Annotated in this window: 64 protein-coding genes and 1 pseudogene (2 of these 65 cut by a window edge); 1 reads left to right on the top strand and 64 read right to left on the bottom strand. The window is 36.1% G+C overall.

All coding sequences use genetic code 11. The features are described from left to right. From V514_RS0103235 to flgB, 41 genes are all read right to left on the bottom strand, one after another. On the bottom strand, window positions 1-509 hold the 5' portion of the coding sequence (locus V514_RS0103235; protein ID WP_029498278.1) for a phosphatidate cytidylyltransferase. The gene continues 292 nt to the left of window position 1, outside the view; 509 of the gene's 801 nt are visible here — the first part of the coding sequence; it begins with the start codon at window positions 507-509; the stop codon falls past the left edge of the window. A gap of 3 nt (window positions 510-512) precedes the next feature. Next, window positions 513-1,298 carry an isoprenyl transferase gene (locus V514_RS0103230; RefSeq protein WP_029498276.1) on the bottom strand — a complete coding sequence of 262 codons (786 nt, stop codon included), beginning with the start codon at window positions 1,296-1,298 and terminating at the stop codon, window positions 513-515. Window positions 1,299-1,437: 139 nt separating this feature from the next. Continuing rightward, window positions 1,438-1,995: a ribosome recycling factor gene (frr, locus tag V514_RS0103225; RefSeq protein WP_029498274.1), complete on the bottom strand. Its 558-nt coding sequence runs from the start codon at window positions 1,993-1,995 to the stop codon at window positions 1,438-1,440. 26 nt (window positions 1,996-2,021) lie between these two features. Then, window positions 2,022-2,738 carry a UMP kinase gene (gene pyrH, locus V514_RS0103220; protein ID WP_029498273.1) on the bottom strand — a complete coding sequence of 239 codons (717 nt, stop codon included), beginning with the start codon at window positions 2,736-2,738 and terminating at the stop codon, window positions 2,022-2,024. A gap of 93 nt (window positions 2,739-2,831) precedes the next feature. Next, a complete protein-coding gene (gene tsf, locus V514_RS0103215; RefSeq protein ID WP_029498272.1) occupies window positions 2,832-3,710 on the bottom strand; it encodes a translation elongation factor Ts in 879 nt (292 codons plus the stop codon). A gap of 94 nt (window positions 3,711-3,804) precedes the next feature. Then, complete coding sequence (rpsB, locus tag V514_RS0103210; protein ID WP_029498271.1) at window positions 3,805-4,533, bottom strand: 30S ribosomal protein S2; 729 nt, start codon at window positions 4,531-4,533, stop codon at window positions 3,805-3,807. Between the two features lie 169 nt (window positions 4,534-4,702). Continuing rightward, on the bottom strand, window positions 4,703-5,191 hold the full coding sequence (locus tag V514_RS0103205) for a DUF6115 domain-containing protein (protein ID WP_029498269.1): 489 nt from the start codon (window positions 5,189-5,191) through the stop codon (window positions 4,703-4,705). 11 nt (window positions 5,192-5,202) lie between these two features. Beyond that, window positions 5,203-5,511, bottom strand: a complete 309-nt coding sequence (locus V514_RS0103200; RefSeq protein ID WP_029498267.1) for a hypothetical protein — start codon at window positions 5,509-5,511, stop codon at window positions 5,203-5,205. An 18-nt stretch (window positions 5,512-5,529) separates the two neighbouring features. Further along, window positions 5,530-6,297: a FliA/WhiG family RNA polymerase sigma factor gene (locus V514_RS0103195; RefSeq protein ID WP_035944203.1), complete on the bottom strand. Its 768-nt coding sequence runs from the start codon at window positions 6,295-6,297 to the stop codon at window positions 5,530-5,532. Window positions 6,298-6,528: 231 nt separating this feature from the next. Continuing rightward, a complete protein-coding gene (locus V514_RS0103190) occupies window positions 6,529-6,870 on the bottom strand; it encodes a hypothetical protein (protein WP_029498265.1) in 342 nt (113 codons plus the stop codon). Further along, window positions 6,870-7,367 carry a chemotaxis protein CheD gene (locus V514_RS0103185; RefSeq protein ID WP_029498264.1) on the bottom strand — a complete coding sequence of 166 codons (498 nt, stop codon included), beginning with the start codon at window positions 7,365-7,367 and terminating at the stop codon, window positions 6,870-6,872. Before V514_RS0103185 ends, V514_RS0103190 begins: the two co-directional genes overlap by 1 nt. Before the next feature lies 1 nt (window position 7,368). Beyond that, window positions 7,369-7,998, bottom strand: a complete 630-nt coding sequence (locus tag V514_RS0103180; protein WP_035944201.1) for a chemotaxis protein CheC — start codon at window positions 7,996-7,998, stop codon at window positions 7,369-7,371. 13 nt (window positions 7,999-8,011) lie between these two features. Further along, complete coding sequence (locus V514_RS0103175) at window positions 8,012-8,464, bottom strand: chemotaxis protein CheW (protein ID WP_029498261.1); 453 nt, start codon at window positions 8,462-8,464, stop codon at window positions 8,012-8,014. A 14-nt stretch (window positions 8,465-8,478) separates the two neighbouring features. Continuing rightward, a complete protein-coding gene (locus V514_RS0103170) occupies window positions 8,479-10,539 on the bottom strand; it encodes a chemotaxis protein CheA (RefSeq protein ID WP_029498260.1) in 2,061 nt (686 codons plus the stop codon). Between the two features lie 14 nt (window positions 10,540-10,553). Beyond that, window positions 10,554-11,684, bottom strand: coding sequence for a protein-glutamate methylesterase/protein-glutamine glutaminase (locus V514_RS0103165; protein ID WP_029498259.1), 1,131 nt, complete (start codon window positions 11,682-11,684; stop codon window positions 10,554-10,556). A gap of 1 nt (window position 11,685) precedes the next feature. Further along, window positions 11,686-12,549: a MinD/ParA family protein gene (locus V514_RS0103160; protein WP_029498258.1), complete on the bottom strand. Its 864-nt coding sequence runs from the start codon at window positions 12,547-12,549 to the stop codon at window positions 11,686-11,688. A 3-nt stretch (window positions 12,550-12,552) separates the two neighbouring features. Further along, window positions 12,553-13,659, bottom strand: a complete 1,107-nt coding sequence (flhF, locus tag V514_RS0103155; RefSeq protein WP_029498257.1) for a flagellar biosynthesis protein FlhF — start codon at window positions 13,657-13,659, stop codon at window positions 12,553-12,555. Beyond that, window positions 13,656-15,689: a flagellar biosynthesis protein FlhA gene (gene flhA, locus V514_RS0103150; RefSeq protein ID WP_029498256.1), complete on the bottom strand. Its 2,034-nt coding sequence runs from the start codon at window positions 15,687-15,689 to the stop codon at window positions 13,656-13,658. Before flhA ends, flhF begins: the two co-directional genes overlap by 4 nt. A 16-nt stretch (window positions 15,690-15,705) precedes the next feature. After that, window positions 15,706-16,803, bottom strand: a complete 1,098-nt coding sequence (flhB, locus tag V514_RS0103145; protein ID WP_081714984.1) for a flagellar biosynthesis protein FlhB — start codon at window positions 16,801-16,803, stop codon at window positions 15,706-15,708. After that, window positions 16,796-17,572, bottom strand: a complete 777-nt coding sequence (fliR, locus tag V514_RS0103140) for a flagellar biosynthetic protein FliR (RefSeq protein WP_029498254.1) — start codon at window positions 17,570-17,572, stop codon at window positions 16,796-16,798. Before fliR ends, flhB begins: the two co-directional genes overlap by 8 nt. Window positions 17,573-17,576: 4 nt before the next feature. Continuing rightward, a complete protein-coding gene (gene fliQ, locus V514_RS0103135) occupies window positions 17,577-17,846 on the bottom strand; it encodes a flagellar biosynthesis protein FliQ (RefSeq protein WP_029498253.1) in 270 nt (89 codons plus the stop codon). Window positions 17,847-17,859: 13 nt separating this feature from the next. Continuing rightward, window positions 17,860-18,525 carry a flagellar type III secretion system pore protein FliP gene (gene fliP / locus V514_RS0103130; protein ID WP_029498252.1) on the bottom strand — a complete coding sequence of 222 codons (666 nt, stop codon included), beginning with the start codon at window positions 18,523-18,525 and terminating at the stop codon, window positions 17,860-17,862. Beyond that, window positions 18,518-19,198 carry a flagellar biosynthetic protein FliO gene (locus V514_RS0103125; protein ID WP_029498251.1) on the bottom strand — a complete coding sequence of 227 codons (681 nt, stop codon included), beginning with the start codon at window positions 19,196-19,198 and terminating at the stop codon, window positions 18,518-18,520. Before V514_RS0103125 ends, fliP begins: the two co-directional genes overlap by 8 nt. Window positions 19,199-19,202: 4 nt before the next feature. Next, window positions 19,203-19,565 (bottom strand): response regulator, encoded by a 363-nt coding sequence (locus V514_RS0103120; RefSeq protein WP_029498249.1) that lies wholly within the window; start codon window positions 19,563-19,565, stop codon window positions 19,203-19,205. Window positions 19,566-19,585: 20 nt separating this feature from the next. After that, entirely contained in the window at window positions 19,586-20,824 is a 1,239-nt protein-coding gene (fliY, locus tag V514_RS0103115; RefSeq protein ID WP_029498248.1) for a flagellar motor switch phosphatase FliY, read from the bottom strand. Further along, window positions 20,817-21,815 carry a flagellar motor switch protein FliM gene (gene fliM / locus V514_RS0103110; RefSeq protein ID WP_029498247.1) on the bottom strand — a complete coding sequence of 333 codons (999 nt, stop codon included), beginning with the start codon at window positions 21,813-21,815 and terminating at the stop codon, window positions 20,817-20,819. The genes fliY and fliM overlap by 8 nt, the downstream gene beginning before the upstream one ends. 32 nt (window positions 21,816-21,847) lie before the next feature. Further along, window positions 21,848-22,279, bottom strand: a complete 432-nt coding sequence (fliL, locus tag V514_RS0103105) for a flagellar basal body-associated protein FliL (RefSeq protein WP_029498246.1) — start codon at window positions 22,277-22,279, stop codon at window positions 21,848-21,850. Further along, window positions 22,272-22,490, bottom strand: a complete 219-nt coding sequence (locus V514_RS0103100) for a flagellar FlbD family protein (protein ID WP_029498245.1) — start codon at window positions 22,488-22,490, stop codon at window positions 22,272-22,274. The genes fliL and V514_RS0103100 overlap by 8 nt, the downstream gene beginning before the upstream one ends. 60 nt (window positions 22,491-22,550) lie before the next feature. After that, on the bottom strand, window positions 22,551-23,342 hold the full coding sequence (flgG, locus tag V514_RS0103095) for a flagellar basal body rod protein FlgG (RefSeq protein ID WP_029498244.1): 792 nt from the start codon (window positions 23,340-23,342) through the stop codon (window positions 22,551-22,553). A gap of 82 nt (window positions 23,343-23,424) precedes the next feature. Beyond that, a complete protein-coding gene (locus V514_RS0103090) occupies window positions 23,425-23,796 on the bottom strand; it encodes a TIGR02530 family flagellar biosynthesis protein (RefSeq protein ID WP_327059445.1) in 372 nt (123 codons plus the stop codon). Window positions 23,797-23,798: 2 nt separating this feature from the next. Next, on the bottom strand, window positions 23,799-24,515 hold the full coding sequence (locus V514_RS0103085) for a flagellar hook assembly protein FlgD (protein ID WP_029498242.1): 717 nt from the start codon (window positions 24,513-24,515) through the stop codon (window positions 23,799-23,801). 3 nt (window positions 24,516-24,518) lie between these two features. Further along, window positions 24,519-25,820 carry a flagellar hook-length control protein FliK gene (locus V514_RS19595; RefSeq protein ID WP_161630162.1) on the bottom strand — a complete coding sequence of 434 codons (1,302 nt, stop codon included), beginning with the start codon at window positions 25,818-25,820 and terminating at the stop codon, window positions 24,519-24,521. A gap of 38 nt (window positions 25,821-25,858) precedes the next feature. After that, window positions 25,859-26,521: a MotE family protein gene (locus tag V514_RS0103075; protein WP_029498239.1), complete on the bottom strand. Its 663-nt coding sequence runs from the start codon at window positions 26,519-26,521 to the stop codon at window positions 25,859-25,861. Between the two features lie 5 nt (window positions 26,522-26,526). Further along, window positions 26,527-26,976, bottom strand: coding sequence for a flagellar export protein FliJ (fliJ, locus tag V514_RS0103070; RefSeq protein ID WP_029498238.1), 450 nt, complete (start codon window positions 26,974-26,976; stop codon window positions 26,527-26,529). A 3-nt stretch (window positions 26,977-26,979) separates the two neighbouring features. Continuing rightward, entirely contained in the window at window positions 26,980-28,302 is a 1,323-nt protein-coding gene (gene fliI, locus V514_RS0103065; RefSeq protein WP_029498237.1) for a flagellar protein export ATPase FliI, read from the bottom strand. A gap of 6 nt (window positions 28,303-28,308) precedes the next feature. Further along, on the bottom strand, window positions 28,309-29,094 hold the full coding sequence (locus V514_RS0103060) for a FliH/SctL family protein (protein WP_235073055.1): 786 nt from the start codon (window positions 29,092-29,094) through the stop codon (window positions 28,309-28,311). Beyond that, a complete protein-coding gene (fliG, locus tag V514_RS0103055) occupies window positions 29,078-30,094 on the bottom strand; it encodes a flagellar motor switch protein FliG (RefSeq protein WP_029498235.1) in 1,017 nt (338 codons plus the stop codon). Before fliG ends, V514_RS0103060 begins: the two co-directional genes overlap by 17 nt. 15 nt (window positions 30,095-30,109) lie before the next feature. Beyond that, complete coding sequence (gene fliF, locus V514_RS0103050; protein WP_029498234.1) at window positions 30,110-31,720, bottom strand: flagellar basal-body MS-ring/collar protein FliF; 1,611 nt, start codon at window positions 31,718-31,720, stop codon at window positions 30,110-30,112. 47 nt (window positions 31,721-31,767) lie between these two features. Beyond that, a complete protein-coding gene (fliE, locus tag V514_RS0103045; RefSeq protein ID WP_029498233.1) occupies window positions 31,768-32,070 on the bottom strand; it encodes a flagellar hook-basal body complex protein FliE in 303 nt (100 codons plus the stop codon). A gap of 24 nt (window positions 32,071-32,094) precedes the next feature. Continuing rightward, on the bottom strand, window positions 32,095-32,559 hold the full coding sequence (gene flgC / locus V514_RS0103040) for a flagellar basal body rod protein FlgC (RefSeq protein ID WP_029498232.1): 465 nt from the start codon (window positions 32,557-32,559) through the stop codon (window positions 32,095-32,097). 2 nt (window positions 32,560-32,561) lie between these two features. Beyond that, window positions 32,562-32,957, bottom strand: a complete 396-nt coding sequence (gene flgB, locus V514_RS0103035; protein WP_029498231.1) for a flagellar basal body rod protein FlgB — start codon at window positions 32,955-32,957, stop codon at window positions 32,562-32,564. A 375-nt stretch (window positions 32,958-33,332) separates the two neighbouring features. On the opposite strand from flgB, the pseudogene V514_RS19915 reads away from it, so the two are divergent. After that, window positions 33,333-33,488 (top strand): annotated as a pseudogene (locus tag V514_RS19915) (transposase); the annotation flags it as partial. Between the two features lie 115 nt (window positions 33,489-33,603). Here V514_RS19915 and codY read toward each other — a convergent pair. The 23 genes from codY to smc form a co-directional block, all read right to left on the bottom strand. Continuing rightward, on the bottom strand, window positions 33,604-34,383 hold the full coding sequence (codY, locus tag V514_RS0103030; protein WP_029498230.1) for a GTP-sensing pleiotropic transcriptional regulator CodY: 780 nt from the start codon (window positions 34,381-34,383) through the stop codon (window positions 33,604-33,606). 84 nt (window positions 34,384-34,467) lie between these two features. After that, entirely contained in the window at window positions 34,468-35,862 is a 1,395-nt protein-coding gene (gene hslU, locus V514_RS0103025) for an ATP-dependent protease ATPase subunit HslU (RefSeq protein ID WP_029498229.1), read from the bottom strand. Next, the gene (hslV, locus tag V514_RS0103020) at window positions 35,859-36,404 is read right to left on the bottom strand and encodes an ATP-dependent protease subunit HslV (protein ID WP_029498228.1); all 546 of its coding nucleotides are present in this window, start codon (window positions 36,402-36,404) and stop codon (window positions 35,859-35,861) included. Before hslV ends, hslU begins: the two co-directional genes overlap by 4 nt. Before the next feature lie 27 nt (window positions 36,405-36,431). After that, window positions 36,432-37,328 (bottom strand): tyrosine recombinase XerC, encoded by an 897-nt coding sequence (xerC, locus tag V514_RS0103015; RefSeq protein ID WP_029498227.1) that lies wholly within the window; start codon window positions 37,326-37,328, stop codon window positions 36,432-36,434. 261 nt (window positions 37,329-37,589) lie between these two features. Then, window positions 37,590-38,900, bottom strand: coding sequence for an FADH(2)-oxidizing methylenetetrahydrofolate--tRNA-(uracil(54)-C(5))-methyltransferase TrmFO (trmFO, locus tag V514_RS0103010; protein ID WP_029498226.1), 1,311 nt, complete (start codon window positions 38,898-38,900; stop codon window positions 37,590-37,592). A 200-nt stretch (window positions 38,901-39,100) separates the two neighbouring features. Continuing rightward, entirely contained in the window at window positions 39,101-41,188 is a 2,088-nt protein-coding gene (gene topA, locus V514_RS0103005) for a type I DNA topoisomerase (protein ID WP_029498225.1), read from the bottom strand. Window positions 41,189-41,284: 96 nt separating this feature from the next. Further along, window positions 41,285-42,172 carry a DNA-processing protein DprA gene (gene dprA, locus V514_RS0103000; RefSeq protein ID WP_029498224.1) on the bottom strand — a complete coding sequence of 296 codons (888 nt, stop codon included), beginning with the start codon at window positions 42,170-42,172 and terminating at the stop codon, window positions 41,285-41,287. A 72-nt stretch (window positions 42,173-42,244) separates the two neighbouring features. Next, a complete protein-coding gene (gene sucD / locus V514_RS0102995) occupies window positions 42,245-43,165 on the bottom strand; it encodes a succinate--CoA ligase subunit alpha (protein ID WP_029498223.1) in 921 nt (306 codons plus the stop codon). Window positions 43,166-43,182: 17 nt separating this feature from the next. After that, window positions 43,183-44,343, bottom strand: a complete 1,161-nt coding sequence (sucC, locus tag V514_RS0102990; RefSeq protein WP_029498222.1) for an ADP-forming succinate--CoA ligase subunit beta — start codon at window positions 44,341-44,343, stop codon at window positions 43,183-43,185. Between the two features lie 157 nt (window positions 44,344-44,500). After that, window positions 44,501-44,797, bottom strand: coding sequence for an EscU/YscU/HrcU family type III secretion system export apparatus switch protein (locus V514_RS0102985; protein WP_029498220.1), 297 nt, complete (start codon window positions 44,795-44,797; stop codon window positions 44,501-44,503). Further along, entirely contained in the window at window positions 44,794-46,878 is a 2,085-nt protein-coding gene (locus V514_RS0102980) for a hypothetical protein (RefSeq protein WP_029498219.1), read from the bottom strand. The genes V514_RS0102985 and V514_RS0102980 overlap by 4 nt, the downstream gene beginning before the upstream one ends. Window positions 46,879-46,882: 4 nt before the next feature. Next, window positions 46,883-47,656, bottom strand: a complete 774-nt coding sequence (locus tag V514_RS0102975) for a ribonuclease HII (protein ID WP_029498217.1) — start codon at window positions 47,654-47,656, stop codon at window positions 46,883-46,885. An 87-nt stretch (window positions 47,657-47,743) separates the two neighbouring features. Then, entirely contained in the window at window positions 47,744-48,598 is an 855-nt protein-coding gene (gene ylqF / locus V514_RS0102970; RefSeq protein ID WP_029498215.1) for a ribosome biogenesis GTPase YlqF, read from the bottom strand. Window positions 48,599-48,611: 13 nt separating this feature from the next. Then, a complete protein-coding gene (gene lepB / locus V514_RS0102965) occupies window positions 48,612-49,181 on the bottom strand; it encodes a signal peptidase I (protein ID WP_029498214.1) in 570 nt (189 codons plus the stop codon). Window positions 49,182-49,314: 133 nt separating this feature from the next. Beyond that, on the bottom strand, window positions 49,315-49,659 hold the full coding sequence (gene rplS, locus V514_RS0102960) for a 50S ribosomal protein L19 (protein WP_029498213.1): 345 nt from the start codon (window positions 49,657-49,659) through the stop codon (window positions 49,315-49,317). Window positions 49,660-49,805: 146 nt separating this feature from the next. Then, window positions 49,806-50,537 carry a tRNA (guanosine(37)-N1)-methyltransferase TrmD gene (gene trmD / locus V514_RS0102955; protein WP_029498212.1) on the bottom strand — a complete coding sequence of 244 codons (732 nt, stop codon included), beginning with the start codon at window positions 50,535-50,537 and terminating at the stop codon, window positions 49,806-49,808. Continuing rightward, window positions 50,537-51,052: a ribosome maturation factor RimM gene (gene rimM / locus V514_RS0102950; RefSeq protein ID WP_029498211.1), complete on the bottom strand. Its 516-nt coding sequence runs from the start codon at window positions 51,050-51,052 to the stop codon at window positions 50,537-50,539. Before rimM ends, trmD begins: the two co-directional genes overlap by 1 nt. 67 nt (window positions 51,053-51,119) lie before the next feature. Next, entirely contained in the window at window positions 51,120-51,353 is a 234-nt protein-coding gene (locus V514_RS0102945; protein ID WP_029498210.1) for a KH domain-containing protein, read from the bottom strand. A gap of 31 nt (window positions 51,354-51,384) precedes the next feature. Then, complete coding sequence (gene rpsP, locus V514_RS0102940) at window positions 51,385-51,657, bottom strand: 30S ribosomal protein S16 (RefSeq protein ID WP_020189420.1); 273 nt, start codon at window positions 51,655-51,657, stop codon at window positions 51,385-51,387. Window positions 51,658-51,879: 222 nt separating this feature from the next. Next, on the bottom strand, window positions 51,880-53,250 hold the full coding sequence (ffh, locus tag V514_RS0102935) for a signal recognition particle protein (RefSeq protein WP_029498209.1): 1,371 nt from the start codon (window positions 53,248-53,250) through the stop codon (window positions 51,880-51,882). A 12-nt stretch (window positions 53,251-53,262) separates the two neighbouring features. Continuing rightward, window positions 53,263-53,595, bottom strand: coding sequence for a putative DNA-binding protein (locus V514_RS0102930; RefSeq protein WP_029498208.1), 333 nt, complete (start codon window positions 53,593-53,595; stop codon window positions 53,263-53,265). 122 nt (window positions 53,596-53,717) lie between these two features. After that, window positions 53,718-54,998 carry a signal recognition particle-docking protein FtsY gene (gene ftsY / locus V514_RS0102925; RefSeq protein ID WP_029498207.1) on the bottom strand — a complete coding sequence of 427 codons (1,281 nt, stop codon included), beginning with the start codon at window positions 54,996-54,998 and terminating at the stop codon, window positions 53,718-53,720. A 16-nt stretch (window positions 54,999-55,014) separates the two neighbouring features. Next, a protein-coding gene (smc, locus tag V514_RS0102920) for a chromosome segregation protein SMC (protein ID WP_029498206.1) crosses the window boundary here: on the bottom strand, window positions 55,015-57,671 show its 3' portion. It continues 898 nt past the right edge of the window; the window shows 2,657 of its 3,555 coding nt (coding positions 899-3,555); the start codon falls outside the window, past its right edge; the stop codon is at window positions 55,015-55,017.

Here is a 57,671-nt window from a genome sequence, read left to right as displayed (position 1 = left end):
GAGATTTCAGGCCAAAGTTTATGTTTACCTAATTTTCGTCCTACAAAATAAGCACCTGAATCTGTTGACCATACAACAACTAAAGCAAATACAATGTACAATAGCCCATCACTTGCATCTCGTGTTGCCATAAAGTAATAAAATCCTACGCCAACGTAAAATACAGAAACGAGCAAAAAGCCCACATCATCAAATGTAAATTTATTTTTCTTTAAGACGACATAAATTAATAATACCGCCGTAATAAGTACAAGCCATTCCAATTTCGAATAACTTGTCGCGTCGATAACAGCACTCTCCCATTTCGCAGGCATTAGCATAGCAAATAAGCCAATTAAAGCTAAAATACCTGGCACAGAGAACAGCGACATATTGCGCATTTTAAGCATTTCAAAAAGCCCTACTGCTGCAAGTGCATAAATAACGATTGTTAATGGCACTTCACCATAAATAACAAACGGTACAAATAGCAATGCCGCAATAATGGCTGTAATAATACGCTGTTTCACGATTTATTCCCCTTTCAATCCACCATAACGGCGATTGCGCGATTGATAGCTTTCGACCGCCTCTAGTAAATCTTTCTCACTAAATTCAGGCCAATGTACGTCCGTAAACCAAAATTCGCTATAAGCAAGCTGCCATAATAGGAAGTTGCTTAAACGAAGCTCTCCACTTGTGCGAATAAGCAAATCTGGATCAGGTAAGTTTGATGTCATTAAATGATTCGAAATTGTTTCTTCTGAAATGTCTTCCAAGCTTAACGTTCCATTTTGAACTTGGTTAACAATCTCTTGAACAGATAAAACCATTTCACGACGACTACCATAGTTTAAAGCAAAGTTTAGTATCATTCCTGTATTATTTGCTGTTGTATCCATCGCGTTTCGAACAGCGTTCTGCGTATGCATTGGTAAATCTGATATTTCACCAATCATCATTACACGAATATTTAACTCCATTAATTCTGGTAAAAATGATGTCAAAAATTCTTCCGGCAAACGCATTAAAAATTCTACTTCCTTGCGCGGGCGTTTCCAGTTTTCTGTCGAGAAAGCATACAAAGTCAGCGCTCGAATACCTACTTTGTTCGCACAACGCGTAATCGTACGTATATTTTTCATACCTTCATGATGCCCTGCTACGCGTGGCAAAGCACGCTTTTGTGCCCAACGACCATTTCCATCCATAATAATGGCAATGTGTTGCGGTACGCTCTCACTACGCACTTGTATCATGCGTTGTTCTAATGTAGCGTTCTTTTTATCTGTTTTTCTCCATCCGAGTTTATCTAACATTTAAAATCCTCCACTAACTTGCATATCGGAACGTATACTTAATCTATCATAACAAAAATAACAATTCTTTTCCTCTATATCACAAAAAAAGACGTCCCCATTTTCTATAGAGGACGTCTTTTGAATTTGGAAAGTTCTATTAAACTGATAAAACTTCTTTTTCTTTTTCAGCTGCTAATTCATCAATTTCTTTGATGTGATCATCAGTTAATTTTTGAATATCATCGCTATATCCACGTAAATCATCTTCTGTAATTTCGCCAGCTTTTTCAGCTTTTTTGAAATCATCATTTGCATCACGGCGGATGTTACGAACAGCCACTTTCGCTTCTTCTGCTTCTTTTTTAACAACTTTAACAAGCTCTTTACGGCGCTCTTCTGTAAGAGCTGGAATCGTTAAACGAATAACTGAACCATCATTTGTTGGCGTAATACCAAGTTCTGATTTTAAAATTGCTTTTTCAATATCACCTAAAATTGTTTTATCATACGGTTGAATCACTAAAAGGCGTGCTTCAGGAACTGAGATGCCTGCCATTTGGTTTAATGGCGTTGGAGCTCCATAATATTCTACTGAAATACGGTCTAAAAGTGAAGCATTCGCACGACCCGCACGAATTGCAGCAAGCGTGCGTGAAAATGCATCAATTGCTTTAGACATACGTTCTGTTGCTTGATCAATGACTTGTTTTGACATGCTTTCCCCTCCTAAAATTAATTCTCTTATTTATGCACTGTAGTACCGATTTTTTCACCCATTACAGCGCGTTTGATGTTACCATCTTCTAATAATGAGAATACTACTAAATCGATATCGTTGTCCATGCATAATGTTGAAGCCGTTGAGTCCATTACTTGTAAACCTTTTTGAATAACATCTAAATATGTTAATTCTTCATACTTCACAGCAGTTTCATCAACTTTTGGATCTGCAGAGTATACACCATCTACATTGTTTTTCGCCATTAAAATGACATCTGCGCCAATTTCAGCCGCACGTAATGAAGCTGTTGTGTCAGTTGAGAAATAAGGATTACCTGTACCCGCAGCGAAGATTACTACACGTTTTTTCTCTAAATGGCGAACTGCTTTACGACGAATGTATGGTTCAGCAACTTGTGTCATCACAATTGAAGATTGTACACGAGTCGGTACACCTAGGTTTTCTAATGAATCTTGTAAAGCTAAAGCATTCATTACAGTAGCTAACATGCCCATGTAATCTGCATTGGCACGTTCCATACCCATTTCTGCTCCAATTTTACCTCTCCAAATATTACCGCCACCTACTACTAAGGCAACTTCTACTCCTAAGTCTACTACTTCCTTAATTTGTGCTGCGACTGATTTAACAACTTGCGGTGCTAGGCCGAAACCTGCGTCACCAGCTAGTGCTTCCCCACTTAATTTAATGACTACGCGTTTGTATTGTTGTGGCATAAGCTCTTTAGACCTCCATATTTTTTTCTTGAAAAATAGGGAACACGGTGTTACTGTGCTCCCTACTTTAATAAATCTATTTGATTGAAAAAATTAGTTACCTTTAACTTGGTTCATAACTTCTTCTGCAAAGTTATCTTCGCGTTTTTCGATACCTTCGCCCACTTCGTAACGTACGAATTCAGAAACTTTAGCATCGCCTAAGAATTTAGCAACAGTTTCATCTGGATTTTTAACGAATGGTTGATCAAGTAAGCAAATTTCTTTGAAGTATTTGTTTAAACGACCTTCTACCATTTTAGCTACAATGTTTTCTGGTTTGCCTTCGTTTAAAGCTTGTTCAGTTAACACTTTACGTTCATGTTCAACTTCATCAGCTGAAACTTGGTCATGAGAAACATATTTAGGGTTGATTGCAGCGATGTGCATAGCTACATCTTTCGCTTTAGAAGCGTCAGTTGTACCTTCAACAACAGTTAATACACCAATACGGCCGCCCATGTGTAAGTAAGCACCGAAAGCATCAGCATCTGTTTTAGTTTCAATTACGAAACGACGAAGAGTGATTTTTTCACCGATAGTAGCGATTGCTGTAGAAATATGTTCTGCAACAGTAGCACCATTTTCCATTGTTGACGCTAAAGCTGCTTCTACATCTGCAGGTTTAGCAGCTAATAAGTGATCAGCTAATTCTTTAACTAAAGTTTGGAAGCCTTCATTTTTAGCAACGAAGTCAGTTTCAGCGTTTACTTCTAAAAGTACAGCACCGTTACCGTTTTCAGCGATGAAAGTAGTACCTTCAGCCGCGATACGATCCGCTTTTTTACCAGCTGCAGCTAAACCTTTTTCGCGTAGGAAATCTACAGCTGCGTCGATATCTCCATCAGTTTGTACTAATGCTTTTTTACAATCCATCATACCAGCACCAGTTTTTTCACGTAATTCTTTAACCATTTTAGCAGTTACTGCCATTGATAGTTCCTCCTATACAATTGGAAATTTTATTTTCTCAAAAAAAGGTGATAAGAGGTATTATCCGCTTATCACCTGTCTCTAAAATAAGAAATTACTCAGCTGAAGCTTCTTCTGTAGCTTCAACTTGCGCTTCTTCTTCACCTTGTTTAGACTCGATTAAAGCATCAGCCATTTTAGAAGTGATTAATTTTACAGCGCGGATTGCGTCATCGTTTGATGGAATAACGTAATCAATTTCATCTGGATCACAGTTAGTATCAACCATAGCCACAATTGGAATGTTTAATTTGTGTGCTTCTGCAACAGCAATACGTTCTTTACGTGGATCAACTACGAACATTACATCTGGAATAGCTTGCATATCGCGGATACCGCCTAAGAAACGTACAAGACGTTCGTGTTGTTTTTTAAGTTGAACAACTTCTTTTTTAGGAAGTACTTCGAAAGTACCATCTTCTTCCATACGTTCGATTTCTTTTAAACGTGCGATACGTTTTTGAATAGTACCGAAGTTAGTTAATGTACCACCTAACCAGCGTTGGTTAATGTAGTAGTTACCTGAACGTTCAGCTTCTTCTTTAATAGCTTCTTGAGCTTGTTTTTTAGTACCAACAAAAAGAACTTTACCGCCTTCTGCACCAACTTGGCGCATGAAGTCATAAGCTTCTTCTAATTTTTTAACTGTTTTTTGTAAATCGATAATGTAGATACCGTTACGTTCAACAAAGATGAATTTTTTCATTTTTGGATTCCAACGGCGAGTTTGGTGACCGAAGTGTACACCAGCTTCTAGTAATTGTTTCATTGAAATTACTGACATGTTTTGGTTCCTCCTAAAGGTTTTGATTTAATTTTCCTCCGCATTCATCACTTATATAGAGAACTTTGATTTATCAAAGCACCACTCCATATATCAGAGTGCGTGTGTAATAATAACACCAATTGATAATATACCATAGTCCCTATTCACTAGCAACTATTTTATTGAGTTATTGCTGAAATTTCAATAATAACTCAACTTCAGTTTTACCTTGATTTAATTTTTTAGCAATGTCGGAAATTGAAAACCCTTCTTTATACATCTTTATCACTTGTTCTTCAATTGTAGGCTCTTTTGCAGTATGTCGCTGCTGTTGATAGGCTTTTTTTACATAAGCTTTGGGTGTTTCAAAATCATTTTGTATTGATAAATTTTTTTCATGTTGTTGTTTATTATCTCTAGGTTTTGTCTGCTGTTGTTCCACATCTCTATTTGGGGATGAATCTACTTTTATGCTTTTTATTTCTTGAATTAAACGATCATTTTCATCTTTCATTTCAGCTAAATAGACACCTATTGAATCATCCATATCATCTTTCAGTTGCTTTTGCTTTTCTTCTATTTCTTTTAAACGAGTAATTTTCAAATTTAAAAGGACAATAAAATAAAAACTTAAGCATTGTGCAATGATGAGGAAGATTATCACTAGACTAGTCATTATTCAATCTCCTAACCACTAAAATCAACAAAATTCCCTTTAAACGGGTGATGAGCCGATTGTTCTTTAGATTGACGCTGTTCATTGTTAGTATGTGACTCCCCATGAGGCTGCTTCCGTTTATCGGGATGCTCATCTCCTATTTGAGCAGTGTCTTCTGTCTCTAAAACTGTCATACGATTTTTCAACATCTGCTTTTCTGTAGCCATTTGAGCCATTGCCTGGTTTCCATTTACATATTGTTGTGCATTATCAGCTATTTTTCCCGCTTCAAATGTTTTAGGTAACGCAATCTGAAGCTCGACACTTTTTAACGACATTGCGATTCCTCCGTTAATTTATAGGTTTTTCATTTCATCTGTTAATAAATTACGCAATTTAAATAATGCTTTTGAATGGATTTGCGAAATTCTAGAAGTTGATAATTCCAACATTTCTCCAATCTCAGTTAACGTCAGTTCTTCTGTATAAAATAAACTTAATACTAATTGTTCTTTATCATTTAATTTTAAAATACTAGCAGATAAATCTTGTATTAACTCTGCCTGCATCGCTTCTTGTTCGGGTGTTCTGATTGAATCATCTCGAATCGAAAAAGATTTATGATCTGATTCATCATCTTGCAACTGCTCATCCATTGATAAGATATTCGAAGCAAAATGTTCTCGAACTGTTTGGAATACTTCATCAACTGTAATGTTCAACTCATCAGCTACTTCTTCTGGCGTCACATGACGTTGTAACCGTTGTTCCATTTCCTCAATAAGAGCATCCATCTTCTTTGTCTTTTCTCGAGCCGAACGTGGTAACCAATCCTCTTTTCTAAGGCCATCTATAATTGCTCCACGCACTCGAAACGAAGCATACGTATCAAATTTTAAATCTCTTGTTGGATCAAATTTATTTAAAGCGTCAAATAATCCCATCATACCTAAACTATTTAATTCATCACGAGATACACTTTTGGGTAACCCAACGGCGATTCGTTGAACATGATAAGATACTAACGGTTTATACTTTCGCATTAATACGTCTCCTGCATGAGGATCTCGATTGGCTTTCCAACTTTGCCATAGTTTTTGCTCTTCTGCTGAAGTTGTTTGCATCAAATTATCCTCCTAACTTTAACAACATTCCCTTCAATCATTATAACAAATCTCACCTATATTTTGGAATGTATATACTACAGAATCTGTGCAAAATAAAAGGATTGCTCTTAACAATTTCAATTATCATGTTGCACTTTTGTAAACTCAAAGAAAAAATAGTCGAAAACCATTTTTCTTCGTATCCAAAAATGCTGCTCATGTTGAAATTCTAGAACAATCCTTCTATCCTTAATTTTCTTGTGCCATTAATGTTTTTACTACTTGCGCTACTTCTTTCGCCTGTGTTTCCTCTATATTGTTCTTTTCAATTTTTACTGTTTGATTTGTTGATGACTCTTCTTGTAGTTCTTCCGTGTGTTCTTCTACTACATTCTCCTCCAATTGAGGTGTATAAAATGCATATCCAATTAAAAAGCGAACAATAAAAGTTACTATAAATACAACAAATGCTACTGTGAAAGATTGTATAAGAATCTCACTTGGTGTACGAGCAGTTTGAAATATCAATAAAAAGTAAATCGCAAAAGAACCAAGGCTAGCCCAGCAATTAATGTAAAATGTTCCTGCCATTAAATATCTTTCACTCCTTGATTTACTGTACGTATTTGTAGCTTTGATGTTTGAGGATTGAATTCAATCGTACGACCACTATTCCCACCCGTATCTTCAGCAATAATCGGAATACCTAGTTTTCTTAATTGATCTTTTACCGCGTCGACATTCCGAGGTCCTATACGCATAGAATCTTGATTTGATGTGAATTTAAACATCTGTGCACCACCAGCAATTTTAGCTTTCAATTTGAAGGGAATCGCCCCCCTCTTTTTCATAATTTCAACTAAAGCAGGTACTCCTGTGTCAGCAAATTTTGCGACGGTCAGCTGACCTCCTCTACTAAGAGCTGAATCTGGCAGCATAACATGTACTAAACCTGCTATTTGCTTTGATTCATCATAGATAACAACACCTACACAAGAGCCTAATCCGGACGTGCGAATTGTTTGTGTATGTATCGCAACATCTAATTGTGCAATTCCTACTTTAACAACGTCTAAATTCGTGAACATTTTATTGTACACCTAACGACGTAAAGATTGTAGAAAATGAATCCGGATCTGGAATTAAGAAAAAGTGACCGCTGACTTCTTCTGTACCATCTTTTTCATCTTGTTCAATAATCGATGTATCTATTACGATAACATAATCACTAATTTGTGATACTTCTATTAAACCAATACTAATAATTGCTCCAAACATGTCACTTGCTAATGCTGGAGGAGTCGGATACAATTTTAAACTTGTAAAATCAGAAAGTGCCGATAAGTAGGATCCTGATAAAATGTTGCCCATTTCTTGCATAGCCGATAGACCTAGCTCTGATGGTGATTGTGCAAAATTAAAAGTTTCGTCATGAATTAGCTTACGAATTAATTGATTTGCTTGTTCAACTGGCATAATAAAGAACATACCACCCGAGATATCCCCATCAATTCGTAAATAAATTCCTGTCACAAATGTTTCTGCACCACCTACACGTTCCATCATATCGTTAAACGTTACCATTTCTACTTGAGGTACATGCATATCAATTTTTGTATTAAGTAATGATGACAAAGCTGTAGCTGCATGAGCTGCACCAATATTACCAATTTCTTTTAATACATCTAAATGAAAAGAAGTAATTTGTTGTATATCCATCAAAAATCCCCTCTTATTTTAACGTACTTAAAACTTTTTCTAAATTTAATAAAATTAATAAACGATTCCCTATATTAGCGACACCTGAAATAAATTCTTCTTCTAATGAGCCAACTACTTCTGGTTGAGGCTCAATTGTCTCTTTTGCTATATCCATTACATCATTTGCTGCATCTACAATAAAGCCTACTTCCATATCTTCTTCAGAAATGATAATGATACGAGTATTTTCGTTACTTACCGTTGTTGTAACGCCAAAACGATCACGTAAATCAATAATTGGTGTTACAACACCTCGCAAGTTAATAACGCCTTTCACATAATATGCGGTTCGTGGGACACGCGTAATATGCATCATTTTTTCAATACCTTGTACTTGTTCAACCGGTAATGCATATTCTTTATCACCTAATTGAAAAACAATTACTTTCATTACTTCGACGTCCATTGTTACATTTTCTGTCATCTTGAACACCTCTCTTATTTAATAAGTGAATTACAATCAATAATTAACGCTACTTGACCGTTACCTAAAATTGTTGCGCCTGAAATAGCAAAAACATTCGTTAAATAATTCCCTAAAGATTTGAGAACAATTTCTTGTTGGCCAATAAATGAATCCACAACTAGCCCCGCCATTTTGTCGCCTTTCCTTACAATAACAATCGAATGAAAGTCATCTTCCTCATTATCATTTCGTGGTACTTCAAAAATTTCTTCTAAGAAAACAAGTGGTACAACTTTTCCGCGGAAATCAATTACTTTTTGATTATGCGCATTCATAATATCCGATTTACGAATAATTGACGTTTCAATGATTGATGATAAAGGAATCGCATAAGTTTCTTGCTCAATTTCAATTAACATTACTGAGATAATTGATAGTGTAAGAGGCAATTGTACAGAGAATAATGAACCTTTTCCTTCTTCAGATTCAATTGTAATGTTGCCACCTAATGATTCAATCGTTGATTTTACAACGTCTAATCCTACACCACGTCCTGAAATATCTGATAATACCTCCGCTGTTGAGAACCCCGATGCTAAAATCAATTCATTTATTTGATTATCTGTCAATTTTGAAGCTATTTCTGGCGTAACAACGCCTTTTTCTAAAGCTTTGCTTAAGACGCGCTCTTTATTGATGCCAGCACCATCGTCCTCTATTTCGATAAATACGTGATTACCACTATGATATGCTCGTAGCTCAACATGACCTTCTTCCGGTTTGCCTGCAGCTAAACGTATTTCTGGACTCTCAACACCATGATCTAATGAGTTACGAATTAAATGCACAAGAGGGTCTCCAATTTCATCAATTACCGTACGATCCAACTCTGTCTCTGCGCCAATAATATCCAATTTTACTTTTTTATTTAAATCTCGTGATAATTGTCGAACCATTTTCGGGAAACGGTTGAATACTGTTTCTACGGGAACCATACGCATATTTAAAATAATATTTTGTAAGTCGCTTGATACGCGCGACATACGCTCTACTGATTCATTTAACTCATTATGATTTAACTCTGCAGCAATCGATTGTAAGCGTCCGCGATCAATAACTAACTCTTCGAATAAATTCATAAGAATATCTAATCTTTCAATATTAACTCGAATTGTCTTGCTTGTTGCATGCGCAGTTTTAGTTGGTTTTTCTACCTGCTTTGCCGTCGAATCAGGCACTGCTTTCGTTGTTGTTTGTACAGGAACTTCTACTTCTACACTTTTCGCTGTTGATGCAACAACTAGAGATTCAACTTCATGTGTTACTTCAGAGTTTAATTTTTGAATAACTACTTTTTCTACTTCCGATACTTTACCTAATAATTTTTCTACAACAGTTATATCTTCTTTTGTCACAAAAGCAATTGAGAAGTCTGTATCAAATTGCTCTGCTTCTAATTGTTCTACAGCAGGGACTGACTTAATAACATCCCCATTTTTCTCCAGTACTTCAAACACCATAAATACTCGAGCTGCTTTTAAAAGACAATCATCTCGTAAACTAATAGCGATTTCATATGTTTCAAACCCTTGTTCATGTGATTGTTCAATAATTGTACGTTCAAAATCATCATAATTAAGCGATGTTGCAGAAATTTTTATAGTTTCTGTAATATCATCTACTAAAGCTTTTTCGTTGGTACCATTAATTGCCTCACCATTCTCGATACGTTTTAATTTTTCAACCGTTTCGACAACATTACGCTTTCCGTCTCCACCTTCTGAAATATCTCCAATCATCGCTTCAAGGTGATCAATTGATTCAAAAACAACATCTAAAATTTCAGGGGACACTTCGATTTTTTCGTTACGAATTGCATCTAAAACATTTTCCATTTTATGCGTTAAATCTGCTAAATCTTCAAATCCCATTGTTGCAGACATTCCTTTTAACGTATGCGCATTGCGGAAAATTTCATTCACGATTGATAAATCATGTGGATTTTGCTCCAATGCTAATAAATTCTCGTTACACGATTGTAAATGTTCAGTACTTTCATCAATGAATACTTCTAAATATTGGTTTGTATCCATAATTAAGCCTCCTCCTATGGAATATATTTCATAATTGTATGTGCAATATCATCTACATCTTCTACATCATCAATTAACCCTGTCTCGAATGCTGCTTTTGGCATTCCATATACTACACATGTATGAGCAGATTCTGAAATTGCTTTTACATTACCTGTTTTCTTTAAAATTTCTAAGCCTTTTGTACCATCCGAACCCATCCCTGTCATGATAACTGCTAATTTATCATAATCTAATAACTCACTGGCACTTTCATACAAAACATCTACAGCAGGACGATGGCCACCCCTTGGCGCTTCCATATTATCTAATTTAACCCCCACAGACATACCGACTTTTTGAAGTTTCATATGGTATCCACCCGGAGCAATATAAGCGACTCCAGCTTGGAGAATATCTCCATTTTCCGCTTCTTTAACCGTTATTTCCGATAAAGTATCTAATCGTGCCGCCAATGATTTTGTAAATCCTGCCGGCATGTGCTGAACAATTAAAATGGGCGCTGTTATACTTTTCGGTATTTTAGTTATAACTTCTTGTAACGCGCGTGGCCCTCCAGTAGAAGTTCCTACTAATACTAATTTTTTATTAGCATGAGAGTTCCAATTATTAGAGCTTGCTGATACAGTTCTTATCGATCTAGTGGGCGTAACAATTGGTTTTGAAATAACTTTTTTAGAAGTACTATTACTATTTAACATAAATGATGTTGCTGGCGTTGTTTTCCGTAATTTTGCAACAGATACACTAGCAGCTTGTAAAACCTTATGCACCAACTCATCTTTAATTTTATGTAAATCTAACGAAATTGTACCGCTTGGTTTAGCAATAAAATCTACTGCGCCGTTTGCCATTGCTTCTACGGTAATTTCTGCTCCAGCTTTTGTCGTACTAGAAAGCATAACTACTGGCGTCGGGCAATCTGCCATAATTAATTTCAAAGCTTCCAATCCATTTAATTTCGGCATTTCAACGTCTAGTGTCACAACATCTGGTTTTAAAACTTTTATTTTTTCAAGTGCATCTTGGCCATTTCTTGCTGTTCCAATCACTTCAATAGTTGGAACATCTACAAAAAAATCACCTATCAACTTTCTCATAAATGCTGAATCATCCACAATTAATAACTTTTTTGTTACTACCATGTTATCCACGCCCTTTACTAAAAATACTTTTTAATGCATTCATAAAGCGATTTTCATCCATTTCATCGAGCGACTTTATATGCCCGGTCTCATATGTTTCCACAATTTTTTGTATTGCCTTTGTCGCTGGAGCGCGCTCATATAAAACTGAAAACAATTGTTGTTGTTGTACAGCTTTACGAACATGAATATCTTCTGGAATAGACCCTAAAATCTTTAATTCTTTTTGAAGAAACTGCTGTGCTGTATTCTGTAAACGTTTCAATGTCTGTTTTCCTTCATCTATTGTTAATGTTCGATTACATACGATGTACATATTCTTAAGCGAATTTCGCATATGAACATACTTCATCATGGAATAAGCATCCATAATAGCAGTAGGTTCTGTTGTGGAAATAACAATAATATCATCTAAAGTTTCTATTAATTGCAATGACCATTCTGTAGCACCTGCCCCCATATCAAAGATAATATAATCATAACGTTGTTGAAGTAATTCAAAAACAGATAATAAACGCTCAAACATCAAATCATTCCATTCAATCACTGTCGCCATTGCAGAACCACCACTTATATAGTCTATATTATCTAAAAATGGCTCCTTTACATCTTCTAAACTATATTGACCTGTCAAATATTCCATTAACGTCCTTTTAGTCTTTTTACCTAACAATATATGGACATTTCCCATTCCTATATCCATATCAACTATAACTATTTCATATCCTTTTTTTGCCATATTAAACGAGAAATTAGTAGAAAAATTACTTTTTCCAACTCCACCTTTTCCACTAATTACCCCAATAGAAGTAGCAACGCGTTTGTTTTCCATTTTTAAGCGTAATTTTTCAGCCTGATCTCGCATTTGTTATTCTCCTTGAAAAACTAATTCAACCACTTTATCAAGGGTTGCTTCAACAATATCTTCTGGTACTTCTTGTCCATTTGTATAGTAAGCAAGTCCCTTATTATATTTAATCATTAAATTGATTATTGGGCCAATAGAATTTGTTTCATCTAGTTTTGTGAAAATCAATTTTGTAATTGGAATATCTTCAAATTGCTCGATAATCACTTCTAAATCACGTTGTTTGGATGTAATCGCTAAAACTAAATAATTTTCCATATCTTCATTAATATCAATTAATTCAACTAAATCATTAACATATTTTTCTTCTTTGTAATTTCTTCCTGCAGTGTCAATGAAAATTAAGTCACAATGCTGTAAATTTTCAATAGCCTTTTCGTAATCATGATGTGAATAAACGACTTCGACAGGTGCCTGTAATAAATTTGCATATGTCTTAAGTTGTTCAATAGCACCTATACGATATGTGTCTGCTGTAATAAACCCTACTTTTTTGCGCTTCTCTAATACTGCACGAGCTGCCATCTTTGCAATAGTTGTCGTTTTTCCTACTCCAGTTGGACCAACTACATTAATAAAGCGTTTATTAAATGACAGACCTTCTATTGAAAATTTTTCTAATTCTTGGCGCAATGCCATTTTTGCAAAACGAATTAATTGTTGTTTCGTCAATTCTTCACGACTATTTTTGTATATGTCAAAAAGCTCATCACTAATTGATGTGACGAGCTCTTTGTCTAATTCTTGATGTTCCATTTGCTCAATTATTGACGTGAAAATAATGGGATATTGCGTCGTTATCATTTGCTGTTTTTTCAGCAAAGCTTTTAGAGACGATAGCTCTTGATGAATTCCTTCAACATACTTTGGTTGCGCTATATTAACTTGCAGTAATTGTTCACTTTTCACATTATTTTGCCCCACTATTGGCATTGTTAAATTTTCAATTCCAACAACAATTTCAAAATGCTTCTTTTTAAAAAAACCTAAAAATCCTTTTGAATAAATTGCTTTTGAGCTAACAATAATTGCTTCATCTCCAAAATCCTGCTGCACTTTTTTCATTGCTTCTGACATTGTAGAAGCTGTATATTTTTTCATTTTCATTCTACATTCACCACTCCGACACTTTGAATTTCAATTGATGCTTCTAGTTCATTATACGAAAGAATTGGAATTTGTGGGAAGTAACGTTCTGTTAATTGTCTTATATACATGCGTACAGCTGGTGAGCATAAAATTACTGGAGATTGCTCGAAAAATGCGATACGTTCTACTTCTTTAGAAATAGCTTCTAAAATAGCTTGTGACGTTTGTGGATCTATCGCTAAATAATTACCGTGCTCTGTTTGCTGAATACTATCTGCTACTGCTTTCTCAACCTTAGCAGACACTGTTAACACTTTTAATTCTGGTTGATTTCCAACATATTGCGTAGTAATTTGACGAGCCAATCCTTGACGAACATACTCTGTCAAAACATCCACATCAGAAGTAAGTTTTGAGTAGTCAGCTAATGTTTCAAAAATAATTGGTAAATTTCGAACGGAAACATTTTCCCTTAATAAATTAGCCAATACCTTTTGAATTTCACCAATCGCCATTGGTGTAGGTGTTAATTCTTCTACTAAAATTGGTGATGTTTCATGTAAATGATCAATTAGTTGTTTTGTTTCCTGACGTCCTATCAATTCAGCTGCATTTGCACGAATAATTTCCGTCAAATGTGTAGAAACAACACTTGGTGGATCTACAACTGTATAACCTAGCATCTCAGCTTCTTCTTTTACTTGTTCTGTAATCCATTTTGCTGGGAGGCCAAAAGAAGGCTCTACAGTATCAATGCCTTCAATTGAATTATCTTCGCCTGGACTCATTGCTAAATAATGATCCAACAACAACTCCCCATGTGCCATTTCATTACCTTTAATTTTGATACGATATTCATTAGGCTGCAGTTGAATATTATCTCGAATACGAACCACTGGAATAACGATTCCTAATTCAAGAGCTAGTTGACGACGAATCATCACAACCCGATCAAGTAAATCGCCACCCTGTGCTGCATCAACTAGAGGAATCAAACCATAACCAAATTCAAATTCAATTGGATCTACATTTAATAAATTCACAACATTTTCTGGACTTTTCAAATTATCAGTAACCACTTCTTCTTCTATTTCTTCCTGTTCTTCAACAGTCTCTGTTGTAGAACGTGTTTGTTGATACGCTAATAATGCAATAATAGCTGCAACTGGAATTGTTACAAAATCACTAACCGGAGTTAATAACCCTAGGAGGAAAATTGTTCCAGAAGCCACATACAATACTTTAGAATCGCCAAATAATTGGCGCATAATGTCCGAACTGAAATTTCCATCTGAACCTGCGCGTGTTACAACAATACCTGTTGCAGTAGAAATAATTAATGCCGGAATTTGAGAAACAAGTCCATCACCTACAGTTAAAGTTGTAAAGCGATTTATAGCTTCTGAAAATTCCATTTCCATTTGAACGACACCAATAACAATACCAAATAATATATTGATAATAACAATAATGATACCTGCTATTGCATCACCTTTAACAAATTTGGTCGCACCATCCATAGCTCCATAGAAATCTGCTTCTCCCGAAACTTTTTCACGGCGCTCACGTGCTTGAGTTTCAGAAATTAATCCAGCATTTAAATCTGCATCAATCGCCATTTGTTTCCCTGGCATTGCATCTAATGTAAATCGTGCAGCTACTTCAGATACACGTTCCGAACCTTTTGTAATAACAAGAAAGTTAATAATTACTAAGATGATGAATACGACCAAACCTACAATAAGATTTCCACCAACTACAAACGTACCAAATGTTTCAACAACATTACCAGCTTCACCACCACTTAAAATAGCACGTGTTGTTGAAACATTTAGCCCCAGTCGGAAGAGCGTTAAAAGCAAAAGAATCGTCGGGAAAATAGAAAATTCCAATGCTTCTTTCATATTCATAGCAATCAATAGTACAAGAATTGCTAATGCGATATTTACTATGATTAAAAAACTTAATAACCATGTTGGCAGAGGGATAATCAGCATCGCTACAATCATAATAACGGCTGCTAAAACACCTATGTCGCGAAATTTCATGTTTGTCCCTCCCTAACTAAATCTTGCGTTTAATACGATAAACATACGCAAGTACTTCTGCGACCGCTTTAAAAAATTCTTCTGGTATACGGTCATTGATTTTAACTTGATCATACATCGCTCGAGCAAGCGGCCTATTCTCAACCATAACCACTTTGTTTTCTTTTGCAATCAACTTTATTTTTTGCGCTACAAAATCAGTGCCTTTTGCAACAACTTTAGGAGCATCCATTGCATCCTCGTCATACTTTAAAGCAATGGCATAATGTGTTGGGTTCGTAATAACTACATCAGCTTGAGGAACTTCTTGCATCATACGACGCATTGACATTTCACGTTGCCTTTGCTTAATTTTTGACTTAATTAAAGGATCTCCTTCAATATTTTTGTATTCATCCTTAATATCCTGTTTGGACATTCGCAGATTTTTTTCGTAATCATATTTTTGATACATATAATCCAAAATAGCAATACATATTAACACCAAAGAAGCTGCTATTCCCATATAAGCTACTAGTTTTCCTACTGTAATTAATGCGGCTCCTGGTGTTTTATGAGCTAAACTTAAAACATCTTCAATATTCAAATACAGGATTAAAAATGTTGTTGTTCCTATAAATGAAATTTTCAAAATTGATTTTAATAATTCAACAATTGCTTTTAATGAAATAATTCGTTTTAATCCTTTAATTGGATCAATTTTTTTTAGATCAAATTTCAATGTTTCTGTTGTAAATAATAAACCAAATTGCATAAAATTAGCAGCAATTGCTGCTATGACAGCAATCGCAAAAATTGGTACTACAATTATTGCTAGCTCTTTTAAGATATCCCAATACATTTCCATAATTGAAGAAATCGTAATGGTTTCTAACGTCATATTATGCGCAATAATTTCTCTAAAAAATGACATCATTTCATCTTTCATTGAGCCTGCCATAAATGTTAAATATAGAAAAATGGCAAGTAATACAATCGCACTTGTAACATCTTGGCTCTTTAATACTTGGCCTTTTTTTCTAGAGTCTTGTCGTTTCTTAGGTGTTGCTTTTTCTGTCTTTTCGCCTGCAAAAAACTGTATATCGAGCGTTACTAATATATTCTGTTTAACCAATACCTATCAACTCCATATACTGACGCATAGACACAAACATAAGTTTAAATAATTTCTGCATCACTTCAGACATAACTGTGAACATCACAACCATCGTAATAAATGCAACAAAGATTTTCACAGGGAACCCAATTACAAAGATATTAAGTTGCGGCACAGTTTTCGCAACAATACCTAAGGCTAAATCTGTTAAAAAAACCGTCGCAACAATTGGGATTGCTAATTGAAATGCGATAACAAACATTCCAGTAAACATTTGAATAACAAACATCACAGTGTTTTCTGCCGCTATTTTTGGCCACGCTTGTGTCGCAGGTGCAAATTCATAACTATAGTAAATGGCATCCAATAAAACATGGTGCCCATTAGCACTTAACAAGAGTAATAATGCCATAGCGTTAAAAAATTGACCTGTTAATGGACTTTGTGTTCCTGTTTGCGGATCAATAACATTTGCAATAGCAAAGCCAATTTGGAAGTCAATAAAACCACCCGCAATTTGAACCGCTGACATAACAATGTAAGCTAATAACCCTAATGTTAATCCTACAAGTGCTTCTTTGATAACAAGCAATGCATAGTTACCATCAATCTCAATTGTAGGGGTATCCATTGGTAAAGCAATAATTACTGATAACAATATTGCTAAACCAATTTTCACTTGTGCTGGGATTGTTCTGTAGGAAAAAAATGGTACAGTAGCAAAAAAAGCACTTACTCTCACAAGAATTAATATAATTAATGGAATTTTTGTTAACAACGTTTCCATTTAATCACCCTATATACCTTGTTAAGTTTTCAAAAATATCTTTTGTATATGTAACAACTTTTGTTAACATCCACGGCCCAAAAAATACAATAGCCACTAATACCGCAATAATTTTAGGAACAAATGATAACGTTTGTTCTTGAATTTGAGTTGTGGCTTGAAAAATACTTACAAGTAATCCAACTACTAGCGCTACAAGTAAAAGGGGTCCAGAAGCCATAATCACTACAGTAATCGCACGTTCTGCAATTGAGATAACTAATTCTTGTGACATTTTTATTCATCCCCTAAAAGCTTTGCAATAGCGATTTCATCACAAGTGACCATCCATCTACTAATACAAATAATAAAATTTTAAATGGTAGAGAAATCATTACTGGAGGTAACATCATCATCCCCATAGACATCAACACACTAGCTACAATCATATCAATAACTAAAAATGGAATAAAAATCATGAATCCCATTTGAAATGCTGTTTTTAATTCGCTTATTGTATAAGCTGGCACTAATGTTGTTAACGGAATATCTTCTATTTTTTCTGGCATCTCTTGATTTCTATAACTTAGAAATAAATCTAAATCATTTTGACGTGTGTGTTTAGCCATAAACTCTTTAAAAGGAGTTGCTGCATTATCATAGGCTTCATCTAATGTAATCTCTTCATTAAATAAAGGTTGTAGCGCCTCTTTATTCACTTCTTGAAGTGTCGGAGCCATAATAAAAAACGTTAGAAACATTGCCAATCCAATAATTACTTGGTTGGGTGGCATTGTATTTGTAGCTAGAGCAGTTCGTACAAAAGATAGTACAATAACTACCCTAGTAAAACAGGTCATTAAAATCAAAATACTTGGTGCAATAGAAAGTACTGTCAGTAATAGCATTAACTTTACAGAGGTAGAAACGTTGGCAGCACTACTATCAGAAAAATAATTTATAAAATCACTCATCTTTCGAACTGCGCTCCTTTTGTTTCAACTCTTGTAATTCTTCATTACGCTGTTGTTTGATTTGATCTAAACGATTGGAAAATTCTGTTTTGAAATCTATATTGTCTTCTTCAACTGCATCTTTATTTTTTTTCGCTATGTTTTTAAACAATCCGGAGAAAGGTGTTCCTTGAATTGGTTGCATTTGCTTTTCACTATACAGAGCAATAAGAGACTCACGTTCATGCTCATCCGTAATTTCTTTTAACATATTTACATCTTCACCGACGCCAACTAAATAAAGGGAACTTCCCACTTTAACTAACTGCACTGATTTTTGTGATCCTACAGAGATTCCACCTAAATTTTGCATCATTTTAGAGTGTTGATACTTTGCATTACGATTGTTTAAAAAACGTAATACAACATAAAGTAATCCAACTACAAAAGCTAATGCAAAAATCATTTTAATATAATCCCACGCAGACACACCAACAGCTGTCGATTCTTGTTCATTATCGACAGCTGCTTTTGTATCTTCTTTGCAGGCTTCATCTTTCTTGTCTTCTATACAATCATCTACCATAACGCCAGATGTTGCATAACCTACTTCAGAAAAAGGTGCCGTTTCGTTAACAGGTAAGGTATTATATGCTATAAAGAAAAGCAAGATAAATAATACTTTTCTAAACATCCTTTTACCCCAAAGCTTTTTGAATAGCTTCAATAACACGATCTGCTTGGAACGGTTTTACGATAAAGTCTTTTGCTCCAGCTTGAATTGCATCAATCACCATTGCTTGTTGCCCCATTGCAGAACACATAATAATTGTTGCATTTGGGCTTGTTTTTTTAATTTCTTTTAACGCTGCGATACCATCCATTTCAGGCATTGTAATATCCATCGTTACTAAATCAGGTTGTAATTCATTATATTTTTCAACTGCTTGTGCTCCATCAGCTGCTTCACCAACAACTTCAAAGCCATTTTTAGTTAAAATATCCTTAATCATCATACGCATAAATGCTGCATCATCTACAATTAAAATTCTTTTTGCCATAATTAAATTCCTCCAAACGATTATCGTAAGTTATTTAGTCGATCTGCCTTACTTAAAATATCCGTAATTCGCACACCAAAATTCTCATCAATAACAACTACTTCACCTTTTGCTATCAATCGGCTATTTACTAAAATATCCACAGGTTCGCCAGCCAATTTATCCAATTCAATGATAGAACCGCTCACTAATTCCAATACATCTTTTACCGAACGCTTTGTACGCCCTAGCTCAACCGTAACCTGTAGTGGTATATCTAAAAGCATATTTAAATTTCGAGCTTCTGTTTGTTTTAAAGAAGGCTGTGTAAATTCTGTAAATTGCGCTTGTTGAACATTCATCGGCTGTTGCTGATATTGCTGTGGCTGAGCATACATTGGCTGTTGCATCACCGGTTGTTCCATCATTGTTTGTTGCACATTAACTTCAGCTACTTGAGATGGCGTTAAAGTTTGCTGTTGCATCATATCAGTAGCCGATTTCTGCATTATGGGTTGTTCTTGTAAAGCTGGTTCAGGCATAGTTGGTTCTTCTACTGCAACCTCTTCTATTGGTTCTGGATTCAACAATTGTTGCACCAATGATTGGCTAAAATTTAAAGGTAACAATTGCATAATATTAGAATCAATTAATTCACCAATACGTAAGCGGAATGATACACGAACTAATAAATCGTCTTCTGGAATATTCTCAGAACCTTCATTTTTCCGAATGTTCATTAAATCAATTGACGGTGGAGAAATATCAACTTTTTTATTAAAGATTGTCGACATTGAAGTAGCTGCAGAACCCATCATTTGATTCATAGCTTCTTGAACAGCGCTTAAATGTATTTCTCCTAATTCTTCAGAAGGATTTAATCCATCTCCACCTAACATTAAATCAGCAATAATCGCAGCGTCTGATTGCTTAATTACAAGTAGATTCATTCCTGTTAATCCAACTGTATATTTCACTTGAATCGCTACATAAGGGTGCGGAAACTCTTCCTCTAATTTATCTCGGTTAATCATTGAGAGCGTTGGTGTTGTAATATCAACTTTTTGTCCTAATAAGGAAGATAAAGCTGTTGCAGAACTACCAAATGAAATATTCCCGATTTCACCTAAAGCATCCTGAGACATCTCGTCTAAATAGTCTCCTACATTATACTGTTCTTCTTGAGCAGACGCATCATCATTTTTATCATCACCTTTGTCAATTGATTCACCACGAAGTAATGCTTCAATTTCTTCTTGTGATAACATATCATCACTCATCATCGTCGTCTCCTCCTTTCAAAGACTCAATTACTTGTACAGCCATTCGTTTTTTCACTTTACCTGGCTGTGCTGTAAATTTTGGAATATTATCCACTTTTATTGTTAATGGGTGTGTAATGTTTTGATCCAACTGAATTACATCACCTTGCTGTAAAAATAAGAAATCTTCAATACTTATATGCGTAGAACCTAATTCTGCTGTAACAGCCACTTCGGAACGACGAATATTTTGCTCAATACGAGCTTTTTGTTCTGGGGAATTTTCTCTTGTATTCGATTGCATCCAATATCGAACAGATAAGTTTGGAACAATTGGCTCTAATACAACATGTGGAATACAAATATTAATCATTCCACTTGTTTCACCAATAATAGAATTAAACGAAATAACAACGACCGTTTCGTTTGGTGAAATCATTTGTAAAAACTGAGGATTTACTTCCAATTCCGTTAAAATCGGATCGATATCCGCAATATTTGCCCATGCTTCACGTAAATTATCAAACGACCTTTCAAAAAGGTTTGTCATAATTTTTTGTTCAATTTCTGTTAAGTTGTCCACATTACTATGACTAGTTCCTGCTCCACCCATCAAACGATCCAACATTGAATAAGCAATGTTTGGATTGATTTCCATTAAAATATTACCATCTAAAGGTGGTACTTCAAACACATTTATCAATGTAATATTAGGAATAGAGCGAATGAATTCTTCAAATGGAATCTGATCAACTGATGCTACTGTGATTTGAACATAACTACGCAGCTGGGCAGAAAAATATGTTGTTAATAGGCGTGCAAAGTTTTCATGAATTCGTGTTAAACTACGGATTTGATCTTTCGAAAAGCGTAATGCTCGTTTAAAATCATAGACTTTTACTTTTTTTGCTTCTTCTTCTTTTTTCATATCTTCTGCTGTCATTTCACCTGTAGATAACGCTGATAACAATGCATCAATTTCGGATTGTGATAACACATCTCCGGCCATTTGCCCACCTCCTTAAAAGTTCATTTCTATTTCTATGAAATAATGCAAGATGTAATATAAACGCGCTGAATTTGACCTTCTTGCATTAATTCATTAAATTTTGTTTTTAATGTATTTTGTAAAATAGCTTTCCCTTTTTTACCTTCTAAATCTTCTTTTGATAACTCTGAAAGTTCTTCAATAAGAATATCTTTCATCTGGAAATCGCGTTTTGTTAATTCTTCTGCAGCTTCTTTACTATCAGTTTGAACTTTCAAAGAAATTTTAACGAAATTACTACCCTTTAAGTTAGTCGTAATTTCCTCTACATCAACTGATGATTCTAAAACTGTATCAATATCTGGTTCCGCATTTGCAGTATCTTTTCCACCAATTTGCGTGATTACTACAACAGCTACAACTCCGATTAATGTTAGCGATACCAAAACGATAAGCATAATTGTTAGCATTTTATTTTTATTCATCTTCTTCACCTCTTAAATGCGGATTGGATAGGAGTTGAACACCTTGATAAAATTTTGTAACACGATTTAATACTTCGTCCTCAGTTTCTAATACAACATATTTTCGACCAGTCGTTAACGTAATCGTCGTGTCGGGAAACTCTTCGACGGATTCTATGTATAATGCATTAAGCGAGAACTTCTTACCATTTAATTTTGTTAAAGCAATCATAAAATGGATGGAGTTAGGTAATCTAACTCCTCCTCCTTTCTTATACAAAAAGCTTTAAAATTAACGTTTCAAGTTAACTAATTCTTGTAAAATTTCATCAGATGTTGTAATAATACGAGAGTTAGCTTGGAAAGCACGTTGAGCAATGATCATCTCAGTAAATTCTTCTGACATATCTACATTAGACATTTCAAGGAAACCAGATTGAACTAAACCGTTACCTTCTTGTCCTGGAGTACCTTGAAGTGGTTCGCCAGAGTTAGCAGATGGTTTGAAAAAGTTAGCACCAACTTTTGTCAGCCCTCCTGGATTATTAAATCTTGTAAGACCAATTTGACCTAATGGTTGGAGTTCACCATCGACAATAGCATTCACTGTTCCATCTTGACTAATTGATACTTCGGTTGCTTCTGGAGGTATTACAATATTCCCTCCACCACCAACAGTTTGTACATAAGCTCCATCACTTGTTACAAGAGAACCGGCACTATCTACATAAAAGTTTCCTGCACGCGTGTACATCGTTTCACCATTTTTTGCAACTTCAAAATAGCCGTCACCCTCTATCGCTAAATCTAAAACACGATTTGTCGTTTGTAATGATGATTGATCAGCAATCGTATCAATTGAAGCAATTGCTGAGCCTAAACCAATTTGCTTTGGATTTGTGCCTCCCATTGTATCTGTCGCACCACCAGCCCCTGCAGACGTTTGTGAAATTAAATCTTTGAATGTAATACGTCCCTTTTTAAAACCATACGTATTAACATTGGCAATATTATTACCAATAACATCTAGCTTTGTTTGGAAATTTCGTAAACCACTAACACCTGAATACATTGATCTTAACATAATAAAATTTCTCCCTTCGATTTTAAAAAGTATATTACCTCTATCAGTCGGTAATACGAAGGCACCCTTTTACAGGTCCTGCCTATGATAAAATAATCGTTCCATCAATATTTGTAAATAATTGATTTTCTGATTCTTGCCTGCTCATTGCTGTAATAACCGTCATATTTTTAGCACTGACAATCATTGTTGTCGTCGGTGTTACAACAAGCGGTTCCTGAATACCTTTTTGCTTAGCTTCTAACACTTTGTCCGTAATTCTTTGCCATTCTACTGCATCTATTTTGATATTGCGTTGGTCTAAGCGCTGAGAAGCATGCTTACTAATTTTCAATGAGCTTTGCTGCTCTAATAAATGTTGGAAATTTTGTTTTGTCGTTATTTTATGTGTTGCTACACTAGGTGATTGTTTAACAGTATTTGCTGATTGTATTGGTTGAATATATCGCAACAAGTTTACGCTTTCTGAGCAATAGCCGTAATCTGGTCTTCTGTAATTTGAATACCACCTACTAAATTAAAAACAATCGAATTATCTTTACGTGATACCGACTCTACTGTTGATGTTTGTTCTTCACCTTGTTCGTTTTTAAACGTCACATTTTTTCCGATTAACATACTTGAATCTACAAGAGAATTTCCAGAGTTATTCGTTGAATTTCCAGATAGCACTTCAGAAATATTTGCAGCTTCAATGACTTTTCCGTTACCTAGTACAAATTTTGCTGTTGAACCATCGTATTTAACACTAACAATCGTCGCAGTCCCAGTCTCAACACCTGGATCTGGTTTAGTGACATCTTCACTGCCTTCTCCATCTTCTCCAGGCTTTACAATTTCACCTGTCTCTTTCCCTGTTTCTGTTGTTGTAATATGATACTTTACTGTTTTCCCAACAAAAGCATTGAATTGAATCATCTGAGATTGTTGTGTGACTGCTGTTAAATTTTCGATAGACAATGCGACATTTTGCATTTGCTCTAAAGAAGAAAATTGTGCCATTTGTGAAATGAATTGTGAATTGTCCATTGGACTAGTTGGATCTTGATATTGTAATTGAGTTACTAATAATTTTAAAAATGCATCTTTTCCTAATGAAGTATTTGCTCCCTCTGGAAGAACGGTTACGCCATTACTCGGCATACCATATTGCTTTTGAATAGTTGTTGTCATAACCTACACCTCTAATTCTGCTAATAGTTCTTCAAATGTTAAACCATCTTCATCTTGACGGTTTTCCTTTTGGTCATTGGCATTTTGTTGATTCATAGATGATTGTTGATTAAATTGCTGATTACGCTGTTCCCCGCGTGATGGCTCAGATAATGCCTGCGAAATATCAATTCGATCTAATTGAATATTTTGATTTACTAAACCTGTCTTTAGCTGATGCAATTGACTCTCTATCATTTGTTTACCAGCCGCTGTAGACGTTAAAATACGTGCACTCATCACACCATTTTGTTGTGAGAATTCAATTCGTACAGAGCCTAAATGTTCTGGATAAAGCTTAATTAGTAAACGTTGACTCTGCGCGTTATTTGCTAATTGGCTACGATTCATAATTTTTTCAAATTGTTTAACAAAATTTTCAGCTTGTGAAGCTGGTGTTGTTTGCGGCAATGAAATTGTTACAGTTGTTGTTTGTGGGACAATTTTTGCCACAGCATTTCCTGCTAATTCTGTTGTTGTCGACTTCGTATTTACTATATTTTCGTTGGCACTAGGTTGGATAACTTTCACAGCGGAACTTACTTCTTTTGTATTGGTCAATGTTCCCGTTAAAGTCGTATTCAACATTGTTTTAGCATCTTGCTGCGTTTGCGCTGTTTCTGTTACACGCGAGGCAACTGTTGCCAACCAATTTTTCACTTGTGAAGTTTGCAGTTCTTGCTGCAATGTTAAATCTGTTTTAGATGCTGCTAACTCAACAAATTTTAGAATTTTAACAACATCTGTTGCCATTACTTTTGAAACATTCCCCTTACCTTCTAAAGAAGTTGCTAGATTTTGCATAAACGTAAACGCACTGTCATCAAGTTTCTGTAATATGTCCCATAAAATTGTTCCTGTTACTTCTTCATCACTCAGTTCACTAAATGTTTTTATAAGATTCTCCATATCTATGTTGAGAATTTGAGTCAATTGCTCTAATGAAGTTTGCCCCATTGCTAAATCTAATTCTGAAATTTCTATTCCTAATTCAGATAAATTTGATGCATTCAATAAACTATAAATATCGACTTCAGCTACGTCTGGTCTTATTTGGCTACTTTCTAATAAAGCACCTAAACCTAAATTTAATTGGAATTTTCCAGTTGAATTCTCGTCATTCATTTTTTTTTGTTGATTTGGTAATATTTCTTTAATCTTTGCTGCATTTAAAGTTTTTGTAAATGATCTATCCTCCTGTCCATTTGTAGAATTTGTAGAAATTCCAGTACCGACAGATTTCGGAATAGTTGCACCTATTTGCATTGTTGCAAGGTTCACTTTTCCACCTCCCTTCAAAGCTATTAGTTAGTTGTATTTTTTGTTTCATCTTTATTATCAGTTTTCTTCGCAGATAATAACGTAGTAAAACGCGCTGCATCATCCGGAGACATTTTTTCTAAAATTGCTGCTAATGTTTCTGTCTTTAATTTACTCATAATAGCAACAGCTTCTTCATCTTTAAGTGCTACTAGTGCTGGCGCAGCAGATTTTGGTCTCATTTGTTCATATGTAGCAACAAGGGTCTCAATGCTTGTATTTGTCATTTCATCTTTAGAATCAGATTTTAATTTTTTTATTTCTTTCTTTAAACGACGTTTTTCTATTCTCTCTTTTTTAGCATCTGTTTTTTGTTGATCAATTTGATCTTGTAAACCTTTAATTTCGGCCTCTTTCTCTTGTAACTGCGATTTCAAACTTACAAGTTGATCTTCATAATTTTTATTATTAACTTTTCTGGCATCGTCACTTTGGGAAATGCCAGTAAGCTCTTTTGCTTTTTCAAACACATTTGTTCCTGTCACTTGAAAAACAATTAATAAAATTGCTGAAGCAAATAACAATGGAATAATAACCCAAAAAAAAGCTTTTTGAAATTTCCCCGGTGCTTTTTTTTCTTCCCCTACATCTTCTCGGCCGTTAGGTGGTCTCTTTCCTTTTGCAGGTCGTTTTTTTGGTTGTGCCATTAAAATCACCTAATTTCTTTATTGTAATAAGCGATTTGCGAAAGCTCATCAAGTTGAAGCATTTCTAACCGATTCTCTTCTAATTTAAAAACTTCATAATCTTTTTCTCGCATTTTTTCATATTTTCTACACTCTAATGTTTGTTCTAATAACTTCTCTTCAAACCATTCCATTTTAGAACGAGCTTGTATTACTTTATTTTGTGCATTCATAATGGTTTTTTCCATACTATCAAGAAATTGTGCATTACTATGCATTTCTTGTATACTCATGCCTATTTTCATACGCTGCTCTTGATAAATAATTAAATCTTCTTTTCTCTTTAACGATTCGTATAAATTTTGTGCAACGTTTTCAAAATTTTGTATAGCTTCTTTATAAGCCATTTCAATTTCATTTTTTTCTTGTTCTTTTATAACCATGATTGAATCAAAACGATATTGGTAATTTGTCATGTACTACCCTCCGCGATTTGCCAACTGAACAAGTTCATTAACACTTTCTTCTAACGAAACTGGATCCAAATAACCTTGTTTCAAGAAATTTGTAATCAATGGTTCATAAAAAATAGCTTCATCAATTTCCTTTGATGTTCCTTTTTTATAGGCACCAATATTAATAAGATCCTCCGACTTACTATATGTGAAATAAAGTTCTCTTAATTTTTCTGCCGCAGCTTTATGTTCTTTTGTTGCAATATGGTTCATTAAACGACTAACGCTTTTTAGCACATTAATGGCTGGATATTGCCCTTTGTTTGCCAAAGTTCGATCTAAAACAATATGACCATCTAGAATTCCTCGTACAGTATCTGCAATAGGTTCATTCATATCATCTCCATCTACTAATACCGTATAAAATGCTGTAATCGTTCCATATTCATTTGTTCCTGTACGTTCCAATAATTTTGGCAAAATAGCAAATACTGACGGCGTATAACCTTTTTGTGCTGGTGGCTCACCCGTAGCTAACCCTACTTCGCGTTGTGCCATCGCAACCCTAGTTACTGAATCCATCATGAGCATGACATTTAATCCTTTATTGCGGAAATATTCTGCAATAGCTGTAGCTGTAAAAGCACCTTTAATACGCATCAATGCTGGTTGATCTGATGTAGCTGCTATAACAATAGTTCGTTTTAATCCTTCAGGTCCTAAATCACGCTCTATAAATTCTCTTACTTCTCGACCGCGTTCTCCTATTAGTGCAATAACATTTAAATCGGCTGTTGTATTTCTTGCAATCATACCTAACAAAGTCGATTTACCTACCCCAGACCCAGCAAAAATCCCGACACGTTGACCCTTTCCCACAGTCAGCATCCCATCAATAGCTTTAACACCAACTTCTAAAGTCTCTTCTATAGGTGGTCTAGTCAATGGATTTGGCGGCTCTCCTTCTGTATCTACAACAGCTAAGCCTTTAGGCAATGCTGAACCATCTAACGGTTTCCCCATCGAATCTAATATTTTCCCAATCAATTCTGGCCCAATTTTAATTTCAAGCGGTTTATTTGTTCCTTCAACAAGACAACCAATAGAAATATCTCTTAATGATTTGAATGGCATTAAAACGACGGTTTCATCTCTAAATCCTACTACTTCAGCAAGAATCTCTTGATGTCCAGCATGTGAAGAGTAAACATGAATCTTACACACATCACCTATAGAACTTTCAGGGCCTTGTGATTCAAGCATTAACCCTACAACGCGTGTCACACGACCATATTTCTTGAACGTTGGCACTGCTTGTAATTGTTCTAATAATTCTACGGCCTTCATTTAATCTCACTCCACACTTTCCAATAGTTCACTTAAATGATGACGTAATTCATTTAGTTGTTCATCAATACTTGCAATGAGTCTCCCGTGATTTGTGTCGATATAACACTCCTGATTTGAAAGGTCCTCATCGATAAAAATCATAAATGGCATGTTTGGCGGGAACATTGCGACTAGTTCATCTCTATTCTGCGTCAATAGAACATGATTTTCAGCTGCAACATAAATCTTTACAAAATCACTCTCTCGGACTTCTTTCAACGCACGTTCGATAATATGCACATAATTCGAAGGATTTTGTTCTAAATTTACATTTAAAATTCGTTGCGCTGAGCGGATGGCTAATTCTAAAATTACACTTTCTTGACTATCCAAATAAGCTTGCGCATTTTTTTCTGATTGAGCCATCGTATCATTAGCAATTTGAATATCACGCGACATATTCTCTAATGCTTTATTACGTCCTTCTTCTATCCCTTGAGTAAAACCTTCATCGTAGGCTTGCTGTTGTAATTGAAGTTTTTCTTCTTGCCATTGCTGTTGTGCTTCTATTAAAGTTTGTTCTTTTTCAGTACATAACACTTTAAATTGTTCTTGTTTTAATGCAATTTCCTGTCGAGCTTCTTCAAGTAATTGATCACGTTCAGCATATAATTGCTCTAATGAAATATCTGGTACAACGTCATTGTCTTCGTCGACAGTCGGAACCATAAATTCTCGAATTTCAATGGTACGAATATTTGGCTGGTCCATCCCTGTACCTGGACGATAAATTCTAGACAATAATGTCATCTCCTCCACCACGAGCAATAATAATTTCTCCAGCATCTTCTAAACGGCGAGTAACTGCCACGATACGCGACTGTGCTTCTTCGACATCACGTAGACGAACAGGCCCCATAACCGCCATATCTTCTTTAAATGTTTCTGCCATACGTTGAGACATATTTTTGAATAAAATATCTTTGACTTCTTCGCTTGATACTTTCATAGATAGTAATAAATCTTCGTTTTCGACATCGCGAATAACGCGCTGAATTGAACGATTGTCGAGTGTAACCAAATCTTCGAACACAAACATACGTTTTTTAATTTCTTCTGCAAGTTCAGGATCTTGAATTTCAAGCGCATCGAGAATTGTTTTTTCTGTTTGTCGATCAACACCATTTAATACTTCGACTACTGCATCTACGCCACCCGTTTCTGTGTAATCTTGTGTAACGGTAGAGGATAGCTTTCTCTCTAGGACAGACTCAATTTCACTAATTACCTCTGGTGATGTTGATTCCATTGTTGCAATACGTTTCGCGATATCTGCTTGTACTTCTTGCGGTAAAGATGAAAGAATCGTTCCTGCTTGTTGTGGCTCAAGATAGGACAAGATCAACGCTATTGTTTGTGGGTGTTCATTTTGAATAAAGTTAAAAATTTGTGCTGGATCTGTTCGACGTGCGAAATCAAATGGTCGAACTTGTAATGACGATGTTAAGCGATTAATAATTTGTTGTGCTTGATCATTTCCTAAAGCTTTTTCAAGAACTGTTTTTGCATAGCCTATACCACCTTGCACAATGTAATCTTGCGCAAGAGCAATATTATGAAACTCTTCGATTATTTCTTCTTTTACTTCTGGTTCTACTTTTTTCACGCCTGAAATTTCTAATGTTAAACGTTCAATTTCCTCTTCAGATAAATGTTTATACACTGCAGCAGAAACTTCAGGTCCTAATGAGATTAATAGGAGTGCGGCTTTTTGTTTACCAGAAAGCTCTTTTTCTTTTTTTGCTACCAAAGCATGTCCCTCCCATTAGTCTTCTGAAATCCATGTACGTAATAATTTTGCAAAGTCTTCTGGCTTATCTTTAGCCATTTTTTCTAGTTGTTTACGACGAACTGTTGCTTCTGAATCTTTTTCATTCGCAATGTCCTCAACGTCCATCTCTTCATCATAGTATTCTTCATCATCATAGTATTCTTCTTCGCGATTTTGACGACGTGAACGAATAATAAAGAATGTTAATAATCCAATAGCAACAACTAAAACGCCTCCAATTACCCAAATCCACCAAGGAATTGTTGTACCTGCGTCAGTTGCAGTTGTCGCTTTACCATTTAATTTTTGAACAGAAACGTTAATTTTTTGTGCAACATCCGCATTTGTCAAATCGCCTGCCGAATTTTTATCAATAGATGTCCGAACGATTGATGCTAGCATATCTTGAACAGCTGCTTCCGTATCTGCCGGCAATGATGTTGGATCATCCGCAGTCGGTGGCTCTAGCACAACTTGAATACCTAAATCACGTACACGATATGGACTTTCTGTAATTTGTCGTTTAATACGATTCACTTCATTATTGACAGTATCTTCAGTTCGTTCGTAATCTCCTGTCCCTGTATCACCGGCTTGCTGATAATCTGTGAAATTATCCGTAGCTCCATCTGCTTCTGCATTGCCCGCCGCGGCTGCACCTGTACCAGAATAAGTCTCTGAGATTTTTTGAGCACTTATTGTAATACCTGTCATATTTTCTTTATCAACAGGTTCTACTAACTTTTCCGTACGTTGCTCTTGTGTAAAATCAATATCAGAAGTTACTGTAACAACAGCTTTTCCAGCTCCCATAATATTGCTTAATAATGATTGAACTTGTCTTTGTAAATCGCGTTCAATTTGTTTCTTCACCGCTAATTGATTTGCCGCATTACCTGCCCCATTAGCGCCTGAAATAGAATTTGATGTTAAATCAAAATATTCATTATACTGATTCGTAATAATAATATTATCTGTATTTAAATTCGGTACAGATTTTGCTACTAAATTGTATAATGTTTTGATTTGTTCATCGGAAAATTGTTGCCCTGCTTGAGTGTCTAATACAATGGAAGCACTAGAGTCTTCTGCATTTTCACCACTTGTCACAAAAGTACTTTTTTCCGGAATAGACAGCATAACCTTTGCATCATTAATACCATCCATTTGTTTTAATAATTTTGCTAATTCAGTTTGAATTGAAGCGATTTTTAACACATTAAATTCATTATCCGTCATGCCAAAACCCGCGTTCTCAGAGAAGAAAGAGTAATCAATTTCACCTGATTGAGGATATCCTTGAGAAGCTAAACTCACAAGTAAATCATCTGCTTGATTTTCTGGAACCATTATTGCAGTTCCACCTTCTCCAATTTGATACTTAACACCATCTGCGTCCAATTGTTCTTTAATTTGACCAACTTCACTCGCGGTTAAATTTGAATACAGCGGTTTGTAAGTAACGCGGGTTGCAAAATATGTAATAATTGCTGCTAACGCAATAATTGCTACGATGCTACTAATTAACGCAATCTTTTGCTTCTTTGAACGACTTCCCCAGAACTCCGAGAATTTCGTTTTAATATTATTTACTCTTTCATTCATTTTATGCCTCCGGTTACTTGTAAATGCAGCGTATTCAAAGGTTAACCTTAAACTGACATACGCATAACTTCTTGATAAGCTTCGACTGCTTTATTCCGAATTGATAGAGCCGTGTTTAATGTTACATTTGCTTTTTGCGAAGCAATCATTACATCATGTAGCTCTACATCTTGCCCATTCACTAATTTATTTGTATAAACATCAGATGTCGCCTGTGTTTCGTTTACTTGATTAATAGCATCTTTCAACATTGTGCTAAAAGATGCATCTGTTTTTATATTATTTGTCCCTGTCGTTTGCATCATAGTAGGCGTAACAGGTTGCATAATTGATACAGGAGATATAGCCATCATTAAAAACTCCTTTTAATTCTTTTATTTACCTATCTCTAAAGCTTTCGATAACATTGCTTTATTTGCATTAAATGCTGTCACATTTGCTTCATATGATCTCGTAGCAGAAATTAAGTTTGTCATCTCTTTTAATGAATCAACATTTGATGTTTGAACATAGCCTTCGTCATTAGCATCTGGATCTGTTGGATCATAAATCAATTTAAATGGTGTTTCAGTATCTTCGTTAATGTTCGTAACTTTTACACCTTTTCCTGTTGATTGATCACTACGTCCAATTGCTGCACTTAAATAATTAGAAAAAGAAGGTCCAGATTCTTGAGCAGTCAATGTCACTGTTTTGCGGCGATATGGTTCCCATTCCCCATCAACTTGTTTTGCTCTTGTCGTATCTATGTTTGCTAGATTCGATGAAACAACATCCATACGCAAACGCTGTGCAGTTAATGCACTTCCCGTTGTTTCCATACTGCTAAAAATTGACATTCTTAACTTCCTCCCTTAGCAACTGTTAACAATGAGTTAAGTTTGCCATTTACGCGATCAATTAATGCGTTATAATAAATTGTATTTTCAGCTAAACTAGCTTGTTCTTTATCCATGTCTACACCATTACCATTTTGGCGATAACTTAAATTTGTATAGCTATACACACCCGGTGCTTTCGCTGAGTTTGTTGTAAAATTAATATGTTGATTGTCTGTTCGATATGCAGATATTGAAGATGTTTTCGCGTCTTCTAATAACTTCGCAAAACTAACATCTTTTGCTTTATAATTAGGTGTATCACTATTTGCTATATTTTGTGCAACTACTTTGTTCTTAGTTGAAGCATATGATAAACCATATTCTAAATTACTAATTGTACCACTAAATAACCCCACTTTTTTCACCTCAGTTCAATCTTAACTATAAACAAAGCACTATAATATCAATATGTTAATTGTAATAAATAAGCGACAGTGTGTCTATTGATTCCAGAGCTTTTTTAATAGTCCGTATATACCATTTTAAGTTGCATAACAGTTCAAACTTAATGTTATTTTCACTATATTATAGCGTATTTTCGCTATCTATTCACACTATACAAGTAGTGTAAACTTGGTTTATAAGGACTTTGAAGCCACTTCGTTTTTTACTTTTTTTTCAATTTATATAAGTCTTTTTTACTTTATAATATATTATTCCTTAATATTACTTTTATGTTAATTAAATGTTTCATTTTCTTTAAAAAGGGAACTAATATATTTTACGATCGTCAACGTAAAATTAACGTAGAACCACTTTTTGGATTTTTGAAAGCTAATTTAGGTTTCACTCGATTCTCCATCCGAGGAAAATCGAAAGTGAAAAATGAAATTAGCCTCGCATTAATGGCGACAAACTTAAGAAAATACGCTATACAGGAATGGTAATTACCAATTTGCGCATAAAAAAAATAGAGAAGGGAATGTCAAATTCGACATTCCCTTCTCCATTAGAGGCTGGAATTTCCACTTATGTCCCAACCTCTTCTTTTCTTATTTATCATTAACGCATTTTAATTTCTTCTAATGCAGCAAGGAACTTATTATTTAAAACTTTAATATAAGTACCTTTCATACCTAACGAGCGTGACTCAATAACACCTGCAGATTCTAATTTACGTAGTGCATTAACAATTACTGAGCGCGTAATACCTACACGGTCAGCAATCTTAGAAGCTACTAATAAACCTTCTGAGCCATCTAATTCCTCAAAGATATGTTCAATAGCTTCAAGTTCAGAATAAGAAAGCGAATTAATTGCCATTTGTACGACTGCTTTTGAACGTGCCTCTTCTTCAATTTCTTCTGCTTTTTCACGCAAGATTTCCATACCGACTACAGTTGCCCCATATTCAGCTAACACTAAATCTTCATCTTCAAATGCGTGTGCAATACGGCCAAGCACTAATGTACCTAAACGTTCCCCACCGCCGATGATCGGAACAATAGTTGTTAAACCATCTTTAAATGTATCTTTGTTTTCTACAGGGAATACTGTATGCTCATCATCGATACCAATGTTTGCAACTGTTTCTTGGAAATCATATAAGTTTTTAGTATATGCTTCTGGGAAACGACGTTCTTCAAACATTTTTTTAATACGTTCGTTTTCAATTTGTTGATTGATTGTAAGACCTAATAATTTACCTTTACGACTTACGATATATACATTACTATCAATTACTTCGCCAAGTGTTTCTGACATTTCTTTGAAGTTGACAGGCTTACCAGCTGAAGCTTGAAGCATTGAGTTAATTTTACGAATTTTTGCTAATAAATTCATTTTAAAAGTGTTCCTCCTGATTGAATTGTCCTTTATTTACGGAAAATTCAAAAGTTTTTCAATTTTCTACATTTTAATTATAAACTATAAAATAAACTCTGACAAATCTTTGTTCTTAACGATTTTACCTAGTTTACCGTCCACATATTGAGGTGTAATATCAATATGTGCTGGTGCAATATCAGAAGCTTCGAATGATAAATCTTCTAATAGTTTTTCTAAAATTGTGTGTAAACGACGCGCACCAATGTTATCGGTATTTAAATTTACTTCCATTGCAATTTCTGCTAAGCGATCAATGGCTTCATCTGTAAACGCAATTTCAATACCTTCTGTTTCAAGTAACGCTTGGTATTGCAAAATAAGTGAGTGATCTGGTTCTTTCAAAATCCGTACAAAATCTTCTTTTGTTAATTTCTCCAATTCTACACGAATCGGGAAACGACCTTGCAATTCAGGAATTAAATCAGACGGTTTTGACATATGGAAAGCACCTGCTGCAATAAAGAGCATGAAATCTGTACGAACAGCACCATACTTCGTATTCACTGTAGAACCTTCTACAATTGGTAAAATGTCACGTTGAACGCCTTCACGGGATACACCAGGTTGACTGCCGCCGTTACCTTTGACAGCGATTTTATCGATTTCATCAATAAAAATAATGCCCATCTGTTCTGTTCGATAAATTGCTTCTTCCGCTACTTCATCACTATCAATCAGCTTATTTGCTTCTTCAATTGTTAAAATGCGACGCGCTTCTTTTACTTGTAAGCGACGCTTTTTCTTTTTCTTTGGCATCATGTTTGATAATAAATCACCCATACCAGTACCATTCATATCCATACCCGGCATTCCTGGCATCATCATCATACTCATTTGTTCTTCCACTTCGACAGTTACCCATTCGTTTTCAAGCTTTCCAGCCGCTAAATCTTCCATAATTTGAGAACGTTTCACACGAACTTGCGTGTCTTCTGTTGCGTCCTCGTCCTCTTCTTGTTGATTACCAAAAAACATTTCAAAAGGGTTTGTCATATTCGGCTGTTTCTTTTTACGCACACTTGGTACTAAAAGTTTTACAATCTGTTCATTCGCTAACTTTTCAGCTTGATCATGAACTTCTTCTTGTTTTTCTTCTTTTACGAGTCGATTGGCAACTTCAACTAAATCACGAACCATCGATTCAACATCACGACCAACATAACCTATTTCTGTAAATTTAGTTGCTTCCACTTTTAAAAATGGAGCTTTTACTAATTTAGCAATACGGCGTGCAATTTCGGTTTTACCAACACCTGTTGGTCCAATCATCAAAATATTTTTCGGAATAACTTCTTCACGCATTTCTTCTGATAATTGTTGGCGACGATATCGATTACGTAATGCTACTGCGACAGATTTTTTTGCTTCTGTTTGGCCAACAATATAACGGTTTAAGTATTCTGTCATTTGTTTTGGTGTTTGTTGTATTGTCATACGTCTAAATCCTCCACAATGATATTACGATTTGTAAAGACACAAATATCTGAAGCTGTTTCTAATGATGCTTTTGCGATTTCTTTTGCAGTCATAGAATCACCTGCATGTTTTTGTAATGCTCTACCAGCTGCTAACGCATAGTTGCCACCTGAACCAATCGCTAAAATACCATCATCAGGCTCAATAACTTCACCTGAGCCTGATACAAGCAATAAAGTTTCGTTGTTCATGACTAATAATAAAGCTTCTAATTTTTGAAGCATTTTATCGCCGCGCCATTGTTTTGCTACTTCTACAGCAGCGCGTTGTAAATTACCATTATACTCCGTTAACTTTCCTTCAAACATTTCAAATAATGTAAAAGCATCCGCTACAGATCCGGCAAACCCGGCCAGTACTTGACCGTTATATAAACGGCGTACCTTTCTAGCAGTATTTTTCATAATAACTGATTGACCTAATGTTACTTGACCATCTCCAGCCATCGCACTTTGACCTTTATGCTGAATTGCAAAAATAGTCGTTGCATGCATTTGCATATCCACAATCTTCACTCCTCTTTGTCATTACGCTCTCGGATGAGCATTCATATAGGTATTTCGAAGATGTTCTTTCGTTACATGTGTATAAACTTGCGTAGATGATAGCGATGTATGTCCAAGTAATTCTTGAACTGTTCGTAAATCCGCTCCGTTATTCAACAAATGTGTTGCAAATGTATGACGTAACATATGCGGATAAATGACTCCATGCATCTCTGCCTTCTTGAGCATCTCGTTTAAAATATAACGAACGCCACGTGATGTGAGTTCCCCACCACGCATATTTACAAATAACTTCGTATGCGACTGCTTCATCAATGGTATGCGCGCTTCATTTATATAACGCACAATCGCTTCATGAGCATAGTGTCCAAACGGTACATACCGTTCCTTTCTCCCTTTCCCCATGACACGTACAATATCTAATGATAAATCAACATCTTTTACTAATAATGATGTAAGTTCGCTAACACGAATACCTGTAGCATAAAGCAATTCCAAAATCGCCATATTGCGTAGCGCCTTTACATCTTCCCCTTCATTTGCCTCAAACAGTTTCGTTAATTCTTCCTCATAAAAAAAGCGCGGTAAGCGACTTTCTTTTTTCGGATGATATAACGCTTGGAATGCGGCATCATCCAATTGATACTCTTTATTTAAAAAGCGGAAAAACGAACGAATCGCAGAAATCTTTCGCGAAATCGTCGCGCGCGCTTTTTGCTCATCATATAACTGTGTTACATATAACCGTGCGTGAAGATACGCCACCGTTTCTAAATCTTCTACCCCTTCTTGTTCTAAAAATTCAAAAAAACGTGTTAAGTCTTGTTCATAATTTAAAACGGTTGAAGAAGCATAATTTTTTTCGAATTTAATGTAGGTTATAAACTCGGCAAGCGCTTGAATCTTCTGAATTTCCATTCGAACACCTCATTCACGTTGAGCGATCTATCTTTATTCTCTCATTGTCTCACTATTAAATAAAGCGAGAAGGCTCTAAGAAAAACATAGATTGTAATTATTTTCTGTCAATTCGTGACAAACTGTTGAACAATCGAGTTGTAAGTTAAGGTTATTCTCTTGAAGCATTAAAAAAAGCCCTTCAAAGTATAACAACTTTAAAGGACCGAATCAAATTTATTTCTGTAGAATACATTTGTGTACTACAGAAAGAATTTAAAATTACAGTACAGTTGTGTCTTTGAATTGCTTTAGTGCATCTAACGCGCGAGCTGCATGACGTTCGCCGCGCTCTTGTTTTGATTTAATACGTTCACCTAGTTCAGGGAATAAACCAAAGTTTACATTCATTGGTTGGAAATGTTTCGCATCTGCCTCTGTGATATAGCGTGCCATACTACCAAGCGCTGTTTCTTTCGGGAAGATTACAAGTTCTTGTTCTAGTGCCATATGCGCTGCGTTAATACCTGCAACTAAACCTGCGCCTGCAGACTCTACATATCCTTCAACACCTGTCATTTGACCTGCAAAGAATACGTTTGGCATTGCTTTTAATTGGTACGTTGGTGCTAACACTTTTGGTGAATTAATGAACGTATTACGGTGCATTACGCCATAGCGTACGATTTCAATATTCTCTAAACCTGGAATCATGCTGAATACACGTTTTTGCTCGCCCCATTTTAAATGTGTTTGGAACCCTACGATATTATAAAGTGTTCCAGCTGCATCATCTTGACGAAGTTGAATAACCGCGTATGGACGTTTATCTGTTTTTGGATCTTCAAGACCTACTGGCTTCATCGGTCCAAATAACATCGTTTTTTCGCCACGTTCAGCCATTACTTCAATTGGCATACAGCCTTCAAAATATTTTTCTTTTTCGAATTCTTTTAGAGGAGCTCTTTCTGCTTCTACTAATGCTTCACGGAATGCATAAAATTCTTCTTTATTCATTGGGCAATTTAAATACGCCGCTTCACCTTTGTCATAACGTGATTTCAAATATACTTTATCCATATCAATTGAATCTTTTTCAATAATTGGTGCTGCTGCATCATAAAAGTATAAATAATCTTGACCTGTAGCTTCACGTACTTTTTCCGCTAATGCTGGCGATGTTAATGGACCTGTAGCAATTACAGTAATACCTTCAGGAATTTCTGTTACTTCTTCGTTAATTACTTCAACATTTGGATGATTTTTTACTTTTTCAGTAATATAACCTGAAAATTCGTGACGGTCTACAGCCAACGCGCCTCCTGCTGGTACAGCACAATTATCCGCTGCATCAATAATTACAGAATCTAATTGGCGCATCTCTTCTTTAATTACGCCAACCGCGTTTGTTAAAGAATTTGCACGCAATGAATTTGAGCATACAAGCTCTGCAAATTTATCTGTGTGGTGAGCTGGAGTTTGCTTCACTGGACGCATTTCATATAAGCGCACTTTTACGCCACGCTTTGCGATTTGCCATGCTGCTTCACTACCAGCAAGACCTGCTCCGATTACATTTACGATTGGTGTCATGTTACTTACCTGCCTTTTTTTCTTTTGCGTTTTTTCTCAATCTAAGATTCATTTTAACAGTACACTAAATAAAACGCTACTATGTTCTATCTAGCAAAACAATGATTGGGATAGAATCGTTTTATCACGTAGTAGCAAGTAGCCATGTTTTATAAAAAAAGGGAATTGCGCTAAAGCACAATCCCTTTTTTCTCAACTATCTACTTTTCAACAGTTTCTTCTTTATAATCACACTCTGTACATTGTACTTGTGTACCTTTTTTAACTTTTTTCTCAACTAATAAATGCTCACATTTTGGACATTTACGAGCAATTGGTTTATCCCATGATACAAAGTCACAATCAGGGTAACGATTACAACCATAGAATACACGTTTTGTTTTGCTTTTACGCTCAACAATTTCGCCTTCATGACAAGTTGGACACTTCACACCAATTTCTTTCACAATAGCTTTTGTATTGCGACATTCTGGGAAATTACTACATGCCATAAATTTACCATAACGACCAAGTTTGAAAACCATTGGATGCCCACAAAGTTCACAATCTTCACCTGCTGGCTCATCTTTAATTTCAACCTTTTCCATTGCTACTTCAGCATGTTTTAAGCTTTTTTCAAAATCTTGATAAAAGGCATCAATAATGTTAACCCATTCTGTTTTACCTTCTTCAATACTATCCAAGTCTCGTTCCATTTTCGCAGTAAACTCAATATTAATAATTTCCGGGAAAAATTCATTGACTAATGAATGAACGATTTCACCAAGTTCTGTCGGCACAAAACGTTTCGTTTCAAGCGTAACATATCCGCGTTTTTGAATCGTATCTAATGTCGGCGCATATGTTGATGGGCGCCCAATACCTAATTCTTCTAACGTTTTAACTAAACGAGCCTCTGAAAAACGTGGTGGTGGTTGCGTAAAGTGCTGTTTCGGTACAATATCAAGGCTTTTAACAATATCGCCTTCTTGCATCGGCGGTAACAATTTATCTTTCGACTTATCTTCTTTTGAATCATCATTTCCTTCGATATACACTTTCATGAAACCAGAAAATTTCACATGTGAACCTGTCGCACGGAATGTAATATCTCCATTAATTAAATCGGCAGTTACTGTATCTAACACAGCTGGTGCCATTTGGCTCGCAATAAAACGCTCCCATATTAAGCGATATAAACGCAATTGATCACGTGAGAGCACCGCTTTTAATTGATCTGGGTGACGCATTGTAGATGTCGGACGAATCGCTTCATGAGCATCTTGCGCTTTTTCTGATTTTTTCGCTTGCTGTGAAACAGGCGTTGTATAATCTTCTCCATAAGTTTCTTCAATATAGCTATTCGCTTCTTTTTTCGCTGTTTCTGAAATACGAGTAGAGTCTGTACGCATATATGTGATTAAACCTGTAATACCTTCTTTTTTCCCTAGGTCAATCCCTTCATACAGCTGTTGCGCTAACATCATTGTTTTCTTCGCACGGAAATTCAACTTACGCGCAGCTTCTTGTTGAAGAGAAGAGGTTGTAAACGCTGCTGCTGCATTACGCTTGCGTTCACGTTTTACAATTTTTGCAACTTCGAAATCTTCACCGTCTATTTGTTTTAAGATTGCATTTACTTCTTCTTCATTTGTTAATTTTACTTTGTCAGTGCCTGTACCATAAAATAATGCGTCAAATTGTTTTTTATCTTTTTCGAACTGTGCGTCAATCGTCCAATATTCTTCTGGTTTAAATTTATTAATCTCATTTTCACGATCAATAATCAAACGTAATGCAATGGATTGAACGCGACCTGCAGATAATCCTTTTTTGACTTTCTTCCATAGTAATGGACTAATGTTGTACCCTACTAATCGGTCTAAAATACGGCGAGCTTGCTGTGCATCAACTAAGTCCATATCAATTGGACGCGGATGTTTAAAAGATTCTTTAATTGCATCTTTTGTAATTTCATTAAAAACAACACGACAATCCGAATCTTTATCGATATTTAATGCCGTTGCTAAGTGCCAAGCAATTGCTTCTCCTTCACGGTCTGGATCGGCTGCGAGAAAGATTTTTTTGGCTTTTTTCGCTGCATTTTTTAAATCTTGTAATACAGGTCCTTTACCACGAATCGTAATGTATTTCGGTTCATAGTTATTCTCTGTATCAATCCCCGTTTGACTTTTAGGTAAGTCTCGAACATGACCTATAGAAGCTTTTACTTTATATTTCTTTCCCAAATATCGCTCGATTGTTTTCGCTTTCGCCGGCGATTCTACAATAACTAGATAATCTGACATGTGATTTCCCCCTTAGTAAGAGGTGAAGTTTCTTAATTTAAAAACAAATACCTGTTGCAAAATGTATAACAGAAATCCAAGTTTTGCAACCATTTTTCATTTCAAAAATAAAAAACCGGCCATTTCTTCAAGGATTTGAGAGCCGTTCCATACAAGCGTAGCACCTTCTGAAGCCAATTTATGGGGTAATTCAGAAAGAGGTGACAAAATATTTCCAGGAATCACAAAAATCATTCTTCCGTGGTCCAATCCATAATCTACCGTTGATAAAGTCCCACTCTTTTTTTGTGCTTCTGTCACAAGAATTCCCCAACTTATTCCGCTAATCAGACGATTTCTCATTGGAAATTGCCACTTTTTCGGCCCCATATACGGTGGGTATTCACTAATAAGTAACTGCGTTTGACTCATCTCTTTCATCAAGTCACCATGTTCTCTTGGATAAATATGCTGAAAACCATACCCTAATACACCAATTGTAGCCCCTCCTAGCTTCATTGTCACATCATGAGCCATTTTGTCGGCCCCCTTAGCTAAACCGCTTACAACGACAAATTCTTCGTTTACAAGCGATGGTAGTAAGTGTTCTAAAACATCTTTCGAATATTTTGATGCTTTTCGTGAACCTACAACTGCAATTTTTCGTTGATTTTGCAAAATATCAAGTTTACCTTTAGCATAAATAACACTTGGTGGATCATAAATTTGACGTAAATTCTCTGGATAATTTGCATCAAAAAATGTAATTGGCTCAATTCCTTGTTCTTTATAATATGAAGAAAAAGAAAAATTTTGATGCTCTTGCAAAAACTTTTGTAGTTGAGTAGCTTTTGGCGTAGTGATTTTAAGAAATTTTGTTAATTGTTGTACAGAAATTTCTTCAGTGTGTTGAAAAGTCATTAATAATGGCCAAAAACGGTTAATAGGCACAGGCATAACATAATGTAACCTCAATAAAAATTCTCGCAATGATTGTTGTAACATAAACCTCATCCTCTCCAAAAAAATAAACGGGACCGCGTTTACACGCAATCCCGTTTATTTTTTTCTTAAATTTTACACATGTTGCTTTTCAGCATGTGTTTTTACTTGATCATAAATACCTTGTTCTTTAACTACTTTAATAAAAGTTTCACCGATTGTTGATGGAGTAGGCGCAACTTCAATACCTGCCGCATTAAGTGCTGCAATTTTATCTGTTGCCGTTCCTTTACCACCTGAAATAATTGCACCCGCATGCCCCATTCGTTTGCCTGGAGGTGCCGTTTGACCAGCGATGAATGCCACAACTGGTTTTGTCATATGATTTTTCACATATTCAGCTGCTTCTTCTTCTGCTGTACCACCAATTTCACCAATCATGACAACACCTAATGTTTCTGGATCAGCTTCAAATTCTTTTAGTACATCAATGAAGTTTGTGCCATTTACAGGGTCCCCACCAATACCTACAGCAGTTGTTTGACCAATACCTGCTGTTGTTAATTGATGTACTGCTTCATATGTTAAAGTACCAGAACGCGATACAACTCCCACATGACCTTTTGTATGAATATATCCTGGCATAATACCAATTTTACATTCATCAGCAGTAATAACACCTGGGCAGTTTGGTCCTACTAAACGTGTTTTTTTGCCTTCCATGTAGCGCTTTACACGAACCATATCTAAGACAGGAATATGTTCAGTAATACAAATAACCATATCTAATTCTGCTTCTACTGCTTCTAAAATTGAGTCTGCTGCAAAACGTGCAGGTACGTATACTACAGATACATTACAACCTGTTGCTTCTACTGCTTCTTTAACTGTATTAAATACTGGAACACCTTCGATAGACGTCCCACCTTTACCAGGCGTTACACCTGCAACGATTTTTGTACCATATTCCAACATTTGTTTTGTATGGAAAAGTGCTGTTGAACCTGTAATACCTTGAACAAGCACCTTTGTATCTTTATTGATGAAAATACCCATGTTTATTCCACCCTTTCTTAGCCTACAAGCTCTACAATTTTTTGTGCGCCGTCTGCAAGTGATGCTGCTGCCACGATATTTAGTGTTGAATGACGTAAAATTTCTTTACCTAACTCAACATTCGTACCTTCTAAACGAACAACAAGTGGGACTTCTAAACCTAGTTCGCCTGCTGCTGCTACAACACCTTCTGCAATTACATCACATTTCATAATGCCACCGAAGATATTAACGAAAATACCTTTTACTTGTGCATCTGAAAGAATGATTTTAAATGCTTCTTTAACTTTTTCTGGTGTTGCACTACCACCAACATCTAAAAAGTTCGCTGGGCTACCACCGTAGTAACCAATTGTATCCATTGTTGCCATTGCAAGTCCGGCACCATTTACTAAACAACCAATTGAGCCATCTAGTGGAATATAACTTAAGTCATGTTTTGATGCTTCGATTTCTTTCGGATCTTCTTCATCATAGTCGCGCAGTTCTACTACATCCGCATGACGATATAAACTGTTGCCATCGAAGTTGAATTTCGCATCTAATGCAACAACTTCATCTCCACCTGTCACAACAAGTGGATTAATTTCCACAACAGAAGCATCTTTTTCGATGAATGTTTTATATAAACCTAAGAATAGGTCTGCTGCTTTATTTATCAAATTATTCGGAATATTAATATTAAACGCAAGACGACGCGCTTGGAAAGCCGTTAATCCTACAATAGGATCTACCACTTCTGTAAAGATTTTCTCCGGCGTTTCTTCTGCAACCTCTTCGATATTCATACCGCCCTCTTCAGACCCCATTAGTGTTACACGTGAAGTCGCGCGATCAACGAGTAAGCTTACATAATACTCTTTTTTAATATCTGAGCCTTCCTCTATGTAAAGGCGCTTAATTTCTTTTCCTTCTGGACCAGTTTGGTGTGTTACCAATACTTTACCTAAAAGTTCTTTTGCGTATTGTTCTACTTCGTCTAGTGATTTTGCGATTTTGACACCGCCTGCTTTACCACGCCCCCCAGCATGGATTTGAGCTTTCACTACTACTACCTCGGAACCTAATTCTTTAGCTGCCTTCACCGCTTCTTTTGGTGAAAATGCAACGATACCTTTAGGAACCTTTACCCCATTTTGACGAAGAATCTCTTTCCCTTGATACTCATGGATATTCATGAAACTTCCTCCCATCTCTTTGTAAAACTTTCATGTTACATTCTTTATTGTATATAAAATATTCTAAACTGTCTATGTTTTATACTACAATATCTTTTATATTTTCTATAAATTTCTTCTTTAGACACAAAATCCGCTAAATTTCGCACAACGAAATTTAGCGGATTTTTTTTTGGACGCTATCATACGTACGATCCAATCGATAAATAAAGGCAAAAACTTCTGCTACTGCTTGATATAATTCTTCAGGAATAGACTCATTTAAATCTAATTGTCCTAATAATTGGACAAGAGAGGGGTCCTCTTGAATTGGAATATCATGCATTTTTGCTTGCTCTAAAATATTCTCAGCAATTTTTCCCTTGCCTTTTGCCAAAACTTTCGGTGCTCCGCCACTGCTTGGATCAAAGTTAAGCGCAACTGCTTCTTGTCTTTTTTCATGTTGTTCCATCATATACGCAAATCAACTCCTCCTTCACCAGTACTTGTCGTTGCATGCAACATCGGTTTCACGTCTTTTGTAGCGCGTTCAAATGGTTTTATTAAGACACCGGATAATTTGTAATCGTGCGCTTCTAGCCCCTTTTCTAACGATGCTCTCAACGGCTCAGCAAACTGCATTAAATCATGTTTTTCATTATACACTGTTACAGTAATGACGCGACTTTGAACTTGCATATCAATAACAGTTTCCTCTAACGACGCTAAATCTAAATAAAACATGACCCGTGCATAATCAGCATCAATTTTTCCATTTTTCTTCATGCGGCCATTCCACTGTAACGTGGCATCTGTTTGCTTGCCAAAAAAATCAAGTGGAACTTGCATAATCAACTGATGCTGTGGTCCATTTTCCCCTGATAAAAAATGCATTCCATTCATTCGCGCCACAATATTTTCCGCTGCTTGGCGCGTTGTGGAATGTGCTGTTTCATCTTGTAATAAGGCCATTAATTGTGGTTTTAGTTGCTGCTGAAGTTGTTCTAAGTTTGTATCTTTATTACTTAAATTTGCTTCATAATTGAGCCCTAAACTTTGCAATGTATGTCGTAAAATTATTTCGAATGCTTTTCCATTCATTTGTTGTTGCAGTTGCAATTCGGTATTTTGCAATAGTTGCTGTGTTATTGGATTAACTGTTTTTGTTGCTTGATATGTCAACGCTTCCATAGCCTCGTCCATCATTTGTGGTTGCACACCTAACAATTGCAATAACTGTATTTTTGTTTGCTGAGTCACACCTTGTTGCAATGGTTGTTGTTGCAATTGTTCGCTATACCCTTTTACTAATTCATGCTGTATATTTTTAGCTAATGTTTGAATCGTTTGCGTTGATGCTTGCGCGGAATCAAATTTTTGTAATACTGTTATAATTGCTTCTTTTGATGCTTGTGGCAATTGCCCATCTTGTTGAACCGTTTGTGCTAATTGTGATAGAACGGGTGATAGATTTGTCAGGTTTGTTTGTACAATAGTATTTAATATTTGCGTTGGTGTTGCAGGATTTGTTGTAGCCGATGCATTTGAAACAACTGTACTTAACTGTGCTATATACGGATTTGTTGGCGCAAGGCTAACGCGATTTAATGCTGTCATAACCGCTTCTTTTGATGATGAACTTATCCCCGTGTGGTTAAGTATAGCTTGTTGTAATGCTGCTCGTGCTTCTAGATTTTGCGGATTTTGTTGTACAAGTTGCAAAGCGTTTTGTAACGTTGCTGTCGGATTAGCATCAGCTTTTCCTAATGAATTTGATAAAAAATTCATCATATTGGCATTTTGCGGCAATACGCCAGCTTCTCGTAACATTGCTAACATCGCTTGCTTTGTTGTCGCACTCGTTGCGGCTGATAGCAAGCTGTCTAGCATTTTGGCTAACATGACGCTACCCGTTTCAATTGCCAATGGTTTTTGTAACCGCAATAAGCTATTTAAAAGCGCTTCTTTAAGCGAACCACTTAATGATGAATCATTTTGAATAAGTTGCTGTAAGTTTTGTAACGCAGCTTGAAAACCTGTTTTAGCGCTCCCTTGTACAATTGCTTGCAATGAATTTTCGGTCATCGGTAATTTTAACTGTACGATTTTAGATAATGCATCTAATGCTTGCGTTGCCGGAATCGTTGTCGATTTTAATACGTGTTCAGCTTGGATTAACTGCTCACGTGACATTGGTACATCTTGCTTTAAAAACTGTTTGATGATTTGCTGCATTTCCTTTGAATCAGGTAAATTCATACTTTTCATTAATTGTAATGCTTGCTGTGTCGTTGATTGCGATGTCAAAGGCCCAGAAACTAATTTTAAAGATAACTCTGGCGAAGTACCTGTCACTTGAAAGAAATGTGCGTCACCAGCTTTTAATGGCATTTCTAGTTGTGCCATCATTTTTTGATTACCTACTTGAATTTCTGCTTTTTGATCCGGATAGAGTTTTTTAATTGTGCCATGTAACACCTGTCCTTCTTTTACAACGATTGCCTGTTGCTTAGATGACATTTGTGCTTGTTGTACATTTACGCCTGCTAAATTCATATTCTCATCCTTTCGAAAGCATCGTTTTGATTGGCTCGAATGTTTTTCGATGAATCGGAGTTACGCCAAGATGGTTTATCGCTTCTAAATGTTGTTTTGTTCCATAACCTGCATGTTGTGCAAAGCCATATCCAGGATATTTCACATCCATTTCCTCCATATAATGATCTCGTGCCGTTTTTGCTAAAATAGAAGCGGCTGCAATTGCTAAACTTTTAGCATCTCCTTTAATAATTGAGCTTTGTGCAATTTCTATATCTAATGTCATCGCATCTGCTAGTACATAATCTGGTGGTATTGCTAAATTTTCAATAGATGCCTTCATCGATTGTCGAGTCGCTTCATAAATATTAATGTCATCAATCACATTAACCGATTGAAAATGGACTGCCGTCGCTACTGCTGTATCCATAATTTTATCGATAAATTCTTCGCGCTTCTCATGCGATAATTGCTTTGAGTCGTTTAATCCAATTAAATTCTCGCAGGCATCATTTGGTAAAATAACAGCGGCTGTTACGACAGGGCCCGCTAATGGACCACGCCCTGCTTCATCTGTTCCAGCAATGAGTACTATCTTATCGTTACGAAATGATTCATCGAATGCTAACTTAGCATAATGCTCATCAAATAATTTTTGTTGTTTGACTTGCGTTCGGCGCCACGTGTTCAATGCATTTTGTACACCTGTACGCGCATCTTTTTCCAATTCATCCATCCAATTTTGCCACGATGTTTCTTTTGCTAATTTTTCTTTTATTTCTTTAATCGTTGTCATTGAACTACTCCTTCTATCGGCTAAAAATGGCCGCTATGTAATGAAAAAGCCGACAATGCCTAAAAGACATTGTCGACCAATTGGCATTTACTCGTAATCTTCTACAAAATCAAATGTTAATTTTCCTAAATGTTCGTTACGAATATCACGAACAATTAATTCAGAAACAAGTGCATAATCAATGTCGCCACCAGAAACTTTAATGTTACGCAACTTACCAATGTGATCAAATGTCCCAACGATAGGATCTTCTAAACCGTCAATTTGATAACGCTCGTGTAAACGTTGTGGATAATACGTCTCTAAAAAGTTTAACCCAAAAATCGCTAAATCATCCATGTTTGTAATAGCATCTTTAATGGCACCTGTAACCGCCAATTTAGCGCCAACACGTTGATCTTCAAATTTTGGCCATAAAATCCCTGGCGTATCAAGTAGTTCTAATTCCTTACCTACTCTAATCCACTGCTGAGACTTTGTCACACCCGGCATATTCCCTGTTCGCGCTACATTTTTTTTCGCTAAGCGATTAATCATTGTTGATTTTCCCACATTCGGAATTCCTACAATCATGGCGCGAATTGCTCGTGGTTTCAAGCCTTTTTTACGCATACGCTCCCATTTTTCTGCCAACACTTCTTCAGCAGCTTTTGTAACACGCTTTAACCCCTTGCTATCAAGCGAGTTAACAGCAACAGCTTTATGTCCTTTTTCTTGAAAAAATTGAATCCATCGCTTCGTTTGTAGCTCATCTGCCATATCCGCTTTATTTAAAATTAACAAGCGATTTTTTTGGTGAATAATATCATCTAACATTGGATTGCGCGATGACATTGGTAAACGCGCATCAATAAGCTCAAATACAATATCGACTAGCTTTAAATTTTCTGTAACTTGTCGGCGCGCTTTGGCCATATGCCCTGGAAACCATTGAATCGTCATAATATCTCTCCTCTTAATCTACAGTACCAAAGTTTTCAATTGGCCAAAAGACAACACTTGCCTTCCCAACAATCTCCTCTTCTGATACAAGTCCAATATGTCGACTATCTTTACTATTACGGCGGTTATCACCCATTACAAAATAAGAGCCTTTTGGAATAATTTTTTTTCCTGTATAATCCAGTAAACTAAAATCTTCTGTTAGTGTACCACCATCAACAATTTGGTTTTTATAATCTTGTAAATATGGTTCATTTATTTTCTTACCATTAATATATAGTTGGTCATTTTTATACTCAAGTGTATCTCCTGGAACACCGATTACCCGCTTTATATAATCTTTCTTTTCAGGTGCATGGAAAACAACAATATCAAAATGCTGAATATCTCCTATCTTATAATTCAGTTTATTGACAATCATACGCTCACCACTTTCAAGCGTAGGCATCATTGATTCACCATCGACAACAATTGGTGTAAACAATACAAAGCGAATTAATGCTGCTAATAAAAAAGCAATGACCAGCGCTTTAACCCATTCCCACAGGTCGCTTTTTTCCTTCTTTATTTGTTTTTCTTCCATACTGCCACCACCTCACTCTACTTTATTCATTGTACAAGTATTTTTGAATGTAGGCAAAAAGATTGATAGTCTAAAACATGAAAAAAGTGTAGAGCAAATTGCTCTACACTCCTTTCGTGCTTGTAAATAGAAATTAGCGAATTTCTTTAATACGAGCAGCTTTACCACGTAAGTTACGTAGGTAGTATAATTTAGCACGACGTACTTTACCACGACGAGTAACTGTAAGTGCTGCGATTTTTGGTGTATTAACTGGGAATGTACGTTCAACGCCTACACCGTAAGAGATTTTACGAACAGTGAAAGTTTCGCTGATACCGCCACCACGACGTTTGATTACAACACCTTCGAATTTTTGGATACGTTCGCGAGTACCTTCGACAACTTTAACGTCGACGATTACTGTATCACCAGCACGGAAAGCTGGGATGTCAGTGCGTAATTGTTCTTTTGTAATTTCTGTAATAATGTTTGACATTTTATTTTCTCCTTTGACAGATGCTCATATAGGTCGCTTAATGGTTGCTACAGCGGAACACCGTAATACGGCACTTCTTAGAAATGCACTTTAAATACTAGCATATTCACGTATTTGTTTCAAGTCTATTCCTTTGTCACAACGTATTATTTTTTATAGCCAAGTAATTGTAAATATTTCAATTGCTTTGGTGTTAATTCAATATTTTCTAATAAATCTGGGCGACGTTCAAATGTGCGTTTTAGCGATTGCTCTTCGCGCCATTCATCGATTTTCGCATGATTTCCTGACATTAAAACATCAGGAACTTTCATACCACGAAAATCTGCTGGCCGCGTATAATGAGGATGCTCTAAAAGGCCTGTAGAGAACGAATCATTAATATGTGATGCCTCTTGTCCTAATACCCCTGGTAAAAGGCGTACAACGCTATCAATAATTGTCATAGCAGCTAGTTCGCCACCAGTTAACACAAAATCACCAATTGAAATTTCATCGGTAACTAAATATTCGCGAATACGTTCGTCATAACCTTCATAGTGGCCGCAAAGGAATATCAAATCCTCTTCCCGTGCTAATTCTTCTGCTTTCTGTTGCGAATAACGCTCACCTTGTGGACACATTAAAATGATACGTGGCTTTTTCCCTTTTGCCTGTAATGCTTCTACTGCATTAAATAAAGGCTCTGGCTTTAACACCATTCCAGCGCCACCCCCGTAGGGATAATCATCTACTTGATTATGCTTGTTAGTTGAAAATGAACGAAAATCTGTCACATCAAATGATACCGCACCTTTTTCCTGCGCTTTTTTCATAATTGAAGCATTAAATACGCCGTCAAACATATCTGGAAACAATGACAATACTTGAATATTCATCATGATAATAAACCTTCCATCAATTCAATTGTTATCCGTTTATTCTCAACATCAACTTCTTTAATCACTTCAAAAATAACTGGTAAGTAATGTTCTTTCCCATCAATACCTGTGACAGTCCAAACATCATTGGCGCCTGTTTCAAAAATTTCTTTTATTTTACCAATCTCGGTGCCATTTTCATCGAATACATCACAACCAACAATTTCATGATAATAAAATTCATCTTCTTCTAATTCTTCTAAAAAGTTTTCATTTACTTTTAACATACTACCTTTAAACTTTTCAACATCATTAATATTCGGATACCCTTCAAAAGATAGAAGCATAAAATTTTTGTGTTTTCGTGCTGTTTTAATAATAACAATTGTAGGTCGCTTTTCACCTGGTGCAAAAATGCCAAGCTTAGAACCTACTTCGTAACGATCCTCTGGAAAATCTGTTTGTGAGATTACTCGAATTTCACCGCGAATTCCATGTGTATTGACGATTTTACCAACATTGTACCATTTCATATAGGACACCTCTTTTTATGTTTATATACAACAAAAAAGGAAGGAACTAATGCTCCCTCCTTTTACGCTAATCTATGATATCGACATATGTCTTCTTCATATGGTGACTGCTTGCAGCAGAATAAACAATCGCGCGAATCGACTTCGCGACACTTCCTTGTTTACCTATTACTTTGCCGACATCTTGAGGATGGACAGCAAGTTTATAAACGATGCGATTTTCTGATTCATTCGCAGTAATGCGAACATCGTCGGGAAAATCGACTAATGGTTGTACAATTGTTTTAATCAGCTGTTCCACAACGTCACCCCCGATTATTTATAAGGTAAAATTATTTACCTTGTTTTGATTCATGGAATTTAGCCATGATACCTTGTTTTGAGAACAAGTTACGTACAGTATCAGATGGTTTTGCACCATTAGCTAACCAAGATAATGCTTTTTCTTCGTCAATTTTAACTTCTTCTGGAGAAGTTAATGGATTGAATGTACCGATTGTTTCGATAGAACGACCGTCACGTGGAGAACGTGAATCAGCAACTACGATACGGTAGAAAGGAGCTTTTTTAGCACCAATACGTTTTAAGCGAATTTTTACTGCCATGTTTCTTTGCACCTCCGAATAAGTTTCACACAAGATAGTATAATATCAAGCTTTCGATTGTTTGTAAAGTGTTTTTTCTTAACACAAGTAATTCTACAGGATTCTGCGTAAGATTTCAAGTGTTTGTAAAGTATTTTTTCTTAACAACTTAAAACAATTGATATGACGAGGTTTTTAAGCTATTTCTCATAAAAACAGCTCTGTTAATGCAGAGCTTTTGTCTTACATTTTAAACAACGAGTCCATACCTGGAAGTTTTAGCTTTTTCTTTTTGCTTGCACCAGGTGCACCAGCTAACCCTGACATTTGCTTCATCATTTTTTTCATTTCATCAAATTGTTTAATTAAACGGTTAACTTCCTGCACAGAACGTCCAGATCCTTTAGAAATACGTTTACGACGGCTCGCATTGATGATTTCTGGATTTGTACGCTCTGCAATAGTCATCGATTGAATAATTGCTTCAATATGATTGATTTGTTTATCGTCAAAGTTCATTTTATCCAAACCTTTTACCTTATTCATGCCTGGAATCATTTTGATAATATCTTCTAATGGCCCCATTTTCTTCACTTGGCTCATTTGTTCAAGGAAATCATCAAATGTAAAACTTTGCGTTTTAAATTTTTCTTCTAATTCTTTTGCTTTGTCAGCATCAACAGTTGCTTGCGCTTTTTCGATAAGTGATAGTACATCACCCATACCTAAAATACGCTGTGCCATACGCTCTGGATGGAATGGTTCAAGTGCATCCATTTTTTCGCCCATACCAACAAACTTAATTGGTTTTTCTGTTACAGAACGAATTGATAATGCTGCTCCCCCACGTGTATCACCATCTAATTTTGTTAAGACAACGCCCGTGATGCCTACCGCTTCATTAAAGCTTTCTGCTACGTTAACAGCATCTTGACCAGTCATCGCATCAACAACTAAAAATACTTCGTCCGGTTCTTTAATTGCACGAATATCTTTTAATTCCTGCATCAACGTTTCATCAATGTGTAATCGACCCGCTGTATCGATGATTACGACATCATGGTGTTCTTCTTTAGCTAGTTCGATTGCTTCGCGAGCAATTTCTACCGGTGAAACATCCGTCCCCTTATCAAATACAGGAATAGAAAGTTGTTTTCCTAATGTTTGTAATTGTTGAACAGCAGCTGGACGATAAACATCGGCTGCTACTAACAATGGTTTTTTATTGTATTTTTTACGTAAAACATTCGCTAACTTACCTGTAGTTGTTGTTTTACCAGCACCTTGTAATCCGACCATCATGATAACTGTTGGTGGACGTGTTGAAAATTTCACAGGTGATTGTTCGCCACCCATTAATTCTGTTAATTCTTCTTGAACGATTTTAATGACTTGTTGGCCAGGTGTTAAGCTTTGCATAACATCTGTACCTACTGCTCGTTCGCTTACTGATTTAACGAATTTTTTTACTACTTTTAAGTTAACATCGGCTTCGATTAAAGCAAAACGAACTTCGCGCATCATCAATTTAACGTCTTGTTCTGTTACTTTACCTTTACCTTTAATTTTGGCAATTGTACCTTGGAGTCGCTCTGATAAACCTTCAAATGCCATAGTGGTCGCCCCCTAATCCCATTCTTTCAATTGTTCAATATAACGTAATGCCTCACCTTTTGAAGCATTTTCTTCAATAGCTGTTGTCAATGCCGCTGCTATTTGCTGTCTTTGTTGAAATTTTGTAAAAAGTTGAAGTTTTTCTTCATATTCTTCAAGCATAGCTTCTGTACGACGAATATTATCATAAACTGCCTGACGCGAAACTCCGTACGATTCCGCAATTTCGCCTAATGACAAATCATCTAAATAATAGAGTTGCATATAGCTTCGTTGCTTGTCCGTTAAAAGCGCTTGATAAAAGTCAAAGAGAAAGTTCATACGCGTTGTTTTTTCAAGTAACATACATAACCTCTCCTTTACATACATATTCCATCGTATCATATAAGAAAAGCGAGGACTCTGTCAAGGTAAACCCCTTGTCCAAATCCTCGCTTTTCATTGATATATCAACGTTTTATACGCGTTTATAGTTCTTTAGAAACTTCATCTAATTCATCGATTTGCTTATCTAACGAATCGGCGAATAAACCATATACATAACGTTCTGCATCAAATGGTTGTAAGTCATCCATTTTTTCACCAAGCCCAACAAATTTCACTGGAATGTGCAATTGGTTACGGATAGCTAAAACAATCCCGCCTTTTGCTGTACCGTCTAATTTTGTTAAAACAATACCCGTTACCTTTGTTGCTTCTTTAAACGTTTTTGCCTGTACAAGTGCATTTTGTCCAGTTGTTGCATCCAAAGCTAATAATACTTCATGTGGTGCTCCTGGCACTTCACGCTCAATCACGCGGTGTACTTTTTCAAGTTCATTCATTAAGTTTACTTTATTTTGTAGACGACCTGCCGTATCACAAATTAAGACATCCGCACCACGATTTTTCGCTGCATTAATAGCATCATACATTACCGCTGCTGGGTCAGACCCTTCTGACTGCTTGATAACTTCCACACCTACGCGGTCACCCCAAACTTGTAATTGATCAATCGCTCCGGCACGGAATGTATCACCAGCTGCTAGCATCACTTTTTTACCTTGTTGTTCAAAACGATGCGCTAATTTACCAATCGTTGTTGTCTTACCAACACCGTTTACACCTACAAATAAAATGACTGTTAGTTCGCCATCTGGTTGCATATTTAACTCGGTAATATCTGCTTCACCTTGCTCATAAATTTCAACTAATTTTTCAGAAATAACAGCCTGGATACCGTCTGTTGATTTAATGTTTTTACGTTTCACTTCCAATTCAAGTTCTTCAATTAATTGCATAACTGTTTCAAAACCAACATCGGCCTGTAATAATAATTCTTCTAACTCTTCGAAGAATTCTTCATCGACAGTACGATAGCGTGCAACTAAATCATTCACTTTAGATGAAAACGAATTACGCGTTTTTTCGAGACCATGTTTAAATTTTTCTGTAATAGCTGCCGGCGAGAACCACGAACGTTTTTTCTCTATCTCTTGTTCTGTTTTTTCCTCTTCCTCAACAATTGCTGGTAACTCATCAACCGCTTCGTCAAGTTTCGATGTTTCAACTACTTCGTCGTCAATCACTGGTGTAGCTTCAATCGGCTCTACTACTTCAACCGCTTCAACTACCTCATCAACATGATCATCTTTTTTTTCAGCTTCCGCCTCTATGGCATCGGCATCTGTCGTTTCCACTAATTGTTCGTCTAACTGTTCATCTTTCTTACCAGTTAACTTTTCTTTCATACGTTGTAAAAAGCCCATACTTCATTCCGCTCCTTTAGGACATTTCTTGTTCTAATTTTACCGATACGAGTTTTGAAACGCCCGATTCTTGCATCGTAATACCATACAAGACATCGGCACCTTCCATCGTACCTTTACGGTGCGTGATCACGATAAATTGTGTGTCATCGCTGAATTTTTTCAAGTATTGACTATAGCGACTAACATTCGCTTCGTCAAGCGCCGCTTCCACCTCATCTAAAATACAGAATGGTACAGGACGCGTTTTTAAGATAGCAAAAAGCAGCGCAATCGCTGTCAATGCGCGCTCTCCACCAGATAACAAACTTAAACTTTGCAACTTTTTACCTGGTGGTTGGGCCACAATTTCAATGCCTGTTTCAAGCAGATTTTCCGGCTCTAGCAAAATCAAATCTGCTTTCCCACCGCCAAACAATTCACGGAATACTTCTTGGAAATGAGCACGAATTGATATAAATGTTTCATCAAAGCGAGCTGTCATTTCTTCATCCATCTCACGAATTGCTTCATGTAACGTATCCTTCGCCTCTAATAAATCATTGCGCTGATTCGTTAAAAATGTATGGCGTTCAGAAACCGTTTTATACTCTTCGATAGCATGTACATTGACATCACCAAGCTCCTCAATAGATTGTCGTAGCAATTTCACTTTACGACGCGCTGTCTCCATATTCACGTCAACCGCTTCTTCTAATAAGGCTTCTTGGAACGATAAATTATATTCGGTAAACAGTTGTTGCTCTTGATGACTACGACTTGCATCAATGCGATTCATTTTCACATCAATATCACGAATGGCGTTTAGTACACCTTGATGAACGCGTTGTACTTCTGTAAGCGTTGCATCGACGTTTTGAATCATCATTTGTAATTCTGTACGTTTTTCTTTCGCCTTATTAATAGAAGAACTTAACGCCTCTCTACGCCCTTTTAGCGATGTAATCTGTTGAGAAAGCACTTCTTCTGAAGGACCTTCACCTTGTTCACCAGTCAACAGCCATTCACGTTCTTTTTCTTGTGCACGCAAACTTTCTTCATTCGCTACTAACTTATGAGTTAACTCGTCTAACTGCATTTGAAGTTGTAACACTTGCTCTGCCTTTACAGCTTTCTGTGCTTTAGCATCAGCCAAATGATTTTGAAGTTGATCGCGCTCTGTGACGCTTTGAGCTTTTAGCAACTCAAAGCGCTCTACTTGTTCATTTAGCGTAGTCGTCTCTTTATCTAACACCATTAAACGTTTTTCAAGCGTACTTTTAGAAGTCGCTAACAAGTCTAATCGTGATGTAACATCTTGTTTTTCAGAATCGAATAATGATACTTGTTGTGATAAACGTTTGACGGTCGCTGAAATCGTTTCAAGTGCAATATTTTGACGATATTCTCGTTGTTTTAAAGAATCGCCAGTTTGACGTTGCTGTTCTAACTCCGCTTCCTTTAGCCCTACGCGTTTTTCTAAATCATTTACGGTACGCTCTGCTTCTAAAATTGTCATTTGTAACTTATCAACATTATCCGTTAGCTGCTCTAGCTCTGCTTTGCGGCTAAATACGGGGTTTTGTTTGTTCGCTGCTCCCCCCGTCATCGAACCACCAGCATTGACAACATCACCTTCTAACGTCACGACACGATAGCGGTAATGGCAGGTGCTAGCGATGGCTTTTGCACCTTCTAACTCTTTTGCGATAATGACATGTCCTAATAAATTTTCGACGATTGTCTTAAAGGCAGCATCTGTTTCAACTAATTTATCTGCTGTATTGATAAATGATGGGTGCCCAGCAATGCGTGTTAAAACATCCGCTGGAACCTGACGTGTTTTCATAATATTTTTCGGTAAAAATGTTGCACGACCGCCATTATGATTGCGCAAGTAGCCAATCGCCTGGCTAGCATGCTTATCTGTCTCTGTAATAATATGTTGTGCCGTCGCCCCAAGCGTTGTTTCAATGGCGATAGCATAAACTGCTGGCACTTGTAGCATTTCAGCTACGGCACCATGAATCCCCATTAAACGTTGGTCATCGCGCGCTTGTAAAATCATTTTGGGTCCTTTATAAAAACCTTCAAAATTCGATGACAATTCTTCTAATGTATCTTTGCGTCCTTGCATCGTTTTAAGCTGATTATAGCCTTGGTATAATAAATCGCGTTTTTTCGAATATTCTTCACGTAGCTGCTGATACATTTCTTGCGTTGCTTTATAACGAGCTAATTGCTCCGCTAATTCAATCGAAATTTTTTCTAACGAAGAAGTTGCCTGCATTTGCTCTGCTTTATGACGCTGAAGCTCTTCAATTGTCGCTCCAGAAGCGGATGACATTTTTGTAGTCTCTGCTTGCTCTTGCTCTAATTGGCGCATAACGTTTTTTAATTCATTATTCGTTGCTGCACGCTCACTCAAGCGTTCCACATAGACATTTTTTAATTGTTCAATATCATGTTCAATGTCAGACGTAGAACGTTCTAACGTTTGCGTCATTTGTTTTACTTCTTGTCGAATGACTTTAAATGCCGCATTGTATTCTACAAGTTGTTGCGCTTTAACTTCTTTTAAAGTTGTAGCTTGTTCACATTGTGCTTTCGTAGTTTGAATCGATTTGTCTAAGCTCGCTAGTTGTTGTGAAACATTTTCACGTTTTTGTAGTAGCACTGCTTTGCGCCCTTCAT

Source organism: Kurthia huakuii LAM0618 (assembly GCF_000505545.1).
Classification (GTDB): domain Bacteria; phylum Bacillota; class Bacilli; order Bacillales_A; family Planococcaceae; genus Kurthia; species Kurthia huakuii.
Note: the sequence above shows the minus strand (reverse complement) of the source record. Positions and strands in the feature narration are given on the sequence as shown.

Excerpts from the sequence above, each read along its gene's own strand:
- fliF (WP_029498234.1), bottom strand. The coding sequence starts at position 31,720 with ATGAATGAAAGAGTAAATAATATTAAAACGAAATTCTCGGAGTTCTGG.
- dprA (WP_029498224.1), bottom strand. The coding sequence starts at position 42,172 with ATGTTACAACAATCATTGCGAGAATTTTTATTGAGGTTACATTATGTT.
- fliI (WP_029498237.1), bottom strand. The coding sequence starts at position 28,302 with ATGAAGGCCGTAGAATTATTAGAACAATTACAAGCAGTGCCAACGTTC.
- ylqF (WP_029498215.1), bottom strand. The coding sequence starts at position 48,598 with ATGACGATTCAATGGTTTCCAGGGCATATGGCCAAAGCGCGCCGACAA.
- fliQ (WP_029498253.1), bottom strand. The coding sequence starts at position 17,846 with ATGTCACAAGAATTAGTTATCTCAATTGCAGAACGTGCGATTACTGTA.
- fliR (WP_029498254.1), bottom strand. The coding sequence starts at position 17,572 with ATGGAAACGTTGTTAACAAAAATTCCATTAATTATATTAATTCTTGTG.
- V514_RS0103180 (WP_035944201.1), bottom strand. The coding sequence starts at position 7,998 with ATGGATATACAACAAATTACTTCTTTTCATTTAGATGTATTAAAAGAA.
- fliE (WP_029498233.1), bottom strand. The coding sequence starts at position 32,070 with ATGGCTATATCTCCTGTATCAATTATGCAACCTGTTACGCCTACTATG.
- trmD (WP_029498212.1), bottom strand. The coding sequence starts at position 50,537 with ATGAATATTCAAGTATTGTCATTGTTTCCAGATATGTTTGACGGCGTA.
- V514_RS0103185 (WP_029498264.1), bottom strand. The coding sequence starts at position 7,367 with ATGTTCACGAATTTAGACGTTGTTAAAGTAGGAATTGCACAATTAGAT.
- V514_RS0103060 (WP_235073055.1), bottom strand. The coding sequence starts at position 29,094 with ATGACATTATTGTCTAGAATTTATCGTCCAGGTACAGGGATGGACCAG.
- V514_RS0103125 (WP_029498251.1), bottom strand. The coding sequence starts at position 19,198 with ATGTTTAGAAAAGTATTATTTATCTTGCTTTTCTTTATAGCATATAAT.
- sucC (WP_029498222.1), bottom strand. The coding sequence starts at position 44,343 with ATGAATATCCATGAGTATCAAGGGAAAGAGATTCTTCGTCAAAATGGG.
- tsf (WP_029498272.1), bottom strand. The coding sequence starts at position 3,710 with ATGGCAGTAACTGCTAAAATGGTTAAAGAATTACGTGAAAAAACTGGT.
- V514_RS0103160 (WP_029498258.1), bottom strand. The coding sequence starts at position 12,549 with ATGCGAGATCAGGCTGAAAAATTACGCTTAAAAATGGAAAACAAACGC.
- rpsP (WP_020189420.1), bottom strand. The coding sequence starts at position 51,657 with ATGGCAGTAAAAATTCGCTTAAAACGTATTGGTGCTAAAAAAGCTCCT.
- topA (WP_029498225.1), bottom strand. The coding sequence starts at position 41,188 with ATGTCAGATTATCTAGTTATTGTAGAATCGCCGGCGAAAGCGAAAACA.
- codY (WP_029498230.1), bottom strand. The coding sequence starts at position 34,383 with ATGAATTTATTAGCAAAAATTCGTAAAATTAACTCAATGCTTCAAGCT.
- xerC (WP_029498227.1), bottom strand. The coding sequence starts at position 37,328 with ATGGAAATTCAGAAGATTCAAGCGCTTGCCGAGTTTATAACCTACATT.
- V514_RS0103085 (WP_029498242.1), bottom strand. The coding sequence starts at position 24,515 with ATGACAACAACTATTCAAAAGCAATATGGTATGCCGAGTAATGGCGTA.
- trmFO (WP_029498226.1), bottom strand. The coding sequence starts at position 38,900 with ATGACACCAATCGTAAATGTAATCGGAGCAGGTCTTGCTGGTAGTGAA.
- V514_RS0103190 (WP_029498265.1), bottom strand. The coding sequence starts at position 6,870 with ATGGCAGGAACATTTTACATTAATTGCTGGGCTAGCCTTGGTTCTTTT.
- hslV (WP_029498228.1), bottom strand. The coding sequence starts at position 36,404 with ATGCAAATGCATGCAACGACTATTTTTGCAATTCAGCATAAAGGTCAA.
- flgC (WP_029498232.1), bottom strand. The coding sequence starts at position 32,559 with ATGTCAATTTTTAGCAGTATGGAAACAACGGGAAGTGCATTAACTGCA.
- V514_RS0103230 (WP_029498276.1), bottom strand. The coding sequence starts at position 1,298 with ATGTTAGATAAACTCGGATGGAGAAAAACAGATAAAAAGAACGCTACA.
- V514_RS0103170 (WP_029498260.1), bottom strand. The coding sequence starts at position 10,539 with ATGGATACAAACCAATATTTAGAAGTATTCATTGATGAAAGTACTGAA.
- V514_RS0102975 (WP_029498217.1), bottom strand. The coding sequence starts at position 47,656 with ATGACAACGATTAAAGAAATAAAAGAAAAATTAGCAAAAGAAACATCG.
- V514_RS0103100 (WP_029498245.1), bottom strand. The coding sequence starts at position 22,490 with ATGATTGCTTTAACAAAATTAAATGGTAAGAAGTTCTCGCTTAATGCA.
- V514_RS0103200 (WP_029498267.1), bottom strand. The coding sequence starts at position 5,511 with ATGTCGTTAAAAAGTGTCGAGCTTCAGATTGCGTTACCTAAAACATTT.
- fliY (WP_029498248.1), bottom strand. The coding sequence starts at position 20,824 with ATGAGTGATGATATGTTATCACAAGAAGAAATTGAAGCATTACTTCGT.
- rimM (WP_029498211.1), bottom strand. The coding sequence starts at position 51,052 with ATGAAATGGTACAATGTTGGTAAAATCGTCAATACACATGGAATTCGC.
- flhF (WP_029498257.1), bottom strand. The coding sequence starts at position 13,659 with ATGAAAATGAAAAAATATACAGCTTCTACAATGTCAGAAGCAATGAAA.
- V514_RS0103075 (WP_029498239.1), bottom strand. The coding sequence starts at position 26,521 with ATGGCACAACCAAAAAAACGACCTGCAAAAGGAAAGAGACCACCTAAC.
- V514_RS0103175 (WP_029498261.1), bottom strand. The coding sequence starts at position 8,464 with ATGACAGAAAATGTAACAATGGACGTCGAAGTAATGAAAGTAATTGTT.
- V514_RS0103165 (WP_029498259.1), bottom strand. The coding sequence starts at position 11,684 with ATGGTAGTAACAAAAAAGTTATTAATTGTGGATGATTCAGCATTTATG.
- fliM (WP_029498247.1), bottom strand. The coding sequence starts at position 21,815 with ATGGCCGGAGATGTGTTATCACAATCCGAAATTGATGCATTGTTATCA.
- ffh (WP_029498209.1), bottom strand. The coding sequence starts at position 53,250 with ATGGCATTTGAAGGTTTATCAGAGCGACTCCAAGGTACAATTGCCAAA.
- V514_RS0102985 (WP_029498220.1), bottom strand. The coding sequence starts at position 44,797 with ATGATGGAACAACATGAAAAAAGACAAGAAGCAGTTGCGCTTAACTTT.
- rplS (WP_029498213.1), bottom strand. The coding sequence starts at position 49,659 with ATGTCAAACATTATTACAGAAATTACAAAAGAACAATTACGCACTGAC.
- flhA (WP_029498256.1), bottom strand. The coding sequence starts at position 15,689 with ATGAAATTTCGCGACATAGGTGTTTTAGCAGCCGTTATTATGATTGTA.
- V514_RS0103195 (WP_035944203.1), bottom strand. The coding sequence starts at position 6,297 with ATGCAAACAACTTCAGCAGAAGAGCAAAAACTATGGCAAAGTTGGAAA.
- sucD (WP_029498223.1), bottom strand. The coding sequence starts at position 43,165 with ATGGGTATTTTCATCAATAAAGATACAAAGGTGCTTGTTCAAGGTATT.
- V514_RS0102980 (WP_029498219.1), bottom strand. The coding sequence starts at position 46,878 with ATGAATTTAGCAGGCGTAAATGTACAACAAGCACAAATGTCATCTAAG.
- frr (WP_029498274.1), bottom strand. The coding sequence starts at position 1,995 with ATGTCAAAACAAGTCATTGATCAAGCAACAGAACGTATGTCTAAAGCA.
- flgG (WP_029498244.1), bottom strand. The coding sequence starts at position 23,342 with ATGTTAAGATCAATGTATTCAGGTGTTAGTGGTTTACGAAATTTCCAA.
- lepB (WP_029498214.1), bottom strand. The coding sequence starts at position 49,181 with ATGGAAGAAAAACAAATAAAGAAGGAAAAAAGCGACCTGTGGGAATGG.
- fliP (WP_029498252.1), bottom strand. The coding sequence starts at position 18,525 with ATGAGTGATTTTATAAATTATTTTTCTGATAGTAGTGCTGCCAACGTT.
- fliL (WP_029498246.1), bottom strand. The coding sequence starts at position 22,279 with ATGAATAAAAATAAAATGCTAACAATTATGCTTATCGTTTTGGTATCG.
- V514_RS0102930 (WP_029498208.1), bottom strand. The coding sequence starts at position 53,595 with ATGTTACTTGAAAAAACAACGCGTATGAACTTTCTCTTTGACTTTTAT.
- V514_RS0103120 (WP_029498249.1), bottom strand. The coding sequence starts at position 19,565 with ATGGCAAAAAGAATTTTAATTGTAGATGATGCAGCATTTATGCGTATG.
- pyrH (WP_029498273.1), bottom strand. The coding sequence starts at position 2,738 with ATGCCACAACAATACAAACGCGTAGTCATTAAATTAAGTGGGGAAGCA.
- fliJ (WP_029498238.1), bottom strand. The coding sequence starts at position 26,976 with ATGACAAATTACCAATATCGTTTTGATTCAATCATGGTTATAAAAGAA.
- ftsY (WP_029498207.1), bottom strand. The coding sequence starts at position 54,998 with ATGGGCTTTTTACAACGTATGAAAGAAAAGTTAACTGGTAAGAAAGAT.
- rpsB (WP_029498271.1), bottom strand. The coding sequence starts at position 4,533 with ATGTCAGTAATTTCAATGAAACAATTACTAGAAGCTGGTGTACACTTC.
- V514_RS0103205 (WP_029498269.1), bottom strand. The coding sequence starts at position 5,191 with ATGACTAGTCTAGTGATAATCTTCCTCATCATTGCACAATGCTTAAGT.
- hslU (WP_029498229.1), bottom strand. The coding sequence starts at position 35,862 with ATGACAATACAACAAACACCAAAACAAATGACAGAATACTTAAACCGT.
- V514_RS19595 (WP_161630162.1), bottom strand. The coding sequence starts at position 25,820 with ATGCAAATAGGTGCAACTATTCCGAAATCTGTCGGTACTGGAATTTCT.